We start from the raw sequence: 53141 nt of genomic DNA, 5'->3' as shown, positions 1-53141 counted from the left end.
CCGCCCGCGGTGAAGCCACACGCCTGGCGAGACGGATCATAGACCTCGACCACGACCTTGCCACCGCGACCAGACGCATCCTCGAACTCCTGCGCATGAGCCCTGCCTCCGTGCTGCTCGAGGAACCAGGGATCGGGCCCATCACCGCGGCCGTCGCATTCACAGCATGGTCACACCCCGGACGGGTCCGCTCCGAAGCCGCCTTCGCCAGCCTCGCCGGGACAAGCCCGATCCCAGCATCCTCCGGCAACACACAACGTCACCGCATCAACCCCGGCGGGGATCGCCGTCTCAACCAAGCACTCCACATGGCAACGGTCACACGCATGCGCATGGATCCCCGCACCCGCGCCTACGTCGAACGCCGCAGCGCCGAAGGACGAACACCCCGAGAGATCCGCCGCTGTCTCAAGCGCTACCTCGCTCGAAACATCTACCGAAAACTCAACACGGCCGCAGCCAACTGCACCCCAAGCTCTGCTTGACAGACATAGGAGATTCAACGGACTCATCGAACTCCACCGCCGCATCGCCAGAGGCTTCCGCAATCGCGACAACTACCGCCTACGCTGCCTACTCATCGCCGGAGGCCTGGACACCTGAACCACCCTCAAGTCCGAAGAGCCAGTTAAGCCCAGCAATTGGCCTGTCGGACTCTTGGGATTTCTGCGCGATCGATTTGGCTCTAGCCAACTGCTCTTGTGTGAGCGAGGTGGAAGTAGATTCTGCGGGCAAGGCTCGACATTGTCCCGCCTTGGTAGCGGTTTCTGCCCCCAAGGCCAGTGCCGTCGGGGTTGTGAGCCACGACACCATGGAGACGCTTAGAGCGATGGCAACGGATAGAAGATACTTCGAGAATAATCTCATTGGTCATCCTTCCTTCTGGCCTTCAGTTGCAATAGCAGGAACGTGGCAGCGGTGATGCACACCGCTAAAATGATGAACAATTTAAAATCAAACTCCATGAGCCTCCCTCGAATATGGGAAATTATTAGCCATTACAACCCGTGGCAGCACCGATGTCAATAGGTCGAGCTGACTCACCTAAAAGCCCCGGTGCGGGCGACTTCGAGACGCTGGTGGTCTCGATGGCCGACTGGAGCGAGTGGTATGCCTTCGGCGGCCCCCAGTACGGCACGACCGCATGGCATGAGGCGTACACCTCTGCCCGGCAGGTCATCGAGTCCAAGAACAACCAGCTCAAGAGCGGTATCACGTTCACCATGGACAACGTCCGCACACGCCTCATGCGGGGGTTCACCAACCAACTCCTCATCATGACGATGATCTGCATGGCCACCAACCTGATGATCGTCCGCGATGTCCTGGATGTGGAGGCCGGCGAGGAGACCACCCGCAAGCCCTCCCAGCCCAGTCGCCGTCCGTCAGGGCGCCTTCGCTACCGGCGCTCGTCGCCCATCAAGACCAGGCCCGCGGTAGGCAGACCCAAGGAGCCTGACCCGCTCGAATAACCGGGTCCCGGCCGATGCAGACAACCGCACCCCACTTTCCCACCGAAGGAACCCACCAGACCCGACCAGTTCGGGTCATTGGCATGCCCAGGACACACCCCAACGGCCCCATGGAACCCCAGTCAGCACCTGCCTGACTGGGGTTCTTGCGGTCCTGGGGTGTGTCCTGGGCCCATGGGACCCTGCCGGGCAGGTAGCGCGAAACCCAACAGCCACTTGCCGCGAAAATCCCACTCTCGCAGGGGCGGCCCGCGCCCGGATCCTCTCCCGCGGGAACGGGGGATCCGTCGGACGCACTAGGCTTGGACGGACAGGTTGCGGCCCGCCGCGCCGTCGTTGACAACTGGCACCCAGCAGGAAAGGCACATCGTGGAGCCCAATCCGAGCGATCCGCAGGACGTCCAGCAGGACGGCCGCCCGGCCACCGACCAGGCGCTGTTCGAGGTTCCCGCAGGCCAGGGCAGGAAGCGCAATGACGTGCAGACCCCGGCCGGCGAGGAGGACCCGACCGGCCGGATCTTCCCGGAGCTCCCCGAGCCGACGCCGCCGGCAGGGGGGCAGCGGCGTGCGATTGTGATCAGCAATGTGAACCAGAAGGGTGGCGTGGGCAAGACCACCACCACCATCAACCTGGGCGCCGCACTGGTGGAGACCGGCCGCCGGGTGCTGTTGGTGGACTTCGACCCGCAGGGATCGCTCTCGGTGGGGCTGGGGATCAACCCGCACACCCTGGACACCAGCATCTACAACCTGCTGCTCAGCAAGGAATACACCCCGCAGGAGGTGATCCAGACCTCCGTCGTGGAGGGCCTGGACATCCTGCCGTCCAACATCGACCTGTCCGCGGCGGAGGTGCAGCTGGTCAGCGAGGTGGCCCGGGAGCAGACCCTGCTGCGGGTGATCGAGAAGGTGCAGGATGACTACGACGTGATCCTGATCGACTGCGCCCCGTCGCTGGGGCTGCTGACCATCAACGCCCTGACCGCGTCGCACTATGTGCTGATGCCGCTGGAGTGCGAGTTCTTCGCGCTGCGCGGCATCGCCCTGCTGACCGACACCATCAGCAAGGTGCAGGAGCGGCTCAACCCGAAGCTGGAGATCCTGGGCATCCTGGGCACCATGTACGACGGCCGCACCCTGCACTCCCGCGAGGTGCTGGAGCGCGTCGTGGACGCCTTCGGCGAGCAGGTCTTCCACACCGTGATCAAGCGCACCATCAAGTTCCCGGAGACCACCGTCGCCGGTGAGCCGATCACCACCTACGCGTCCAGCTCGCCCGGCGCGGCCGCCTACCGCCAGCTCGCCAAGGAGGTTCTGGCTCGATGCCACGGCGTGTGAGCCTGCCCGGCGCCTCGGAACTCTTCCGGGCGACGTCCAGTGGCGTCGAGGTGGGCCCCGAGCCCACCGAAGCAGCCCCGCAGCCGGTGAAGAGGTCGGTGGCCAAGGCCGCCAAGGCCCCCGCGAAGCGTGCCCCGGCCCAGCGCCCCGCCGCGTCGGGACGGGTGAAGCACGACGAGAAGATCACCGTCTACGTCAGCCGCGACGAACTGATCCGACTGGAGCAGGCCCGGTTGATGATGCGCGGGGACTACGGCCTGGCGGTGGACCGCGGCCGGATCGTGCGCGAATCGATCGCGCTGGCGATGGAGGACCTGGCCGTCCGTGGCCCCGAGAGCGACTTGGCCCGACGGCTGAACGGCGACTGAGATGGCCGGCGGCAACCAGCCGGCCCTGATCGAGGCCCCGGAAGAGGGCGTCCACAAGGGATTCCAGGTGGTGCTCGACAATTTCGAGGGCCCCTTCGACCTGCTGCTGCAGCTGATCAGTCGGCACAAGCTGGACGTCACCGAGGTCTCGCTGAGCCGGGTGACCGACGAGTTCATCGCGCACGTCAAGGCCGGCGGCGCGGTCTGGGACCTGGAACAGACCAGCTCCTTCCTGGTGGTGGCCGCCACCCTGCTGGACCTCAAGGCCGCGCGACTGCTGCCCAAGGGCGAGGTGGAGGATCCGGAGGATCTGGCGCTGCTGGAGGCCCGGGACCTGCTCTTTGCGCGGTTGCTGCAGTACCGGGCGTTCAAGCTGGTCAGCGCCGCCTTCGCCACCCGACTGGAGGCCGAGACCAAGCGCTTCGCCCGCCCCGGTGGGCTGGAACCGCGCTTTGCCGGGCTGCTGCCCGAGGTGCAGATCCGCGCCACCCCGCAACGCTTCGCCGAGGTCGCGGCCAAGGCGATGACCCCGCCCGAGGTGGTGGAGGTCAGCCTGGAGCACCTGCACGCCTCCACCGTCACCGTCCGCGAGCAGGCCGGGATCATCGCCGACCGGCTGCGCCGCATCGGCACGCTCAGCTTTCGCGCGCTGACCGGCGACGCGGACAAGATCACCACCGTCGTGCGCTTCCTGGCCCTGCTGGAACTCTTCCGCAACCGGGCGGTCAGCTTCGAGCAGCTGACGCCGCTGGGGGAGCTGACGATCCGCTGGACCGGCGACGACGAGGACGAACTGAGCATCAGCGATGAATTCGACCAGACCGATGGGGCCGACGAGGATGCCGCGGGGCCCGAGGACATCGCCCCCACCCTGCCGACCGGGCCCGAGCCGGTCGAATCCGAGCTGACCGAACCCGCGCCGTTTGAACCGAAGGAGCAGCCATGAGCGAGCCGGAAGCACCGGACCACGGTGACGCGGAGCTGACCGCCGTCGTCCTGGAGGAGCGCGCCGAGGAGACCGAGGGCGTGCTGGAGGCGCTGTTGCTGATGGCCGAGGAACCGATGCCCGCCGAGACCCTGGCCGAGGCGGTGCAACAGCCGCTGGCGGTGGTGGAGCGGGCACTGGCCAACCTCGTCGAGTTCTACGACCGTAGCCAGCGTGGTTTCGAGCTGCGCAATGTCGGCGGCGGCTGGCGCTACTGGACCCGCGCCGAGCATGCCGAACTGATCAGCCAGTGGGTGGTCTCCGGCCAGTCCAACAAGCTCTCCCAGGCGGCGCTGGAAACCCTCAGCGTGATCGCCTACCTGCAGCCGATCAGCCGCGCCCGGGTGAGCGCGGTGCGCGGCGTCAACGTCGACGGGGTGGTGCGCACCCTGCTGTCGCGTGGCCTGATCAGCGAGGCCGGCGCCGACGAGCACACCGGCGCGATGGTCTTCAGCACCACCGACTACTTCCTGGAACGGATGGGCCTGGCCAGCCTCGACGAACTGCCGCCGCTGGCCCCGCACCTGCCCGATGCGTCGGCGCTCGAGGCGGAATTGTCGCAACTTGCCGCTACCGTGGAGGTGGACAGTCCCGACGAATCGGCGGCTGCCCCGACCGGGGAGGGCGAACCCGCCAGCCCCGAGCACGAGGAAATGGAAGACCATGAGTGACCACGACGACCGTGAGGTCGACGAGCTGACGGGCGAAAGCGACCAGATGATGGCCGAGTCCGTCGAATCCCCCGTCGAGCCCGGCGAGGAGAGCGACACCACCAGCGCCGACGACGAGGGCATCCGGCTGCAGAAGGTGCTGGCCAATGCCGGTATTGCGTCGCGCCGCCACGCCGAGATCATGATCGACAACGGCCGGGTGGAGGTGAACGGCGTCCTGGTCACCGAGCAGGGCATGCGCGTCAACCCCGACCGGGACACCATCCGCGTCGACGGGATGCGGATTCCGCCGCCTCGCCGGCACGTCTACCTGGTGGTCAACAAGCCCCGCGGCGTCGTTTCCACCATGGAGGATCCGGAGGGCCGCCCCACGCTGGGCGACATCAAGTTCGACAAGCAGAGCTGGCAGCAGTTGCGCCTGTTCCACGTCGGCCGGCTGGACACCGACACCGAGGGCCTGATCCTGCTGACCAATGACGGCGAATTTGCCCACCGGATGGCGCACCCCAGCTACAAGATCCCCAAGACCTACCTGGCGGAGGTGGAGGGCCTGCTTGACAACAAGACCCTGCGCCGGCTGGAGAAGGGCCTGCGGCTCGACGACGGCCCGGTGAAGCCCGACAAGGTGAAGCTGGTGATGCGTTCCGAGACCCGATCGCTGGTGGAGATCACCCTGCACGAGGGCCGCAACCGGATCGTGCGACGGATGATGGATTCGGTCGCTCACCCGGTGCGCAAGCTGAGCCGCACCGCGATCGGCCCGGTCCGGCTGGGGCAGCTGCCGCTGGGTGAGGCTCGTGAGCTGACCCGCGACGAGCTGGGCTTCCTGCTGGACGCCGTCAAGATGTGACCATGCAGCGCGTTCGCGGACTGGAGACCGAATACGGCCTCCAACTGCGGGTGCGCCCGGCCGACGCCGCCAACCCTGCCGGGTGGCGGCGTTTGTCGTCCGACGAGGCCGCCCAGCAGCTCTTCGCACCCGTCGTCGAGGCCAATGCCGCCAGCAATGTCTACCTGCGCAATGGCGGGCGGCTCTACCTGGATGTCGGCTCCCACCCGGAATACGCGACGGCCGAATGCTCCACCCTGACCGAGCTGCTGGCGCAGGACCGGGCAGGTGACCTGATCATCGCCCGGCTGGCCGAGCGCGCCCGGGAATCCCTGGCCCAGCAGGGATACCAGGCCCGGATCAGCATCTTCAAGAACAATGTGGATTCGCACGGAAATTCCTACGGCAGCCACGAGAACTTCCAGGTGGCCCGCTCCGGTGAGCTGAACCAGCTGGTGGAGGCCTTGATGCCCTTCCTCGTCACCCGGCAGCTGCTCTGCGGCGCCGGGCACTGGGAGCGCGACCAGCTGGGCCGCGGCCACTTCCAGATCAGCCAGCGCGCGGCGCACATGTGGGATCCGTTGAGTTCGGCCACCACCCATTCCCGCCCGATGGTCAACACCCGCGACGAGCCGCACGCCGACGCGCAGCGTTTCCGTCGGCTGCACGTGATCGTCGGGGACTCGACCATGCTGGAGCCCACGACGCTGCTGCGACTCGGCTCGATGGAGCTGGTGCTGCGTGCCCTGGAGGACTCCCCGAGCGAGACCCGACCTCGATCCCCGAGCGGAACCCAATCACGATTCCCGAGCTTGTCGAGGGGCCCCGCGAGGGGTATCCGCGAACCCGGCCGCGTGATCCGCGAGGTGGCCGGCGACCTCACCGGCCGCTGCCCGGTCGCCGACGACGGCGCCTCCGCCCTGGACATCCAGCGGGAACTGTGGGAACTCACCACCCCCTTTGCGGACGACGACGAACTGCGCCAGGCCCATGAGCTGTGGGGGCGGGTGCTGGACGCCATCCAGGATCGCGCCCTGGAACGGGTCGAGACGGAAATCGACTGGGTGGCCAAGCGGCGGCTGCTGCTGGCCCAGCGGGAGCGGCACGGCATGACCGACGACGATCCGCGGCTGGCGCAGCTGGATCTGGCCTGGCATGACATCGTCACCGGGCAGGGGCTGGCGCGGGTGGCGGAGGCCCGCGGGCAGGTGCGTCGGGTCCTGCCCGACTGCGCGGCCGAGCACGCCGTCGACGAACCACCCGGCACCACCCGGGCGGTGCTGCGCGCCCGCTTCGTCGCGGCCGCGCAACGGCACCGACGGGAGTACACCGTCGACTGGATGAAGTTCAGTTGCCATGACCTGACCGACGGCGCCGTCAGCGTGCAAAACCCCTTGTGCACCGCGGATCGGCGGGTGGAGGAGATCGTGGCCCGGATGGCCAGCGAGCCCCGCCGAGCCGGTTCGGCGGGTTTCACGGCGGCCCGGCACAGTTGGAGCCCTTCGGACCTCGGGTAACCTGCACTGGTGCCTCGAATCCTTTCGCAGATCCTGACCACCCAGACCCGCCGAGCCGGCATCGCCCTGCTGGCCGTCGGCCTCAGCGCCTCGCTGGCGGCCTGCGGCAGCAAGGACGCCGACACCGCGGCCACCCCGTCGGCCGGTGGCTCCGCCGCCGCGTCGGCTCCGGCCTCGGCCCCCGCCTCGGACCCTGCAGCCAGCACGTCGGCCTCCGCCCCGGCCACGCCCACGGTGAAGCCGGCCATGATCAAGGACCTGTCGGCGCTCGACGTCGCCCCCACCACCGTCGGCAAGGCGCCGACGGTCAAGGCCAAGTGGCCGCTGGCGATCGAGAAGTCCCAGACCAAGGTGCTCACCCCCGGCAAGGGGGAGACCGTTGCCAAGGGAGCCACCGTGAAGGTGAACTACCACGGCGTCAACGCCCGCGACGGCAAGGTCTTCGACTCCTCCTTCAAGAACGGCCAGCCCGCCACCTTCAGCCTGCGCGGTGTGGTGCCCGGCTTCACCAAGGCGATCGAGGGGCAGAAGCTCGGCAGCCGCGTCGTCACCATGATGACCGCCGCTGACGGCTATGCCGAGGGCAATCCGCAGGCCGGAATCCAGAAGGGCGACAATCTGGTCTTCGTGATCGACATCCTGGAGACCTCCAAGAACGTCGCCCCCAAGGCTGGCCTGCCGACGGTGAAGGACGATGCCCAGGGCATGCCCACTGCCACCGTCCCGAAGACCGCCGCCCCCACCGAGACCGTCGTGCAGCCGTTGGTGCAGGCGCCCGGTGAGAAGGTGACCGACAAGTTCATGGTGCAGGTGGCCTACCGCGCCTGGGACTGGAAGACCGGCAAGCTGCTGGAGGATTCCTACTCGGCCCAGCAGGCCCCGCAGCCGGTCCAGGTCTCCCAGCTGATCCCGTCGATGAAGAAGGCGCTGGTGGGTCAGACCGTCGGCAGTCGGGTGATGGTGGTCATCCCGCCGAAGGACCAGCCGAAGCCGCAGGCCTCCTCGGCCAGCCCGTCGGCCACGCCGAGCGCGCCCACCCAGACGCTGGTCTACGTGATCGACATCCAGCAGGGTCAGGCCGGCGCCTGATCCAGCCGCCCCACCACCCACGGGGTCCAGACCAGGTCATTGACCAGGTCACCGGGACGCAGCCGAGCCAAGACCGCGGCTGCGTCCCGGCCTTTTTCCAGCCCCGCCGAGGCGCACACCAGCCCCAGCACGTCGGCGGGGGAGTGCCCCAGACCGGCCAGGTCGGCCAGGGTGACGGCGCCGTCGCGCTTGGCCAGCCGCTGACCCTCGGCATTGAGCGCCAGCGAGACGTGCACGTACTCGGGCACGCAGAAGCCCAACCGCGACGCCAGCCAACCCTGCCGCGGGGAGGAGTCCAGCAGGTCGTCGCCACGCAGCACCTGCCCGACGCCCTGCAGGCCGTCGTCCACCACCACGGCCAGGTTGTAGGCGGGGGTGCCGTCGGCGCGGAAGAGTACGAAGTCATCCACCGGGCCGCTCACATCCCCGGCATGTTCGTCGCGGATGGTGAAGCTGGCGCCCTCGGCGCGCACCCGGACGGCGGGGGTCCTGGTCAGGCGACGTTGGTCGCGCTGCGTGCTGGACAGGTTGGCGCAGGTGCCCGGGTAGGGGCGCCAACTGGGCGCGCCCGGCCCGCCATTGGGGGCCTGGGAGGCCTCGGCGATCTCGCGACGGGTGCAGAAGCACTCGTAGGTCTCCAGCGTGGCTGCGGCATCACGGTAGAGCTGCAGCCGCTCGCTCTGCCGCAGCACCTCACCGTCCCAGTCGATCCCGAGCGCCGCCAGGTCATCGAGCTGCTGGCGGGCCACCTCGGGGGCGGCGGCGACGCGTTGCTGGTCCAGGTCCTCGATCCGCAGCAGGAATTCGCGGTTCTGGCTGCGTGCCCAGAGCCAGGCCAGCAGTGCGGTGCGCAGGTTGCCCAGGTGCAGGCTGCTGGTGGGTGAGGGGGCAAACCGTCCCGCTCCGCTCATCGGCTCTCCTTCCGCTGGTAGCCTCGTTCCTGCCCCGAACGCACGTCCCCGGCAGAAGGTCAGGCATGGCGCCACGCAAGAGCGAACGTATCGTGAACCTCACGATCTGCCTGCTCTCCGCGCGTCGTTTTCTGCCCAAGGAGCAGATCCGGGAGATCGTCGAGGGCTACCACGAGCTGAACGACGTCAACTTCGAGCGCACCTTCGAGCGGGACAAGGATGACCTGCGCGCCATGGGTGTGCCGGTGGAGACCGGCCACAACGACACGCTCTTCGACGACGAGCCGGGTTATCGGATCCGCCGCGCCAATTTCGAGTTCCCGCCGGTGGAGTTCACCGCCGAGGAGGCCACCGCGCTGGGGGCCGCCGCTCGGGTGTGGCAGCAGGCCAGCGTCGCCGAGCAGACGGTGAATGCCCTGGCCAAGCTGCGCGCCGCCGGCGTCGAACCGGATACGGACCGGCTGGCGGCGCTCGAACCGAGCGTCACCGCGCAGGAGCCGGCCTTCGAAGCGATCTGGCAGGCCACTCTGCAGCGTCGACGGGTGCACTTCGGCTACCGCAACCGCGAGCCGGAGCGGGTGCTGGAGCCGTGGAGCGTCACCTGGCGCAAGGGCCGCTGGTATGTGATGGGGCAGGACCTCAGCCGCGGGGAGCCGCGGATGTTCAAGATGAGCCGGATCACCAGCCAGCCGGTGCTGGAGGAGGCGCGCGACTCCTACCAGGTGCCCGACGTGGACCTGGCGGAGCTGGCCCGACGGCTGGAACCCAGCGGCCCGGCGTCGACGGCGCTGGTGGCGATCCGGGAGGGGCACGCGCCGGGGATGACCCGACGCTCGGAGCCGAGCCCGACCGCCGTCGCCCTGCCCGCCGGTTTCACGGTGTGGCGGGTGCCGTATGCCAATCGCGCCGATCTGGTGGCCGAGATCTGCGCCGCCGCCGACGATGCGCTGGTGGTGGAGCCGGTGGCGCTGCGCTACCAGGTGCTGGAGCAGTTGCGCGCCGTCGCCCGACGGGAGGGCACCGCATGAGCACCTCCGCGGACCAGGTGGCGCGGCTGCTCGCACTGGTGCCCTACCTGCAGGCGCACCAGGGGATCGCCGTGACCGAGGCCGCCAAGGCCTTCAAGATCACTCCGGCGCAGTTGATGAAGGACCTCAACGTGCTGTGGATGTGCGGCCTGCCGGGTGGGCTGCCGGGTGACCTGATCGAGATCGACATGGACGCTGCCGAGGAGCAGGGCACCATCCACCTGACCAATGCCGACTACCTGGCCCGGCCGATGCGTTTCACCCTGGACGAGGTGATGAGCCTGGTGGTGGCGCTGCGCGCGGTCGCCGAGGTGGCCAGCGGCGAGACGGCTCGCTCGGTGCACAGCGCGTTGGCGAAGCTGGAGGCGCTGACCACGTCGGGGGAGTCCGAGCGGGTGGCGATCCGGGTGGCCAGCGGCGACGAGACGGTGCGCAGCGTGCTGACCGCCGCCATCGACGAGGGCAAGCGGGTGCGGCTGGTCTACGACGGCCTGACCCGCGGGCACACGTCGACGCCCGAGGTGGATCCGGTGCGGATCGACCTGCGCGACGGTGCCGCCTACCTGCAGGCGTGGAGTCTGGAGCGCGATGCCTGGCGCACCTACAAGCTGGACCGGATTGTCCGCGCCGAGCTGCTGGAGCTGCCGGCCGAGGCCCACGGGACGCCGCCGAAGCCGGTGGCGGGTTGGTTCGAGACCAACCAGGCCAGCGTGACGCTGGAGCTGCAGCCGTCGGCGGCCTGGATCACCGAGTACTACCCGACGCTGGAGGTGCACGGCTCCGGAAGCGACGGTGAACTTCTGGTGGCGACGCTTCCGGTGGCCGACCCCAACTGGTTGCGTTCGCTCTTGCTGCGGCTGGGGGGCGGCGCGCGGGTGCTGGAGCCCGCCGGTGCCGGCCGGGATGCGGCCCAGGCCGCGGTGGATGCGCTGGCGCTGAATGCGTCGGTCTTCGGCACCGACCCGCCCGACGAGATCGAGCCCCAACGGGCCGCCGACAAGGGCTGATGATGGGCTGGCTGCTGCTGTGGTGCGGGATCGGGCTGCTCTGGCTGGCGACGATGGCCGGTTGCGGCTGGATGTTGTGGCGCAAGGGTCGGGCGCTGGTCCGGGAGCTCGCCGAGCAGGGCCGCACCCTGGGTGAGTTGGTCAGCCTGCTGGGGGAGCTAGAGTTGCAGGGCGACGATGCTCGTCACAGGTCGAGCGCAGGTCGGTAGAGTCTTTGGACGGCCGGGGCCCCTCCCGGTCACGAACATGGGAGTTGGACATGGCTGGTCTGGGTTGGCAGGAACTGCTGATCGTTCTGGTGATTGCGGTGCTGCTGTTTGGCGGCACCCGGCTCGCCGGTGTCGGCAAGGCCTCCGGGCGCGCGATCCGCGAGTTCAAGGAGGAGACCGCCGGTCTCAAGGAGGTCGGCAAGAATGGCGCCACCGCCGCTGACGCGTCGAAGACGACGGCCGAGGCCGAGATCGTCGACGAGGCCAACAAGCGCATCAACTGACCCGTGCCCGCCAGCATGAAGCGGCGGTTCTCGCGGCCGGACTGGCTGCGGGTGCCGGAGCCGTCGGATGACGGGTCGATGGCGCTGGTCGACCACCTGAAGGAACTGCGCTACCGGGTGATCGTCTCGGCGGTCGCCATCGTGGCCATCATGTGTGTGACCTTGTTCTTCAACAACTACTTCGAGAACTTGGTGCTCGGCCCCTATGACCGTGCCACGGCCATCTTCAGGGAAAGCCATCCTGACAGCAACATCATCATGTCCACCGACGGTCTGGCCGGTGGCATGATGTTGACGCTCAAGATTGCCCTGTACTCGGGGCTGGTCTTGAGCTGCCCGGTGTGGCTCTACCAGATCTGGGCCTTCATTGCTCCGGGGCTGCTCTCCAAGGAGAAGAAGTACGCCCTGATGTTCCTGGGCACCTCCATCCCGCTCTTCCTGGCCGGCGTGGCGCTGGGCTACTGGATTTCGCCCAAGGGCTTCGTCGTGCTGCTGGGCTTCACTCCCGAGGGTGTCTCCAACATTCAGGACGTCAACAAGTTTCTGCAGTTCATGACGGTGACGCTGCTGGTCTTCGGGATCGCCTTTCTGCTGCCGGTGATCCTGGTCACGATGAACCTGGTGGGGGTGCTACGAGCCCAGACCTTGGCCAAGTACCGCACCTTCGGTATTTTCCTCTGCTTCGTCTTCGGTGCCGTGGCGACACCCTCGCAGGATCCGTTCAGCATGTGTGCCTTGGCGGTGCCGATGGCCGTGATGTACATCATCAGCGAGATCATCTGTCGGATCAACGACAAGCGCCGCGCCGCCCGCGGTGACCTGGTCCTGGTCGACTGACGGCATGGTTTCCGGCCCCATCATCCACCTGGTCGTCAACCCCAGCGCGGGGCGCGGCCGGGCCCGTCGGCTGCTGCCCAGGGTGCACAACACCCTCGCGGACGCCGTTCCCGACGGGCGGGTGGTGGTGCACCTGACCACCAGCTACGACGACGCCCGGCGCCAAGCGCTGGAATCCGCCCGCTCGGCCCGCCCGGGCCGTTCCGGGAACGAGCGCGACAGTCTGGTGGTGATGGGTGGCGACGGGATGGCGCACCTGGGGCTGAATGCCTGCGCCGAGGCTCGAGCCGATGCGCTTGATGTGCCGCTGGGGATCATCCCGGCCGGCACCGGCAATGACTTCTGCCGCGGGGTCGGCCTGCCCGCGGACATCCGCGAAGCCACCCTGGCCGTCGCCGGGCGTCGCACCCGTCGGATCGACCTGACGGAGGTGGCCGGTCCGCTCACCGGCGGCGACGAGCACCGTTACGTCGGCTCGGTGGTCTCCACCGGCTACGACGCCCGGGTGAACCTGGCCACCAACGATTTCCGTTACCCGATCGGGCCACTGGGGCCGCTGGCCTATGGCGCGCTGGCGCTGGGCGAACTGGCCCGCTTCCGGCCGCTGGACTACCGGATCGAGATCGATGGCCAGCGACGCGAATTGAGCTCCGTGCTGGTAGCCGTCGCCAATGCCGGTCACTTCGGCGGTGGGATGCACATCGTGCCCGACGCCGACGTCACCGACGGCCTGCTGGACGTGCTGATCGTCGGCGACCTGAAGCGCCGCCAGGTGCTCGCCCTGCTGCCCAAGCTCTACACCGGCGGGCACGTCGGGCACCCCGCGGTGGAATTCGTCCAGGCCCGGCAGGTGCGGATCGACGGCCAGATCGTCAACCGCGACGGCAGCCGCGCCCCGATGTTCGCGATGGCCGACGGCGAGCGCCTCGGTGGCGTCCCGCTCACCGCCACCTGCCGCCCCGGCCTGATCGACGTGTTCACCGCCTGACGAGGGCCCCTTCCACGACCTCTCGATGAGCTCGGGGACAGCGCGACGTAGCTGGCTGCGCTGAGGAAGACGCCCTGTAGTGCGGTGCGCCTGCCCAGGGGAGTGGCGGGGGCCGTGGCCGACCGTCGCTCTCCGGCCGCGTGGACATTCGCTGGTAAGACCGCGAGGAGGAGGACAACCAGCCCCCGGGCTGCCCCGTTCCGCACCAAGCCGGATGGCACGAGCAGGGCGACGGTGTCGGCCAGTTCCATCAGCCCGCTCACGGGGACCAGCAACTGAGGATGAGGCAGCGCAGGCGGGACGATGGCGATCAATCCCTCCCGCCTTGCGGGCGCGAAGTGGGCCAGACCCGCAGGGTGAGCATCACTGCGAGACCGACGGCAACGGCTTCCACCCGCCTTCCCGGCGCAGGCGCCTGGCCATGTGGTGCACGGCCTCGCGTCGCTTCTGGGGGAGGGAACGCTCCCCGAGGAGTCTGCGGAGACGATCACCCGTCGAGCAGCACACCAACTCTTCGGGAGAGCGCGCGAGGCCTTGACAGCTCCGCGGCCGGCACTTCGCGCCAAAGAGTCGGCCGCGTGACTCCGCGCCGAAGGTCCGGGCCGTCGGCTGTTCCATGAGCGCGCGGAGTGGCCCGAAGTGTCGCGAGGTGCCCATTGGTGCCCGGGTATTCCGTGGGGAGAGGTTTCGTCCCTCTCAACCCCCTCGACAAACTCGGGGACCGTGGTCGCGAGAGCAGCTCTGTCACGATGGCCGGGGCAAAGCAACCACGATGGCCGAGCCTGTCGAGGACCCTCGAACCGGGGAACGCAGAAATGTCAGATCCACCGGCTAACCTCATCGGTGATGACTGACAACGAGATTCCCGAGGTTCCCGACGACGCGTCCGAGCTGCTGGACGGGCCGCTGGCTCCCTTTGTCGTGCGGCCGGGCAGCCTGCTGGAGCAGTTCGCCGCCGGCTACAGCTTCTCCCTGGACGACTACCAGCTGCGGGCCTGCGCCCAGGTGGAGGACGGCGCCGGGGTGCTGGTCGCGGCCCCGACCGGTGCTGGCAAGACCGTGGTCGGTGAGTTCGCGGTCTTCTGCGCCCTGGCCACCGGCAAGAAGTGCTTCTACACCACCCCGATCAAGGCGCTGAGCAACCAGAAGTTCCATGATCTGACCGAGCGGCATGGCGCGGATCGGGTGGGGCTGCTCACTGGCGACTCGTCGGTCAATTCGGAGGCGCAGGTGGTGGTGATGACCACCGAGGTGCTGCGCAACATGATCTACGCCAACTCCACCACCCTGAACAACCTGGGCTATGTGGTGATGGACGAGGTGCACTACCTGGCCGACCGCTTCCGTGGCGCCGTCTGGGAAGAGGTGATCATCGGCCTGGCTCCCAGCGTGCAGGTGATCAGCCTGTCGGCCACCGTCAGCAATGCCGAGGAGTTCGGCGACTGGCTCGACGAGGTGCGCGGCAACGTGCAGGTGGTGGTCAGCGAACGTCGCCCCGTGCCGCTGTACCAGCACATCATGGCCGGCAAGCAGATCCACGACCTGTTCGAGGGCGTCGCCCCGACCGCGTCGGCGCTGCCCAGCGAACGCGCCGCCCGGGTCAACCCGGACCTGCTGAAGCTGGCCAGGAGCGAGGCCAAGGAGGTACGTGACGACTCGCGTCGTCCCCGGGGCCGCTCCGGCAAGGGCAAGAAGAATGTCGCCTACGGCTCGGGCCAGTTCGGCGGCGCCGCCAAGGCCCACCTGGACCGGCGCGGAGGTCGCGGCGGGCGCGGTGACCAAGGCCGGGACTCCCGGGATTCCCGCGACGATCGTCGCCCCCGGCTGACCCCCAGCCGGGCCGTGATGACCACCCAGTTGCAGCGCGCCCGGTTGCTGCCCGCCATCTGCTTCGTCTTCAGCCGGCAGGGCTGCGACGGTGCGGTGCGCCAGCTGCTGGGGGCCGGGGTGAACCTGACCAGCGACTCCGAGGCCACCCAGCTGATCGGCATCGCCCAGCGCCACCTCTCGGGCCTGAGCCCGGCAGACCTGCGGGCCTTGGACCACGACGTCTTCCTGGAGGCCCTGAGCCGCGGCATCGCCTCCCACCATGCCGGTTTGCTGCCCGCCTTCAAGGCCGTGGTGGAGGAGGGCTTCGCCGCGGGCCTGATCAAGATCGTCTTCGCCACCGAGACCCTGGCCCTGGGCATCAACATGCCCGCCAGGACCGTCGTGATCGAGAAGCTGGTGAAGTACAACGGCGAGAGCCATGTGGACATCACGCCCGGCGAGTACACCCAGCTGACCGGCCGGGCCGGGCGGCGCGGAATCGACGTCGAAGGCCACGCCGTGGTGCTCTGGCAAGCGGGAATGGACCCACGCGCCGTGGCCGGCCTGGCCTCCCGACGCACCTACCCGTTGAAGTCCTCCTTCTCGCCCACCTACAACATGACCGTCAACCTGGTGGGTCGGGTTGGTCGGGAGCGCGCCCGCGGGCTGCTGGAGCAGAGCTTCGCCCAGTTCCAGACCGACCGCTCCGTGGTGAACCTGGCCTCGGTGGCGGCGCGCAACCAGCGGGAGATCGACGACTACCTGAAGGCCGCCCACTGCGAGCGCGGTGACTTCGCCGAGTACGCCCGGCTGCGCGAAGAGGTGAAGCAGACCGAGGCCGAACAGGCGCGGCTGCGCAAGCAGGACAAGCGGGCCGAGGCGCTCAACTCGTTGCTCACCTTGGAGGCCGGCGACATCATCCACGTCCCCTCGGGTCGGCACGAGGGTTGGGCCGCGGTGATCGACCCCGGCCGTCGCGGCGGCCGCGGGGGAGAACCGCACCCGATGGTGGTCACCGAACAGCGCGACGTGGTCCGGCTGACCACCAGCGACTTCCCGACCCCCACCCAGGTGGTCGGCAAGCTGCGGATCCCGCGCAAGTTCGACCCGCGCCAGCCCGCCAGTCGTCGCAACCTGGCCGCCTCCTTCCTGGACAAGCTGCACAGCCTCAATCCGCAGCTGGCCACCCTGCACGGCCCCAAGGCCGACGCGGAACTGACCGCCCAGATCACCGACCTTCGGCGCGAACTGAAGCGTCACCCCTGCCACGAGTGCCCGGACAGGGAGACCCACGCCCGCTTCGCCGAACGGGCAATGCGGCTGGAACGCGACCGCAACCAGGCCCGATCCCGCGCCGAGGCGCGCAGCAACACCATCGCCAAGCGCTTCGACAAGCTCTGTCAGGTGTTGGAGAGCCTGGGCTACCTGGGCAGCGAGGACCATGAGGTGACCGACGCCGGCCGGATGCTCGCCCGGCTCTACTCGGAGCTGGATCTGGTGGCGGCCGAGTGCATCCGTGACGGTGTCTTCGACGGGCTGGATGCCCCGCAGCTGGCCGCTGTGCTCAGCTCACTGGTCTACGAGACCCGACGGATCGAGCAGGGCCGGATGGCCCGGATGCCGGACCGGGCCACCGAGATCGCCCAGCAGGCGCTGCGCACCAAGTGGCGTGAGGTCAGCCTGGTGGAGCGGGACTTCCGCCTGGAGCGAAGCGGCGAACCGGACATCGGCTTCGCCGAGGCCGCCTACGCCTGGGCGTCGGGCGAACCGCTGGCCCGGGTGCTCGGAGACTGTGGCCTACCGGCCGGTGACTTCGTCCGATGGGTCCGTCAGGTGATCGACATGGCTGGTCAGGTGGCGGCTGCGGCCGGTCCCGGTGACCTGCGTCGCACCTGCCGGGAGGCCGTGACGGCGATGCGCCGCGGCGTGGTGGAGTTCGACCCCGACGAGGACTAGGCCGTTACCATGGACGTGGCCCGGGTCGCCGGGCCATCGTCCTGCCCGGACGCCTTCCCCTGACTGACCCATCCTGAATCGGAGAAATCCATGGCCGGTGGCCTCGCAGCACTGCTCGACGACGTGGCGGCAATCGCCAAGGTGGCAGCCGCTTCCATTGACGACGTCGGGGCCGCGGCCGGCAAGGCCAGCATCAAGGCCACCGGCGTCGTGGTGGATGACACGGCCGTGACCCCGCAGTATGTTGCCGGCGTCACCCCCGACCGGGAACTGCCGATCATCAAGAAGATCGCGCTGGGTTCCATTCGCAACAAGCTGCTCTTCATCCTGCCGGTGGTGATCCTGCTCAGCATCTACGCCAAGTGGGCCCTGACCCCGATCCTGATGTTGGGTGGCGCCTACCTGTCCTACGAGGGTGCCCACAAGATCTGGGGGAAGCTCACCGGCCACGGACACGGGGAGGGGACCGGTGGCGACCCGGAAACCCCGGTGGTGCTCGAAGGGCCGGAGCAGGAAGCGAAGATGATCAAGGGGGCCATCACCACCGACTTCATCCTCTCCGCCGAGATCATGGTGATTGCCCTGAACGAGGTGACCGACCAGCCGTTGATGACCCGGATCGGCAGTCTGATCGCGGTGGCGCTGTTGATCACCTTCCTGGTCTACGGCGTCGTGGCGATCATCGTGAAGCTGGACGACATTGGCCTGAAGATGACCCAGAAGGGTCTGAAGTCGGGCGCCATCGTGGTCAAGGCGATGCCGGTGATCCTGTCGATCCTGTCCACCGTCGGCCTGGCCGCGATGCTCTGGGTGGGTGGCCACCTGCTCATGGTGGGCGCCGACGAGCTTGGCCTGCACGCCCCCTACGAGTTCGTGCACCACCTGGAACACATCGTCACCCACGCCGTCCCGCACGCCCTGTCGGCCACCCTCGGCTGGTTCACCAACACGCTGGGCTCGGCCGTGATCGGCTTCATCGTTGGTTCGATCATCGTCGGCATCCTGGCGGTGCTGCCCTTCGGGCATGGCAAGGGCCATGGCGATTCCCACGCCGAGACCGCGCACGAGGGCGGGTCACATGCCGTCGAGGCGCCGGCCGAGCCCCAGGCTGCGGGCGAGTGGCCCGGCGAGGGCACCCGGGATGCCGACGTCGAGGAGAATGCAGTGCCGGAGTCCGAGGACGCGACGTCGGCCGATACCGAGCCTCGCGCCTGACTAGGGTGGGCGCATGAGCCTTGCCCTGCGCGTCATCCCCTGCCTCGACGTCCATGACGGACGGGTGGTGAAGGGGGTCAACTTCACCAACCTGCGCGACGCCGGTGACCCGGTGGAGCTGGCCCGCGCCTATGGCGAGGCGGGGGCCGACGAACTGGTCTTTCTGGACATCTCGGCCTCCAGCGAGGGCCGCGCCACCACACGCGAGATGGTCACCCGGTGTGCGGAGACGGTCTTCATCCCGTTGTGCGTGGGCGGGGGAGTGGGCAGCGTCGACGACGTCGATGCCCTGCTGCGCTGCGGTGCCGACAAGGTGGGGATCAACACCGGAGCCATCCGTCGCCCCGACGCGATCAACGAGATCACCCAGCGCTTCGGCAACCAGGTGCTGGTGCTCAGCCTGGATGCCCGCCGCGAACCCGGCCAGCCGTCGGGCTTCGGCGTCACCACCCACGGTGGCAAGAAGGCCGCCGGGCTGGACGCGATCGCCTGGGTCAAGGAGGCGGTGGAGCGCGGCGCCGGTGAGGTGCTGCTGAACTCGATGGATGCCGACGGCACCACCGACGGGTTCGACCTGGAGATGATCCGGGCGGTGCGGGCGGTGGTGGACGTGCCGGTGATCGCCTCGGGCGGCGCCGGGGCGGTGCAGCACTTCGTCGACGCGGCGAAGGCGGGGGCCGACGCGGTACTCGCAGCCAGCGTCTTCCACTACGGCACGCTGACCATCGGCCAGGTCAAGGACGGCCTGCGTTCGGCCGGCTTCCCGGTTCGCTGACTACTATGGCCCCCATGGATTGTCTGTTCTGCAGCATCGTGGCCGGTGACCTCCCCAGCCGCAAGGTCTATGAGGACGAGTTCTCCTACGCCTTCCTGGACATTGCACCCTTCCACAAGGGACACACCCTGGTGGTGCCCAAGCGGCACGTCGACGACCTCACCGGCGACGCGGAGGTGCTGACCGAGATCGCCCCGGCGATCAGTCACGTCTCCCGGCTGCTGGTGGACAAGCTGGATGCGGACGGGCTGAACATGCTTTCCAGCGCGGGGCCCGTCGCCGGCCAGGAGGTCTTCCACCTGCACGTGCATCTGGTGCCCCGTTATGGCGAGCACCCCGGGCTGGCCGAGCTCTTCCGCAAGGATGTGGACGCCGATCCGGACGAGGTACTTGCCCAGATCCTGGGCTGATCCCCAGTTGGGCACTCACCGGGTGGCGAAAGTCGACCCCGGTGCTTGATGGTTGAATCACATTCTCTAAGGTGTTCAGAAGTTGACCGTTGCACGACGTTGGTGTGGCGGCTCGACATCACTCTCCCCAACATCTAAGGAATACCCATGAGCGCCAAGCCCATCAAGCTGATCGGCATCTGCTCCCTGATTGCCGGTCTGGTCATGCTGATTGCCGGAGCCGTCACCTGGGGCACCGTCACCAGCCAGCTGAAGAGCGAGAACATCACCGTCCCGGCCGACGCCAAGACCAATGCCGGCAAGAAGGTGGCCGGCCCCTTCACTGCGTGGAGCCAGGCCGAGATCATCAAGGAGCATGCCCTGCACGGGGCCGAGAACAAGACCTACGCCGAGCTGGGGGCCGAGATCAAGAAGGCCGAGGCCGCCAAGGACGCCGCTGCGGTGGAGAAGTGGACCAAGGCCCGGATGAGCGCCATGAACGGCTCCTTCCTGCGCGCGTCGCTGTTCACCTCGATCGTCAGCTACGGCGTCTCGGCCCTGGTGATGGGTCTGGGTCTGCTGTCGGCCCTGGTCGGCTGGGCGCTGATGCGCGCCGGCAAGATCCTGGACGCCGCCCGCACTGGCGGCGGAGCCACGGCCGTCTGACTTTCGTCGGCTCAGTTCCCAGCCCCGTCGGCCAAGGCCGGCGGGGCTGACCCTCTTCGGGAAGTTCACAATGCGGAAGATCGTCTCAGGATGTGGAAAGCTCGGGTAGGGTCGTTGACCGGGCCGCCGACGGTGCGGGAGAGTCAAGGCATGCAGAGCTTCCTCCTCGTACTGACCTGGCGCTGAGAACAGCCATCACCGGTTCTCAGCGCTACCTCCGTCTGCCCAGGGCAGCGGAGGTTTTTTGTTGGCCGGGCGAGGTCTGACGTCCGGCTGGCGGACAGGTCCAGAAGAGCAAGCAGTGCACGAAATCATCGGGTCAGGGCCATGAGCCCGCCCGAACCAACGACGAAGGGAATGCCATGGCACCCGCAGATGCCACACCAAAGATGATGACCGGCGCCCAGGCGCTCGTCGCCTCGCTGGAGCGTCTCGGGGTAGAGGTTGTCTTCGGCCTTCCCGGCGGCGCCATCATGCCCGCCTATGACGCGCTCTACGACTCCAGGATCCGCCACATCCTGGTCCGGCACGAGCAGGGTGCCGGGCACGCCGCCGAGGGCTATGCGACGGCCACCGGCCGGGTGGGCGTCTGCATCGCCACCTCCGGCCCGGGTGCCACCAACCTGGTCACCCCGATCGCCGACGCCTACATGGATTCGGTGCCGATGGTGGCGATCACCGGCCAGGTGAACTCCAGCTTCATCGGCACCGACGCCTTCCAGGAGGCCGACATCCGCGGCATCACGATGCCGATCAGCAAGCACAACTTCCTGATCACCCGGGTGGAGGACATCCCGCGGGCGGTCAAGGAGGCCTTCCACATTGCCGAGACCGGCCGCCCCGGCCCAGTGCTGGTGGACATCGCCAAGGACGCGCTGGTCAACTCCGCGCCCTTCGTCTGGCCGTCGGGGATCAACCTGCCCGGCTACAAGCCCACCACCAAGCCGCACAGCCGCCAGGTTCGCGAGGCCGCGAAGATGATCGCCGAGGCCAGGCGCCCGGTGCTCTACATCGGCGGCGGCGTGATCAAGGCCCGCGCGGCCGAGGAGCTGGCCACCTTCGTCGAGGCCACCGGCATTCCGGTGGTCACCACCCTGATGGCTCGCGGGGCCTTCCCGGACAGCCACGACCTGCACATGGGCATGCCCGGCATGCACGGCTCGGTGTCTGCCGTCGGCGCCATCCAGCAGTCCGATCTGCTGATCGCCGTCGGCACCCGCTTCGACGACCGGGTGACCGGGAAGCTGGAGAGTTTTGCCCCGCTGGCCAAGGTGATCCACGCTGACATCGACCCCGCCGAGATCAGCAAGAACCGGGTGGCGGACCTGCCGATCGTCGGCGACGCCCGCGCCTTCCTGCGCGAGCTGAACGGCGTCATCGCGTCGGTGGAGCTGCAGGATCTCAAGCCCTGGCGGGAGAACCTGGCCTCGCTGAAGCGGCGCTATCCGCTGGGCTGGGAGGAGCCGAAGGACGGCAAGCTGAGCCCGCAGTATGTGATCAAGCGGCTGGGCGAGCTGAGCGGCCCGGACACCATCTTCGCCAGCGGCGTCGGTCAGCACCAGATGTGGGCCGCGCACTTCCTGCCGCACGAGAAGCCCGGCAAGTGGCTCAATTCCGGCGGCGCCGGCACCATGGGCTACTGCGTCCCCGCCGCCATGGGGGCCAAGGCGGGCGAACCCGACGCGGTGGTCTGGGGGATCGACGGCGACGGCTGCTTCCAGATGACCAACCAGGAGCTGGTCACCTGTGCACTGAACGACATCCCGATCAAGATCGCGGTGATCAACAACAACGTCCTGGGTATGGTGCGCCAGTGGCAGACGTTGTTCTTCGACCAGCGCTACTCGCACACCGACCTGAACTCCGAGCGGATCCCGGACTTCCCGAAACTGGCCGAGGCGATGGGCTGCGTCGGGCTGCGGGCCGAGACCGTCGACGAGGTCGACGAGGTGATCAACAAGGCCCTGAGCATCAATGACGGCCCCGTAGTCGTCGAATTCGTCGTCGAGAAGGACGCCATGGTGTGGCCGATGGTGGCCGCCGGCACCAGCAATGACGACATCAAGATCGCCCGTGACATGGCGCCCGACTGGGAAGAGGAAATCCTGTGACCACCACCCATACCCTCAGCGTCCTGGTCAGCAATGCCCCCGGTGTGCTGACCCGCATCGCCGCCCTGTTCAGCCGGCGCGGCTTCAACATCGAGTCGCTGGCCGTCGGTCCCACCGAGCGCGAGGACCTCTCCAGGATGACCCTGGTGGCCCAGGTGGATGACCCGATCGTGCTGGAGCAGCTGGTCAAGCAGCTGAACAAGCTGATCGAGGTGATCAAGGTGGTGGAGCTGGAGCCCAACCACGTCCAGCGTGAACTGCTGCTGGTCAAGGTGCGTTCCGACGTCACCAATCGCAGCCAGATCGTCGACACCGTCAGTCTGTTCCGTGGCAAGGCGGTCGACGTCGGTCCGGATTCCATTACGGTGGAGGCCACCGGCAGCCAGGCAAAGCTGGAAGCCATGCTGGAAATGCTGCGCCCCTTCGGCATCATCGAGCTGGTCCAGTCCGGCCAGGTGGCGCTGGGCCGGGGCAGCCGGACCATCACCGACAAGACTCGCGCCTGAGCAAGATCAGCACCACGCAAGATCACCCGAGCAAGATCAACCCGAGCAAGACCGAAACAAGGAGTTCCATCCTCATGGCAAAGATGTACTACGACGACAATGCCGACCTGTCGATCATCCAGGGCCGCACCGTCGCGGTGATCGGTTACGGCTCGCAGGGCCACGCCCACGCGCTGAACCTGCGTGACTCCGGCGTCGACGTGCGCGTCGGCCTGGCCGAGGGCAGCAAGTCCCGCGCCAAGGCGGAGGCCGAGGGCCTGCGCGTGCTGAGCGTCGCCGAGGCCGTCGAGGAAGCCGACCTGATCATGATCCTCACCCCCGACCAGGTGCAGCGCGGCCTGTACACGGCGGAGATCGAGCCCAACCTGCAGCCCGGTGACGCGATCTTCTTCGCCCACGGCTTCAACATCCGCTTCGGCTACATCACCCCGCCCGAGGGTGTCGACGTCTGCATGGTGGCCCCCAAGGGCCCCGGCCACATCGTGCGTCGCGAGTACGCCGACGGCCGCGGCGTGCCGGTGGTCGTCGCCGTGGAGAAGGATGCCTCCGGCAATGCCTGGCCGCTGGTCCTGAGCTACGCCAAGGCGATGGGTGGCCTGCGCGCCGGCGGCATCGAGACCACCTTCACCGAGGAGACCGAGACCGACCTGTTCGGTGAGCAGGCCGTGCTCTGCGGTGGCATGTCGCACCTGGTGCAGGCCGGTTTCGAGACCCTGGTGGAGGCCGGCTACCAGCCCGAGGTGGCCTACTTCGAGTGCCTGCACGAGCTCAAGCTGATCGTCGACCTGATGATCGAGGGCGGCATCTCCAAGCAGCGTTGGAGCATCTCCGACACCGCCGAGTACGGCGACTACGTCTCCGGCCCGCGCGTGGTCGATTCCCACGTCAAGGAGCAGATGAAGGCCGTCCTGACCGACATCCAGAACGGCACCTTCGCCAAGAACTTCATCGAGGACCAGGACAACGGTGCCGTGGAGTTCAAGAAGATGCGCGAGACCGAGGCCGGCCACCAGATCGAGGCCACCGGCAAGGAGCTCCGCAAGATGTTCAGCTGGATCAAGCCCACCGACGAGGACTACCTCGAGGGCAAGGCTGACCGCTGACGCCCTTGGCGTCACGATGACTGGGCTGCTCGAAGCCTCGGGGTGACCTCCTGCGACGCCCCATCCCGGAAGCCCGGGGTGGGGCGTCGCGCCGTGTCGGGGCGACCCCTTGACAAGCAAATTGTTCTACTTAAACTAGATCTATGTTGTGTTTGGTCGATCCGAATTCCACCACACCGCTGTTCGAGCAGGTGGCGGCGTCGGTGCGACGTGCCATCGCCGAGGGCAAACTGGCCCACGGCGAGCGGCTGCCGTCGGCCAGGGCGCTGGCGACAAGCCTGGACATCAACCTGCACACCGTGCTGCGGGCCTACCAGGTGCTGCGCGACGAGGGCCTGATCGAGCTGCGTCGGGGCAGGGGAGCGGTCGTGACCGCCAAACAGCCGGCCGCGGGGCAGGTGGCCCATCTGGTCGACGAGCTACTGCGGGAGGCCGGCAGGATGGGGATCGGGTGCCACGAGGTCATCGACATGATCAGGGAGCGGTGAGGTGGCCACCGTGGGAGCGAGCGTCGTCTCGGATCGTTCTCCCGTGGCGCTGACGGCCGGGCTGGCCGGCTCGGCGCTGCTGACGGGAATCGGTGTGACAACGCTCTACGGCGTGCGCGACGAGTTGCCCGCCCGGCTGGCGATCCACTGGGGCATCATCGGTGAGGCGAACGGCTGGGCGGATTTCGCTGGCGTGGTCCGGATGGTGCTCGGGCTGGGCCTGGGCGGCGCGCTGTTCACCCTGGCCCTGGGCTGGTGGCTGCGCTGCGTTCGGTCCTGCGCGGTGGTGGCGGTGGTGCAGACGGCCCTGGTCGTCGCCCCGATGACGCTGCTCGTGCTGGCCCAGCGCGGCGGCGTGGTGCTGACGGCGGGCCGCTGGGGAGTGGCGATCCCGCTGGCGCTCGTGTTGCTCGCCGGGGCAACGATCCTGGTCGCCCGGCAGCGGCACAGCGCCCGGGCGGTGGGCGACGAGCCGAAGCCCTTCGGCGCCGAGATCCTACCCGGCGTTGGCCCTGATGCCCGGGTGGCCTGGGTGGGGCGGATGCACCGCGGACCTGCCCTGTGGGTGACTGCCACGGTACTGGCTGCCTCGACGATCCCGCTGGCCGCGGTGGGGATCGCCCACCACAAGTGGCCCCTGACGCTGCTGGCCCTGGTGCTCACCGTGGCCGTTGGGCTGGCGCTGACCTGTCTGGTCGCGCGGGTGACCATCGACGCGCGGGGCCTGCGGGCAACCGGCGCGGGTTTCATCAGCTGGGCCCGGCTGCCGCTGGATGGCATCACCGGCGCGAGCGTGGTGCGCGTCGAGCACCCGCTGGCCGATTTCGGTGGCTGGGGTCTACGGGGCAGCCGCAGCGGGGAGAGTGCCCTGGTCTCGGCGGCCGGTCGCGCGTTACGGGTGGAACGCCGGGAGGCGACCGCCTGGCTGCTCACCGTCGATGATCCCGAGACGGCTGCCGCCACCCTGAACACCCTTGTGGAGAAGAGAAGTGCGAACGCCCGGCGGGTTGCAGGCGAGAGGAGTGTGAGATGAGCGATGTGTTGGCGATCAGCCTGACGGACGTGATCTGTGGGGTCCTGATGGTCGTGCTGGGCTGGATGGGCGCCCACGGCACCCTCAAGCGCAACGGCTGGGCCGGCATCCGGGTGCCCGCCACCATGAAGTCCGACGAGGCCTGGCGGGTGGCCCATGCCGCCTCCAGCGGCTGGCTCATCGCCTCCGGCGTGGTGTGTCTGGTGGTAGGTCTTGCGGTCCTTGCCCTGGTGGCCTCCGGGCTGTCCGCCAATGCCGGCAACCTCATCGGGCTGGCCGGCATCGGTGCGATGACCGTGCTGGTGATCGTCGGTGCCGTCGTCGGCATCCGGGCGGCGAACCGCGTCGAGTGAGCCGCGGGCTAGGGTGACGACGTGCCCGAATCCCTGACCAGCAACATCACCGACACCGCCCTCATCTTCGAGGGCGGTGGCATGCGCGCCGCCTACACCTGCGCCGTCGTGCAGGAACTGCTGGCACAGGAGATGTACTTCGACTTCGTCGCCGGGATCTCGGCGGGCTCGTCCAACAGCCTGAACTACGTGGCGCGCGACGCGGTGCGCGCCGAGGCGAGTTTTGTGGAGATCGCCGAACACCCCGACTTCGGCAGCTGGCGCACCTGGGTGCGGGGCAAGGGGGTCTTCAATTCCGAGTTCATCTACGAACAGACCGGCCTGCCCGACCAACCATTGCCGCTGGACTTCGAGGCCTTCAAGGCCAATCCGGCGACGCTGAACGTGGGTGGCTTCAACGCCCGCACCGGCGAGCACATCTACTGGACCCAGGATGACATGCCGGACCTGCCGGCCATGGCCAAGCGGATCCGCGCATCGTCGACCATGCCCGGCCTCATGCCCATCGTCCAGATCGACGGGGAGCCGTGGTGCGATGGGGCGTTGGGCCCCAGCGGGGGCATCGCGCTGGATGCTGCGAAGCAGGCCGGCTACGAGAAGTTCTTCGTCGTGCTCACCCGTGAACCGGGCTACCGCAAGCCCCCGGCGCGGCACCCGCGCGCCTACGACGTGGTCTTCCGGCGCTATCCGAAGATCGCCCGCGCCCTGCTGGAGCGGGCGGAGAACTACAACCGCGTCCTGGACGAACTCGCCGAGCTGGAAGCCCAAGGCAGGGCCTACGTCTTCCGTCCCACCCACATGAAGATCGCCAACGGCGAGAAGCGCGTCGACCGGCTGCGCGAGGCACACGCCCTGGGCGCGGCGCAGGCAAAGGACGAGCTACCCGCCTGGGAACGCTTCCTCAATCGGTGATCCGGTCAGAGCTTGGTGGCGAGCACCACGGCGAGATCCGGCGCGACAGCCACCTCGGTGGAGGTGAAGCGTTCGTCGCTGAGCCACTCCTGCCGCAGGGTGTCGATGGCGCCGCAGAAGTCCCGCGGCGGCCACTCATTGCTGGGTTCGAAGTCGTCGATCACCACCGTGCCCCCGGTCTCGACCAGTTGCCACGCCAGATCACGGGAGAGCTGCTCGGCGGTGCGGCGGCTCAGGTAGAGCAGGGAGAAGGGCGCCCGGGCACGCAGGGTCTCGCAACCCCCGTCGAGCACCTCGACGTCGGTTCCCTCCAATGTCCGGCGTGCCTGCTCGGCCCGCTCGCCGTCCTTCTCCACGCACACGACGTGGGTTTCCGGGTGAGCGCCGCTGCGCAGCCAGGCGACGCCGGCTCCGCCGCCGGTGCTGGCCTCCGCGATGGTGCCCTCCCGACCGGCCGCGAGGGTGGCGAGCAGCCGCCCCGTCTCATTGCGGGTGGTCTGCAGCCAGCCGGTCACCAGACACTGGTGCAATGCCCGGCTGACTAGCTCGGGAACCTCCTGTGGCGTGCTCACGGGCGTCAGTCTTCCAGCTGTCGGCCGGGCCATCGTCGGGGCTCACAGCATGAGATTGTGCACCGGCGCGGTCACCTGCCCCCGCGCGGCTGGATTGGCCCTAGGCTTGGGGCGTGAGCACCCCCAATGCGCCGTGGAACCAGCCCCCGATCAGACTCACCCGCCGCGGTAGCCGGGTCGCCTCCATCGCGGTGCTGGGCCTGGCGGGGCTGTTGGTGCTGACGGTCTTCTCCCTGATGGTGCGGGGCTGTCGCAGCGACGAGGACCGGGCGGTCCCCGCCGCGGCCAGTTCGAACCCACCCAGCCAGACCGAGACTCCCGGCCAGACCGAGACTCCCAGCCCGTCACCGGAGCCCACCTCCGCGGCCCCCAGCAGCTCGTTGGCACAGCCGAGCTCCTCCTCATCGTCGGATGACGACGTGATCTCCGACACCAATGGCATGAAGCACTCCGGGTTGACCGGCAAGGGCACCTGGAAGGTGGCGAACCTGCAGGTGCCGCCGGCGAAGAAGACCTATGCGGTGCACCGGTATGTGGTCAAGAGTGAGGACGGCACCGAGATTGACGCCACCAGCGCGGCCCGGCAGATCAGCACGGTGCTGAACGACCCGCGTGGCTGGATCGGCCACCAGGGGCACTCCTTCGAGCTGGTGAAGGACCCGAAGAAGGCGGAGTTCACCATCTTCCTGGCCTCCCCGGGCACCGCGCAGAAGATGTGCCCGCTGGACATCAAGCTGACCTGGAGCTGCCGCTCGGGCTCCAACGTGATCCTGAACACCGACCGGTGGTTGTACATGACCCCAACCTTCACCGACCTGCAGGCCTACCGGGCGTACATGGTGAACCACGAGGTGGGCCACTTCATCGGCAAGGACCACGTCGGCTGCTCGGCCAAGGGCCGCAATGCGCCGGTGATGATGCAGCAGAGCAAGCGGATTGACGGCTGCAAGCCCAATCCGTGGCCCGCGCTGGACGGTAAGTAGCCGCTGCCGATGCCACGCCTCAGAGGGGCTGCACAAAGTGGCAACTTTTTGACGGTTGGAAGGTTCAAGAAGTTTTCTGGGTCAGCCTGGCTGCCAATCTGAGCAGCAGGTTGCGGTCGCGAAGCATGGGATCCCGTGGCAGGGGCTTGGTGGTCGTGGCACAATGGCCGCAACGTGTTCCGGGGTCGGTGCAAGTCCGAACCGGCGGTGACAGTCCGCGACCCGTCAGCTGCCAGCTGACGGTTGATCTGGTGCAATTCCAGGACCGACGGTGAAAGTCCGGATGGGAGGAAACACGTGGAGCTGGTTGACGCCTGTGGCGCAACCGGTTGTTTGACCGTATGTCCTTGGTCGATGGACTTCGCGACGTGCGGCGCGAACGCGCATCCGTGCGCGGCCTCGCACACCCCGGAGCACGGCAGTGGTGCCGATGCAGGGGAGCGAGATGGATCAGACACAGTGGCCGACGCACGAACGCGTCGCCATGCAGCGTGCCCTGGAGCTTGCCGCCCGTGGCCCCGAGGCCGATCCCAATCCCCGCGTCGGCTGCGTCCTGTTGGATGCCGACGGCGCCACCGTGGGGGAGGGCTGGCATGAGGGCGCCGGCACCGACCATGCGGAGGTGATGGCCCTCAAGGCCGCCGGGCCAGCGGCCCGCGGAGCCACCGCCGTCGTCACCCTGGAACCTTGCAATCACACCGGCCGCACCGGGCCGTGTGCGCAGGCACTGATCTCGGCTGGGGTGGCTCGGGTGGTCTTCTCCCAGGGGGACCCGACGGCCCAAGCCAGCGGCGGCGCCACCACCCTGCGGTCTGCCGGCGTCCCCGCGCAGCACGGGCTCATGGCGCAGGAGGCCGCGGCGCTGAACCAGACCTGGACCTTCGCCCAGCAAACGGGCCGGCCGTGGGTCAGCTGGAAGTTCGCCGCCACCCTGGACGGCCGCAGCGCCGCCGTAGATGGCACGTCGCAGTGGATCACGGGCGAGCCGATGCGCCAGGCGATGAATGCCCGCCGGGCCGCCTGCGGCGCGGTGGTGGTGGGTACCGGCACCGTGCTGTCCGACGATCCCCGGCTCACCGTCCGCGGCGCACAGGATCGCCCGGTGGGCAGGCAGCCGCTGCGGGTGGTGGTCGGGGACCGGCCGGTGCCAACCGAGGCCCGGGTGCGCGGTACCGACGGCCGTTTCCGGCAGTTCCCCGGTGGCAAGCCGCGGGAGGTGCTGCAATCCCTGGCCCAGCAGGGAATCCACCACGTCTGGCTGGAGGGTGGGCCGGCCCTGGCCGCCGCCTGGTGGCGCGTCGGCGTCATCGACGAGGTGATCTGCTGCCTGGCCCCCGCCCTGCTCGGTGCCGGAAAGGCTGCTGTCGCGGATCTGGGAATCGGCACCATCGCCGACATCGCCCGGCTTCGGCTGGTCGACGTCGAACGCCACGGCGACGACCTGGCCCTCACCCTCAATCCCACGCCCTCCAACCACCCAGCCACCAACCCCAAGGAGAAGTGAATGTTCACCGGAATCGTCGAGGAGCTCGGCAGCGTCGAGTCCATCGAGCACGGCAGCGAGTCCGCGGTGCTGCGGATTCGCGGCCCGCTGGTGGTCAGCGACGCCGTCACCGGCGCCTCGATCAGTTGCAATGGCGTCTGCCTGACTGTCGTCGAGCACGACCAGATCAGCTTCAGCGTCGACGTGATGGCCGAGAGCCTGCGCCGCTCCAGCCTGGGCGAACTGGTGGCGGGTGCTCCGGTGAACCTGGAGCGCGCGATGGCCGCCAACGGGCGCTTCGGCGGGCATGTGGTGCAGGGGCATGTCGACGGCACCGCCCGGATCCTGCAGCGCACCCCCGGCGAGCGCTGGGAGGTGGTGCGCTTCGAGCTGCCCGCCGCCCTGGCCCGCTATGTGGTGGAGAAGGGATCCATCACCGTCGACGGGGTCTCGCTCACGGTGAGCGGCATCGGTGACGACTTCTTCGAGGTCTCGCTGATCCCCACCACCCTGGAGCTGACCACGCTGGGCAGCAAGCAGGTGGGTGACCGGGTGAACCTGGAGGTGGATGTGCTGGCCAAGTACGTCGAGAAGATGCTGGCTGCGGCCGGGAAGGAAGAGGCGTGAACACCATCGAGGAAGCCCTGCAGGCGATGCGCGACGGCCGGCCCGTGCTGGTGTTGGATGACGTCGACAGGGAGAACGAGGGCGACGTGATCGCCGCCGGCCAGACCCTGACCGACGAGTGGACCGCCTGGGCCATCCGGCACAGCTCCGGCTACCTGTGCGCCCCCATGCCGGAGCCGTGGGCCGACCGGTTGGAGCTGCCGATGATGGTGGAGCAGAACCAGGACAGTCTGCGCACCGCCTACACCATCACCGTCGACGCCGCCCAGGGCACCACCACCGGGATCAGCGCGCACGACCGCGCCACCACCGTCCGGCTGCTGGCCAGCCCCGATGCCGTCGCAACGGACTTCAACCGGCCCGGGCACGTGGTGCCGCTGCGGGCCCGCGACGGGGGAGTGTTGACCCGCCGGGGCCACACCGAGGCGACGGTGGACCTCTGCCGGCTGGCCGGCCTGAGTCCCGTCGGGGTGATCGGTGAGCTGGTGCACGACGACGGCACCATGATGCGCACCGACGCCGTGCTGGAGCTCGGCGCCAAGGAAGGGCTACCGGTGGTCACCATTGCCGACCTGGCCGCCTGGCGCGCGCTGCACGACCGGGTGGAGGAGGTGGCCCGGACCGTGCTGCCCACCGAGGCGGGACGCTTCGAGACGATCGGTTTCCGTGATCTCGTGACCGGCGCGGAACACGTTGCGATGATCAGCCCGCTGGGGATCGGTGAGCGCAATCTGGTGCGGATGCACTCGGAGTGCCTGACCGGTGACGCGCTTGGATCGCTGCGCTGCGACTGCGGCCCGCAGCTGCGGCGCGCCCAGGAACTGCTGGGCACCGAGCCGGGCGTGCTGGTCTACCTGCGCGGCCACGAGGGCCGGGGCGTGGGCCTGCTGAACAAGCTGCGCGCCTACCACCTGCAGGACGGCGGCGCGGACACCGTCGATGCCCAAACCCAGCTGGGCCTGCCCGTCGACGACCGGGAGTACGGCGCCGCGGCGGCCGTCCTGACCGCCCTGGGGGTTCCCGGGATCACCTTGCTCAGCAACAATCCGGCCAAGGCCGAGGCCCTGCGGGCGGCGGGGCTGGAGGTGCTGGGGGTGCGCTCCGGCGCCACCGGCGTCGGCGAGGACAACATCAGTTACCTGACCACCAAACGGGACCGGATGGGCCACACCCTGCCGGCCAATCTCACGAATGGAGCAAGCGCATGAGCGGAGCCGGAGCACCCACCATCACCGTCGACGGCAGCGGCCTGAAGGTCGCGATCGTCGCGGCCAGCTGGCACACCACCGTGATGGACGGCCTGGTTGACGGCGCGCAGCGCGGCCTGGCCGAGGCCGGCGTCACCGACGTCACTCTGGTGCGCGTGCCGGGCACCTTCGAGCTGGCCGGGGCCTGCTCCGCGCTGGTCGACAAGTTCGATGCGCTGGTGGCGCTCGGCGTGGTGATCCGCGGCGGCACCCCGCACTTCGAGTACGTCTGCGAGGCCGCCACCATCGGGCTCACCGACGTCAGCGTGCGCACCGGCAAGCCGGTCGGCTTCGGCGTGCTGACCTGCGACAACGATCAGCAGGCCCTGGATCGCGCGGGGCTGGAGGGTTCGAGCGAAGACAAGGGCCACGAAGCCGCCACCGCCGCCGTCGCGACGGTGATGGCCCTGCGCGCCGCGCTGCCCGCCTAGCCCAACCACGGTCCCCGAGCTTGTCGAGGGGAGTTCCCCGTCCCAGCTTCTAGTTGCGCGCGTCACAGACCAAGCAGCGTCAGGGGGACGACGCCGACGCCGTCAGTTCGGCGGTAGGCCCGCTCACCGGTGGTGACGATGATCAGGTCGGCAACGCGATCCTCATCCTCCTGTTTGAGCCACAGAAGGTGTTTCACGTCGGCATCGGAGACGCTCGTTGCCAACTTCACCTCGATGCCGAGGACCTGTCCGTCGTGCCGCTCGACGACCAGATCGACCTCGTGGCGTCCGTTCGCGGTCGTCAGGTGGTGGTCGGAGAGTACCGATCCAACGGGAGTTGGTATACCGATCCAACATCGCGAACTGTGAATTTCCAACGTATGTCCGCGATCGGTGGCGGGTTCGCCTGGGTCAGCCCGTCACCGCGGCGGCGATCGCGTCGCCGATCTGGCTGGTGGAGCGCTTCTCGGAGCCACGGCTGGCGATGTCGGCCTCGACGGCGGCCTCGATCCGGCGGGCATCCTCGGGGCGGCCCAGGTGGTCCAACAGCAGCACCATGGAGCTGATCGCGGCGGTCGGGTCGGCGATGCCCTGGCCGGCGATGTCCGGGGCGGAGCCGTGCACGGGCTCGAACATGCTGGGGAAGTCGCCGGAGGTGTTGATGTTGGCGCTGGCTGCCAGGCCGATGCCGCCGGTGATCGCACCCGCCTCATCGGTGAGGATGTCGCCGAACAGGTTGTCGGTGACGATCACGTCGAAGCGCTGCGGGTCGGTGACCAGCATGATCGTCGCGGCGTCGATGTGCAGGTAGTCGGTGGTCACCTCGGGGTACTCGGCGCCGACCTGCTCCACGATCCGCTTCCACAGGCCGCCGGCGTTGACCAGCACATTGTGCTTGTGCACCAGGGTGAGCTTCTTGCGACGGGTCATCGCGCGCTCGAAGGCGTCGCGCACCACCCGCTCCACGCCGAAGGCGGTGTTGACGCTGACCTCGGTGGCGATCTCCTGCGGCGTGCCGACCCGCACCGCGCCGCCATTGCCGCAGTACAGGCCCTCGGTTCCCTCGCGCACCACGACAAAGTCGATCGGACCGCGGCCCACCACCTCGTCGGACAGGGGAGTGGCGGTACCGGGGTAGTACTTGCTGGGGCGCAGGTTCACGCAGTGGTCGAACAGGAAGCGCAGCTTGAGCAGCAGGCCGCGCTCCAGCAGGCCCGACGGAATCTCGGTGGAGCCCGGCGCGGCGCCCACCGCGCCCAGGATGATGGCGTCGGAGGCCTTCAGCTCCTCGATGGTGGCCTCGGGCAGTACCTCGCCGGTGCGCAGCCAGCGCTCGGCGCCCAGGTCGTGCTCGACGAAGGTGAAGGCATCCTCGCCCACCGTCGCCTTCAGCACCTTGAGCGCCTCCGCGGTGACCTCGGGGCCAATGCCGTCGCCGCCGATGACGGCGATGGTGGGGGTCTTGCTGGGCGTCGTTGTCGTCATGCCTGCATTCTAGGACGAGGATCCCAGTCGGCGAGACGATTGTCTCATGATTGGGACGGGTCTAGGCTTTGTGGCATGGCACTCGAGTTCACCGTCCGCGACGACCAGCAGCACACCGACCAGGCCCGGATCGAGGAGATCTTCGCCAATCCCGGCTTCGGTGACCACTTCACCGATCACATGGCCGTCGCGACGTGGACCAAGGATGAGGGCTGGCACGACGCCCGGATCAGCCAGTATGCCAACGGTGACTTCAGCCCCGCCAGCGCCGTCTTCCACTACGCGCAGGAGATCTTCGAGGGTCTCAAGGCCTACCGTCGCGGCGACGGATCGGTTTGGCTCTTCCGCCCCGAGGCCAATGCCCAGCGGATGATCAACTCCGCCGCGCGGCTGGCTCTCCCGGCACTGGAGGTGGCCGACTTCGTCGCCAGCGTCGAGGCCCTGGTCGCGGTCGACGAGCGGTGGGTGCCCGGCGGTGCCGAGCAGAGCCTGTACCTGCGCCCCTTCACCATCGCCAACGAGGACTTCCTGGGCGTGCGCGCCGCGCACACCGCCACCTACTGCGTGATCGCCTCGCCAGTGGGCGCCTACTTCGCCGACGGCGTCAGCTCGGTGGACATCTGGGTCAGCCTGGACTCGTCGCGGGCCGGCGCTGGCGGCACCGGTGCGGCCAAGTGCGGCGGCAACTACGCGGCCAGCCTGCAGGCCACCAATGAGGCCTACGCCAACGGCTGCAGCCAGGTGCTCTTCCTTGATGCCACCGACCGCTCGCACATCGACGAGCTGGGCGGGATGAACTTCTTCGTCATCACCCGAGCCGGTGAGCTCGTCACCCCGGAGCTGACCGGAAACATCCTGCCCGGGATCACCCGGGACTCGATCCTCACCTTGGCACCCGACCTGGGGCTGAAGCCGGTGGAGCGTCGACTGGCGCTGCAGGAGGTGACCGATGGCATCGCCGACGGCAGCATCGTCGAGGCCTTCGCCTGTGGCACCGCCGCCGTCGTCACGCCGATCGGCAGCCTGAAGGTGGGCGACCAGGTGCACCGCCTGCCCGTGGCCGAGGAGCCGCAGTCACTGAGGATCCGCCAGCGCCTGGTGGACATCCAGTACGGCCGCGCCGAGGACAAGTACGGCTGGACCCGCAAGGTCTGCTGACCGCCCTTCCCGTGCGATCGGGGGTCCAGTTGGCGAGACGTCGGTCTCGTCAACCGGTTCCCGGACAGACTGTGGTGACCCGCCCGAGAGGACACCCCGTGAGTGTGCAGACCCCCTTGCCACCGGACAATTTCCAGATCTTCGACACCACCCTGCGCGATGGCGCGCAGCAGGAGGGGTTGCGGCTGTCCGTCGCCGACAAGCTGCGGATCGCGCGCCACCTGGACGAGTTGGGGGTCAGTTTCATCGAGGGCGGCTGGCCGGGCGCCAACCCCAATGACACCGCCTTCTTCCAGGCCGCGGCCACGGAGCTCCAGCTGAGCAGTGCGAAGCTGGTGGCCTTCGGCTCCACCCGCAAGGCCGGGGTGCGCGCCGCCGACGACCCGCTGACCGCCGCGCTGCGCGAGGTCGGCACCGACTACGTCTGTCTGGTGGCCAAGAGCCACGACGCCCACGTGGTGCACGCGCTGCGCACCTCGTTGGAGGAGAACCTGGCGATGGTGGCCGACACCGTCAGTCACCTGGTGGAGCACGGCAAGCACGTCTTCGTGGATTGCGAGCACTTCTTCGACGGCTATCGCGCCAACCCGGCCTATGCGCTGGATGTGGTGCGCACCGCGGCCGAGGCGGGCGCCGAGGTGGTGGTGCTGTGCGACACCAATGGCGGCATGCTGCCCAGTCAGATGGGCGACATCGTCTCGGCTGCGGGGGCGATCGGCGTCGACCTGGGAATCCACTGCCACAACGACACCGGCTGCGCCGTCGCCAACACCCTGGCCGCCGTCGACGCCGGTGCGATGCACGTCCAAGGAACCGTCAACGGCTACGGCGAGCGCACCGGCAATGCCGACCTGACGACGCTGATCGGCAACCTGCAGCTCAAATTCGGCTGGCCGCTGCTCAGCGACCACCAGCTGGCCAACCTCAGCCGCACGTCGCATGCCATCGCGGAGATCACCAACCAGGTGCCGCACGCCCGCCAGCCCTATGTGGGCAATTCGTCCTTTGCGCACAAGGCCGGGCTGCACGCGTCGGCGATCAAGGTGGACGCGGATCTGTACCAGCACATCGATCCCGCGCTGGTGGGCAATGACATGCGGATGCTGATCAGCGACATGGCGGGCCGCGCCAACATCCAGATCAAGGGCGAACAACTGGGCTTCGACCTCTCGGATCGCGAGCTGGCCGCCCGGATCACCGAGGTGGTCAAACAGCGCGAGGCCGAGGGCTACTCCTATGAGGCGGCCGATGCCAGCTTCGAGCTGCTGCTGCGCGACGAGATCGGCGAGTTGGAAGCGCCCTTCGGGATTGCCAGCTGGCGCGTGCTCACCGAGCATCGCCCCGGGGATGCGGAGAACGAAACCTACTCCGAGGCGACGGTGAAACTGGTCGCCCACGATCCGGTTGCCGGCCCCAAGCGACTGGCGGTGGTGGGGGAGGGCAATGGCCCCGTCGACGCCCTGGATGATGCCCTCACCCAGGCCCTCACCCCGGTTTTCAATCAGGTGGAGCGCTTCAAGCTGACCGACTACCGGGTGCGGATCATGGAGACCGGCGGCACCGACGCCATCACCCGCACCCTGATCGACATGTCCGACGGGGACCACACCTGGACCACGGTCGGCGTCGGCGGCAATGTGATCGAGTCCAGCTGGGAGGCGCTGTCCGACGCCTACTGCTACGGCCTGGTCAAGGGGTACGGGACGGATCAGCCGATCCAGTAGCGTCGCTTGGGTACGCCTTCCCCGGTGTCGACGGTGTTCTCCAGGATGCCGCCGCACGCCTCGATGGTGCGCGCCGAGGCGGTGTTGTCGTCGTCACAGGTGACCAACACCCGGTCGACGCCCAGCGCGTTGAGCCGGGCGACCGCCTGCCGCAGGATCTTGGTGGCGTGGCCACGACGGCGAAAGTCCGGACCCACCGCATAGCCGACGTGCCCGCCCACGGCGAGCAGGTACCGGTTCAGTTCGTGACGGATGGACACCCGGCCAACCACCTGGCCGTCCACCTCGGCGAGCAGGAAGTCCGCCGGGACCCGCCCCGGCGGCAGATTCCGCGCATCGGCCTCGGCGGCGATCGTGGCCAGCACCTCGTCCCAGTCGCCGTCGGCCAGCAGGAATTCGAAGTCGTCGGCCCGGAGTTGTTCGTGCAGGGCGCGCACGACGGCCTCGTCGGCGGGCGTCACAGGACGCAGGATTAGGGTCATGCAAGGAGTCTGGGCCCCTCCGCCCCCGGCTGTCCACCGACTTTCCTCGGGGTACACATGACCTGTCAATGTGTATTCCATGGGATACACTCTGTGCGTGGAGATCCTCACCACGGAAACCTACGAGAAGTGGTTCCGGAAACTGAAGGACCGGCAAGCCCGGGCCAGGATTTCGCTGGCGCTGCGCCGGTGTCAGCTGGAAGACCGCTTGGTTGGTGACGTCAAGTCCGTCGGTGACCAGATCTATGAGATGCGCTTCCACTTTGGTCCTGGATACCGCCTCTACTACCTGTTGCAAGAGCGGACCGTGGTTGTCCTTCTCGTCGGCGGGGACAAGGCCAGCCAGGATGCCGACATCGCCAAGGCCAAGGCCTTGGCTGCAGACCTTCGCAAGGAGAAACAATGGCCATGACACTCAAGCGCTGGGACGCCAGCGAATACCTCGAGACCACCGAGGACATGCTCGCCTACCTCGACGAGGCCGCACGCAGTGGCGATCCTGCGCTGCTGCAGGCGGCACTTGGTGACATTGCCAAGGCGAAGGGCATGGCCGAAGTTGCCCGGGCTGCCGGCGTCGGTCGCGAGTCGTTGTACAAGTCGCTCAGCGGTGCCGGAAACCCCTCATTCCAGACAATCATGAAGGTCGTCGACGCCTTGGGAGGGCAAATCACCGTCGCGCCGAAGGCCGATGTTGCTTGACCCCCCCCGATGCCAGTGTCGGCACCCGCCAGTCGAATCAGTTCCAGCACCAGCGCGTGGCTGCGCTCAAAGCTGGGCAGCGGCAGGAATTCGGCGGCGCTGTGGAAGTTGTGCGCCCCCGTGAACAAGTTCGGGGTGAGGATTCCTTGGCGGGACAGCCAGGAACCGTCGGTGCCGCCCCGCATCGCGGTCGGCTTCGGCGTGATGCCCAGGTTCTCCATCGCCGTCAGCACCAGATCGATGGCGGTGCGGTTCTGGTCGGTAACCGCGTCGGCGATGTTGCCGTAGGTGTCGGTGATCTCCACCTCGACGCTGGCGCGGGGGTGCAATAGTCGCGCCTGCTCGACGGCCGCCAGCACGGTGCGCTTGCGGGTCTCGAAACCGGCCAGGTCATGGTCACGGATGATCGCGCTGAGCGTCGCTCGCGACGGATTGGCCTCGACGCCGGTCACCCAGACGAAGCCCTCGGTTCCCTCGGTGTGCTCCGGCGTCTGCTCCCGGTCCAGCTGGGTCACCAGATCGTGCAGAACCAGCACCGGATTGACCAGCACCCCCTTCGCGGACATCGGATGCGCCGAAACCCCCTGCACCTGAACCCGGACGGCGGCGGCGTTGAAGGTCTGCCAGACCACCTCGCCCAGCTCGCAGCAGTCCAGCGTCCAGGCGAATTCCACCGGAAAGCGAGTCAGGTCCAGGGTCCGTACGCCGCGCAGCCCGATCTCCTCATCCGGCACGACGGCCAGATAGATGTCGCCATGCACCGCGTCGGGGTCGGCCAGCAGACCAGTCACGGCCTCCATCACCGACGCGACCCCGGCCTTGTCATCGGCGCCCAGCACAGAGCTGCCGTCGGTGACCAGCAGCCGCTGGCCGGCGTAACGCGCCAGCTCCGGATGCTCCGCCACCCGGATCCAGGCGTCGGATTCCTTGTCCAGACACAAATCGCCGCCCTCGTAGGAGACCACCCGGGCGTGCACCTCGGGGGACAGACCGGCGTCGGCCGTGTCCAGGTGCACGCAGAAACCCACCGCTGGAACCGGCGGATGCCCGGCGGGCAGCCGCTCCCGGATCCGGGCGGTCAGCACCGCGGTCTCGGACAGCTGTACGTCGGCCGCACCCGCAGCGCGCAACTCGTCGGCCAGCAGCTCGGCGAAGACTCGCTGCCCGGGCGTGCTGGGCACGACGGTGGCCGAGGCATCCGACTGGCTGCTGATCGCGCTGTAGCGCAGGAAGCGCTCGGCCAGTGCGTCCTCGCGTCGGCGTGCCTCGGCGTCCGTCATCGTTCAGCTGATCCGGTCGATCAGCAGCGGCTGACGCTCCACGGGCTGCGGCCCGATCTCGATGCCGCCAGCCAGCGCCTCGCGCGCCCGCTCGAAGGCCTCGGGGGTGTCGGTGTGCAGGGTGAGGATCGGCTGGCCCTTGACCACCCGATCGCCCGGCTTGGCGTGCATCACGACGCCGGCGCCGGCCTGCACCGGATCCTCCTTGCGGGCCCGTCCGGCACCCAGCCGCCAGGCGGCGACGCCCACCGCCATCGCATCCAGCGTTGTCAGCACGCCGTCGTCCTCGGCCAGTACCTCGTCGGAGTGCTTGGCCACCGGGAGGGTCGCGTTCGGGTCGCCGCCCTGGGCGAGCACCATCCGCTTCCAGACGTCCATCGCGGAACCGTCCTGGAGGGCCTTCTGGGGGTCGGCGTCGGAGCCTGCGGCCTGCAGCATCTCCCGGGCCAGCGCCAGGGTCAGCTCGACGACGTCGGCGGGCCCACCACCGGCCAGCACCTCGACGGATTCGGTGACCTCCAGGGCGTTGCCGGCGGTCAGGCCCAGCGGGGTGGACATGTCGGTCAGCAATGCGACGGTGTTCACCTTGGCGGCCTTGCCCAGCGCCACCATCCGGCTGGCCAGCTCGCGGGCGTCGTCCAGGTTCTTCATGAAGGCGCCGGAGCCCACCTTCACGTCCAGCACCAGCGCGCCGGTGCCCTCGGCGATCTTCTTGCTCATGATGGAGCTGGCGATCAGCGGGATCGCCTCGACGGTGCCGGTGACGTCGCGCAGGGCGTAGAGCTTCTTGTCGGCGCGGGCCAGGCCGTCACCGGCGGCGCAGATCACCGCCCCGACCTCCTCCAGCTGGGTCATCATCTCGTCGTTGGAGAGCATGGCGCGCCAGCCGGGGATCGATTCCATCTTGTCCAGGGTGCCGCCGGTGTGTCCCAGGCCGCGGCCGGACAGCTGCGGTACGGCGACGCCGCAGGCCGCCACCAGTGGCGCCAGCGGCAGGGTGATCTTGTCGCCCACACCGCCCGTGGAGTGCTTGTCGGAGGTCGGTCGGCTGAGCGAGGAGAAGTCCAGCCGCACGCCGGTGTCGATCATCGCCTGGGTCCAGCGGGGGAGTTCCCGGTCATCCAACCCGCGGAAGAGGATGGCCATGGCCATGGCGCTCATCTGCTCGTCGGCGACGATGCCCTCGGTGTAGGCGTGGATCAGCCAGTCGATCTGCTCGTCGGTGAGGGTTCCCCCGTCGCGCTTGGTGCGGATGAGTTCCACCGCGCTGTATGCCTGTGCATCGAAGTCCTTGACCATGCCGCCCAGTATTCCAGCACCTGGACGACGGCGCGCGGACGGTATTCTCGCCGCATGCGCATTGCTCGATACGCCCTTGCCGGAGGCGAGCCGCAGTATGGACTCGTCGAACTCGCCGCCGACGCCGGGGAACACCCCGACACCATCGCCGCCATCACCGGGGATCCGCTCGCGGGCCCGGTGAACTACACCGGTGAACGCCACCCGCTGGACGACGTGCGGCTGCTGGCCCCCGTCATTCCCCGCAGCAAGATCGTCGGGGTGGGCCGAAACTTCGCCGCCCACGCCGCGGAGCTGGGCAATGAGGTACCGGACACCCCGCTGCTGTTCTTCAAGCCCAACACCTCCGTGATTGGCCCCGACGACCCGATCGTGCGCCCCAAGGCCAGCAAGAGCCTGCACCACGAGGGCGAACTGGCCGTGGTGATCGGCCGGATCTGCAAGCAGGTGCCCGTCGATCGCGTTCCGGAGGTGGTCTTCGGCTACACCGTCGCCAATGACGTCACCGCGCGAGACCTGCAGGCCAGCGACGGGCAGTGGGCCCGAGCCAAGGGCAGCGACACCTTCTGCCCGCTGGGCCCGTGGATCGTCACCCATCTTTCGCTGGAGGATGCCGCCGATCTGCGGATCACCACCACCGTTGCGGACCAGCGCACCCCCGGGCAGGGCGAGGTGCGCCAGGACGACTCCACCAAGCTGATGGTGCGCGGCGTCGCCGAGCTGGTCAGCTACATCAGCGAGTTCACCACGCTGCTGCCCGGCGACGTGATCCTCACCGGCACCCCGGCCGGCGTGGGCGAGATCACCCCCGGCCAGCGGGTCAGCGTCGCCATCGACCAGATCGGTGAGCTGGCCAACCCCGTGGTGGACGAGGAGTGAGCCCCACCCAGACCACCCCGCCGGTGCCCGTCGAGGAACCCCGCGGCGGCGTCGACTACACCCGAGTCTTCGGCGGTGAGCCCGACGCTCCGTTGCGGGGCGGGCTCGGCATCCTGCTGGGGATCTCGCTCTATGCCCTGGCCGTGCCGCTGCTGGCCCAGCTGGTGGTCTGGATCGGCTGGCTGATCGCCGGCCGTCCGATCGGCTTCGTGGCGTATCACAAGGAGGCGCTGGCCTTCCTGCACCCGTCGGGGCTGGTGGGCGCGCACCTGGGGCTGGCGCTGCTGATCGTGATCTCGCTGGCGCTGACCCGCTGGGTGAACCGACGACGGGTGCGGTGGGCCATGAGCGTGCAGCCCGGAATGCGCTGGCGCTACCTGCTGCTGTGCGTGCCGATCGCCGCGGTGGTGCTCAACGCCGTCCTGCTGCTCGGTCGGCTGGGGCAGGCGCCTGCGCTCGATCCGCAGCGCGACGTGTGGCTGTGGATCGGCCTGGTGGTGCTGACCGCCCCGCTGCAGGCGGCGGGGGAGGAGTTCTTCTTCCGCGGCTACCTGATGCAGGCGCTCGGCGGAATCGGCGACGGGGTGCGGCTCAGCCCCGAGAACGCCCGCTGGCTGGCCGTGATCGGATCCGCCCTGCTCTTCGCGCTCTTCCACGGCGTGCAGAACCCGGCGCTGTTCGTGGACCGCCTCGGCTTCGGCCTGCTGGCCGGCGCCCTGGTGGTCTGGACCGGCGGGCTGGAGGCGGGGATCGCCTGCCACGTCGCCAACAACCTGTTCGCCTTCGGCTGGGCGGCCTTCACCGGCGGCATCGCGCAGGCCCGTGCCCTGCAGGCGATCGGCTGGGCCAATGCGGCCAGCGACCTGCTCGGGTTCGGGTTGTTCGCGCTGATCGCGTGGTGGTTGTCCGGCCGGATGAACCTGGCCACCCGCACGCCCGGGGCGCCCGACCGTCGGCACTGAATCTGTACGGCCCGGGCCGATTTGGCAGCGCGGTCCGCGTCCGGTAGTGTTCAACCTCGTTGCGCCGCAGAAAACGCCAAGGCGAAACGAAGGGGTATGGGGTAATTGGCAGCCCGACGGTTTCTGGTTCCGTTAGTCCAGGTTCGAGTCCTGGTACCCCTGCTGAAAGCAGGAATTGCTCGCAAGAGTCACTTCCACTAAGCTTTCAACGCTCCCGAGGAAACTCGGAGGCAATGCTAGGGGCCCCGTTGTGTAGCGGCCTAGCACGCCGCCCTCTCAAGGCGGTAGCGCGGGTTCGAATCCCGTCGGGGCTACCAGACAGCAGGCCCGGATCCACTGGATCCGGGCCTGCTGCGTTGTGCGGTGATGCGCTCCGCGCCGCCAAAGTGACATTCGTCACATTTTTTTCGCCGGAAGTCTTCCATCTGCGGTGCGCCCGTGTGAATATGAATGCCATTCATTTTTCTTGCAGTCGACGCTGACCGCTCGAGGGGAGTTTTGATGACCACCCTGCAGAACCCAGTTGCCGAACAGGGGCAGCAGCTCAGGCGCGCCCTTGGACTTGCCGGCCTCACCCTGTTTGGCCTGTCGTACATGGCCATCACCACGGTGTTCACCACCTATGGCATCGTCAACCAGATCACCAGCGGCCATCTACCGCTGGCCTACGTGGCCGCCTTGGCCACCATGATCTTCACGGCACTCAGCTACGCCGCGATGGTGCGCCGATGCCCGGTGGCTGGATCGGCCTATTCCTATGTGCAGTACTCCTTCGGCGGGGCAACCGGCTTCCTCGTCGGGTGGTTGCTGCTCCTGGACTACTTGTTCATCCCGATGATCAACTTCATGATCCTGGGGCTCTATGTCGCGACCCAGTTCCCCGGCATCCCCGTGCAGGTCTTCTCGCTGGTGGCCCTGTTGATCGTCTTCATCTTCAATGTCTTGGGGATCAAGCTGGCCCATCGCTTCAACGTGGTGACAGTCGTGATCTCGGTCGCCACCGTGGGCGTCTTCGGCATCCTGGCGCTCAAGGCAGCTCTCGGTGATCCGAGCGCACCGGGTCTGCTCGACCCATTCATCGTCGGGAGCGACGCCTTCAGCCCGATCCTCACGGGCGGCGGCATCCTGGCCCTGTCCTTCTTGGGGTTCGACGCGGTGTCCACCTTGTCCGAGGAGGCTCGCGCCCCCGAGCGGGACATTCCCCGAGCAATCGTTCTCACCACGCTGATTGGTGGTGCCACCTTCATCCTGATCTCCTGGATCGGAGCGTTGGCCTACCATCCCGACGACTGGAGTGCCGTTCCGCAGGAACTGCTCGATGCCGCGGGCGTCGTGCTGGCCGAGCATGTCGGCGGGCAGATCGTGGCCTCGCTGATGGTGGTCGCCCTGATAGCTGGCGGATTGGGTTCAGGATTGGCCGGACAGGTCTCGGTCTCCCGCGTGCTGTTCTCGATGGGGCGCGACGGCACGCTGCCGAGATCGCTCGGGCAACTGTCCCAGCGTTTCCAGACGCCCGTGGTCGCCACCGCGGTTGTCTCGGTGATTGCCTTGCTGAGCCTCGTGCTCACTCTGGAACAGGCGGCCTTCATGATCAGTTTTGGTGCCTTGGCTGCCTTCAGCATGGTCAACCTCTCGGTGATCCGCAGCTACCTGTTTCCTGCCAGTGGCCAGGCGGAACGCAGTCCCCGCGCGCTGGTGCGCTACGGCTTGCTCCCGCTGATCGGCTTCGGGCTGAGTATCTGGCTGTGGACGTCGCTGGAGCCCTTCACCTGGGTGGTTGGTGGTGCATGGCTGGCGGTGGGTGGGATGATCCTGCTGGTTCGGACCGGGGGCTTCCGTCGTCCGGTGCCCACCTTGTCCTTTGCCGACGTGGATCTGGCTCCGGGGGATGTCCGATGAGTGCGAACAGCAGTGGGATTGCGGAGCTGGTGGTCGTCGCCTGTGTGGTCCACACCATGGGGTCAGTCGCATCCGGTGAGCGGCAGCCGACAGCCATCGCGGTGGCCGGGGGACGAGTCGTGGGGCTGGGGGGTCCAGCGGACGTGCAGCCGTTGATCGGCCCTACCACCCGCGTCATTCGCACGGATGGAGCCGTGGTTCCTGCCTTCACCGACGCCCATGCCCACCCGATCATGAGTCTCGGGCTGGCCCGAGGTGTGGACCTCTCGGGCTGCACCTCCATCGGTCAGTTGGTCGGTGAGTTGAGCAAGGCGCAAAGCAATCTGGAGGCGGACGACTGGTTGCTCGGGTGGGGGCTGGACCCAACCTGCCTGGATGGTGAGGACATCACCAATGAGCTGCTGCACAAGGCCTTGGGCTCGGATCGCAAGGCCTACGTCACGCTCTTCGATGCCCACTCGGCCATCGCCTCGGATCCCGCGCTCGCCTTGGCCGGTATTGATGGTCCGCGGGATCTGCCCAGTGGCTCCATAGTCATCGGCGATGATGGACGACCTACTGGGCACCTGCTGGAATTTGACGCGATGGCACTCTTGCAGCCGGTCTTGCCCGTCCAGACCCTGCCCGAACGCGTTGCGGCCCTGCACGGCTTGCTGGCGCAGATGGCCGCACAGGGTATTGCTGAGGTGCATGTGCTGGACATGCGAGATGCGGACGTCATGGAGCTGCTCTGCGCGGCCGAGGAGGCTGGTCCGCTCCCGGTGAGGCTGCGACTGTCGCCGTGGTGTACGCCCCAGCTGGATGATGCCGACTGTCGCGATTTCATCGACCGACAGGGGCTCGGTGGCCAGCGCTGGCGGGTGGAAGGGGTGAAGTTCTTCATCGACGGCACCGTCGAGGGCGGTACTGCGTGGCTGGAAACGCCCGACAGTCATGGCGAGAGCACTGACTCCTTGTGGGGCGGAGTTCGGGACTATGCCCGACGGGTGGCGCAATTCCACGCGGCGGGGGTACCCACCGCGACGCACGCCATCGGCGAGCGGGGAATCCGTGAGGTGGTGGAGGTCTTGGCTGCACTGCCGACCAATGGGGTGCAGCACCGGATCGAACATGTGGAATCTGTTGGTCGAGACGTGATCCAGCAGATGGGCGCGGCCGGGATCGCCGTGAGCATGCAACCCACTCACTGCACCCACCACACCCATGCCGACGGCAATGATGAGTGGTCGCGCCGTCTGGGGCCGGAGCGGGCCGCCCGGGCCTGGTGCACCCGCGACGTGCTGGATTCGGGAGCGGTGCTGGCACTTGGATCGGACTATCCAGTCGCTCCCTTCGAGGTGCTCAAGATCATGGCCGATGCCCAGCTGCGCCGCCCGGTGGACGATCCGTCGGTGGCTCCAGTGCTGCCCGATCAAGCGCTCACCGCCCGCGAGGTGCTCGCGGGGTTCACCACTGGTCCGCGGGCAGCCATCGGGGAGAGCGGTGGGTCGCTCGAACTCGGCGGTCCAGCCACCTTCGTCGTGCTGGACGTGGATCCGCTGGCCGTGCCCGCCGAGCGTCTGGGGACGGCGCGCGTCCTCTTGACCCTCTCTGAGGGATTGCTCACGCACGAGGCGTGAGGTTCGGGCTCACTCGCTGGCGCCGGTGCGGCGCAGTACCTCCGAGAGGCGTTCGGCAGCGGCCATCACGGCCGGGGCGTGCAGCCGGCCGGGCTGGCGGGTTAGCCGTTCGATGGGGCCAGAGACGCTGACCGCCGCCAGCACCTTGCCGCTGGGGGCGCGCACCGGTGCGGAGACCGACGCGACGCCGGGCTCGCGCTCGGCCACGGACTGGGCCCAGCCGCGGCGCCGCACCGTCGCCAGTGCCACGGCGGAGAAGGCCGACGAGTTGAGGCCGCGCTGCAGCCGGTCGGGCTCGTCCCAGGCCAGCAGCACCTGGGCGGCGGAGCCGGCGGTCATGGTCAGCTGGGAACCGACCGGAATGGTGTCGCGCAGGCCACTGGGCCGTTCCGCAACCGCTGCACAGACGCGAATGTCGCCCTGACGGCGGAACAACTGGGCCGATTCCCCGGTGATGTCGCGCAGCCGGGCAAGAATGGGGCCAGCGGTGGCCAGCAGGCGATCCTCGCCGGCGGCCGCGGCCAGCTCGGTCAGGCGCGGGCCCAGCACGAAGCGTCCCTGCAGGTCTCGGCCCACCAGCCGGTGATGCTCCAACGCGACGGCCAGCCGGTGCGCCGTCGGGCGTGCCAGCCCGGTGGAACTGACCAGGCCCGCGAGGGTCGTCGGGCCGGTCTCCAGGGCACTCAGCACCAGGGCGGCCTTGTCCAGAACTCCCACTCCACTCGAATCGTCCATAATCTGAGAATAGCGTCTCGTAATCCGATATGCCAGTGTCATACTGGGGTCAATCACTCATCGGGTGCGCAATCAACGGCGAAGAAGAGGAAACATGGGCAAGACACTGAGCCAGAAGGTCTGGGACGCGCACGTGGTGCGCAGCCAGCAGGGCGAGCCGGACCTGCTCTACATCGACCTGCACCTCGTGCACGAGGTGACCAGCCCGCAGGCCTTCGACGGACTGCGACTGGCCGGGCGTCCGGTGCGGCGGCCCGACCTCACGCTCGCCACCGAGGACCACAACACGCCGACGCTGGACATCGACAAGCCGATCGCCGATCCGATCAGCAAGCTGCAGGTGGACACGCTGCGCAAGAATGCCGCCGAATTCGGGGTGCCGATCCACTCGCTGGGCAGCAAGGACCAGGGCGTCGTGCACATCATCGGCCCGCAGCTGGGCCTCACCCAGCCCGGCATGACCATCGTCTGTGGTGACTCGCACACCGCCACCCACGGCGCCTTCGGGGCCCTGGCCTTCGGCATCGGCACCAGCGAGGTGGAGCATGTGCTGGCCACCCAGACCCTGCCGCAGGCCACGCCGAAGACCATGGCCGTCACCATCGACGGTGACCTGCCCGAGGGCGTCACCGCCAAGGACGTCGTGCTGGCGTTGATCGCCAAGGTCGGCACCGGCGGCGGGCAGGGCTACGTCGTCGAGTACCGCGGTAGCACCATCGAGCAGATGTCGATGGAGGGCCGGATGACGATCTGCAACATGTCGATCGAATGGGGTGCCAAGGCGGGCATGGTCGCGCCCGACCAGACCACCTTCGACTATCTCCAGGGCCGCCCCAATGCGCCCGAGGGGGAGCAGTGGGAGGCCGCCGTCGAGTACTGGAAGACCCTGCGCACCGACGACGACGCCACCTTCGATGCCGAGGTCAGCATCGACGCCAGCACCCTGACCCCCTTCGTCACCTGGGGGACCAACCCGGGCCAGGGCGTGCCGCTGGGCGCCACCGTGCCCAGCCCCGACGACTTCCCCGATCCCGACGAGAAGCGCGCCGCCGAGCGAGCCCTCACCTACATGGACCTGACCGCCGGCACCCCGCTGCGCGAGGTGGCCGTGGACACCGTCTTCCTGGGCTCCTGCACCAATGGTCGGATCGAGGATCTGCGACTGGCCGCCAGCGTGCTGCAGGGCCGACGGGTGGCCAACGACGTCCGGATGCTGGTGGTGCCCGGCTCCGCCCGGGTGCGGCTGGAGGCCGAGCTGGAGGGGCTGGACAAGGTCTTCCTGGATGCCGGTGCCGAATGGCGCGCGGCCGGCTGCTCGATGTGCCTGGGGATGAACCCGGACCAGCTGGCGCCGGGGGAGCGCAGCGCCTCCACTTCCAACCGCAACTTCGAGGGCCGGCAGGGCAAGGGTGGCCGCACCCACCTGGTGAGCCCCGCCGTCGCCGCCGCCACCGCCGTCACCGGGCACCTGAGTGCGCCCGCCGATCTGAAAGTGAGCAACTGACATGGAGAAGTTCTCCACCCACACCGGAATCGCGGTTCCGCTGCGGCGTTCCAATGTGGACACCGACCAGATCATCCCCGCGGTCTACCTCAAGCGAATCACTCGAACCGGTTTCGAGGACGGCCTTTTCAGTGCCTGGCGAAATGACCCGGAATTCGTGCTGAACCAGGAGCCGTGGAAGCAGGGGTCGATCCTGGTGGCCGGGCCGGATTTCGGCACCGGAAGTTCCCGGGAACACGCGGTCTGGGCGCTGCAGAACTATGGCTTCAAGGTGGTCATCGGCTCCCGCTTCGGAGACATCTTCCGCTCCAACTCGGGCAAGGCCGGGCTGCTGGTCGCGACGGTCGACCAGGCCGTCGTCGAGCAGCTCTGGGAGGCCGCGGAGCAGCGCCCCGAGGAGCAGTTCACCGTGGACCTGGCGGCGCGGGCCATCACCGTCGGAGAGCAGAGCTTCGACTTCCAGATCGACGACCACACCGCCCACCGGCTGGCAGAAGGGCTGGATGACATCGGATCCACCCTGCAGCATGCCGCGGACATCGACGCCTACGAGGGCGCCCGGCTGCCGTTCAAGCCGGCCACCATCCCGGTGCGCACCGCGGGCTGATCGAACGGTCCAGGCGTCCGCTTTTCCTTGCAGGAAAGGCGGACGCTTTGCGTTTGCTGAACAAACTGGGCGGATGACCCGTTTCTGCTTGGTGGGGGACGGGGGTGAACCTAGCTTTGGTGGTGCGCAAGGCATCCAGGCCTGCGTCCACCCGGCTGGGGGGCCGGGGGATGACGAAAGGCACATTCGTGAACAAGGCAGAGCTGATTGACTCCTTGGCCAAGGCCCATTTCGAGGGCAACAAGGCCGTCGCGACGCGGGCGTTGAACGCCGTCGTCGACACGATCTCCACCGAGGTGGCCAATACGGGAAAGGTGTCGATCACCGGTTTCGGCGTCTTCGAGGTGCAGCACCGCGAGGCCCGCATGGTCCGCAATCCGCGCACCGGCGAACGCAAGCAGGCCGAGGCGATGGACCTGCCCCGTTTCCGGCCCGGCACCGACCTGAAGAACCGCGTCGAGGCGGCCGCCAAGAAGCGCTGATTCCTCCGACCGATCACCACCGGGCAAGGGCGTCGACGCAGCACGCGTCGCGCCCTTTGTTCTTTTCCGGGGTTCTCTTCCGGCTGTCACCCCGGCCCGGCGCAGGTGGGGCGGTGTTTGCGTGACCTCAGCCCAGCACGGTCGGCCGCAGGCTGCCGATCCGTGCGCTGCGGACCTGACCGTCGGCAACCGCCAGCACCAGCCGTTGCCCGACGGTGGCCCGCAGTTCGCCCAGCAGGGTGAGGGGCAGCTCGCGTCGGGTGCCGTCATCCAGCAGCACCACCAGCCTGGCGGCCTCCGGGTCGGCATCGACGACGGTGGCCCACAGCTGGCCGGGCGAATCGGTGTCGGTCATGCCGTCGATCCTACGCAACCGGCGACCCGGGATGGACTAGCGTTGTCTCGCGCCGATCGGCGTGGTGAGAGGAGCAGTCATGGCGGGCAAGCAGGCCGAAGGTGTGGATCGACGGCGCGTGAACTTCGGGTCGGGAGAGCCGGTCTACCGCTTCCTCGGCGTCGCGGTGCACAGCGTGGATCGGGCCTTCACCCGCTACGACTGGCGCCACCAGGAGCGCATCCCGCAGACCGGTGGGGTGTTGGTGGTGGCCAACCACATCAGCAATTACGACCCGATCGCGCTGGGTGACTTCCTGATCTGGTCCGGCCGCTGGCCGCGCTTCCTGGGCAAGTCCGAGCTGTGGAAGGTGCCCGTGGTGAAGTTCTTCGCCAAGGGGTGCCGGCAGATTCCCGTCGAGCGCAACAGCGCCCGCGCCGTCGACTCGCTGCAGGCCGCCCGCGACGCGATCAACGCCGGTGAGATGGTGGTGATCTACCCCGAGGGCACCGTCGGCACCGATCCGGACGGCTGGCCGATGACCGGACGCACCGGAGCCGCACGACTGGCGCTGGACACCGGTTGCACGGTGCTCCCGGTGGGGCAGTGGGGGGCGCAGGAGATCATGCCCGGCAAGACCGTCGGCGTGCCCAAGTTCTTCCCCCGCAAGACGCTGCGGATGAATGTAGGCGAGCCCCTGGACCTGTCGGATCTGGTCAACCATCCCGATCGACACGCCGCGGTCCGGGTGGCCACCGAGCGGATGTTGGACTCGATCACCACCCTGGTGGCTGAACTGCGCGAGCTGCCCGTCCCCACGGACCGCTACGACGTCCGCAAGAAGGCCCGGGTGGCCAAGGGGCCGTTGACCATCGCCGAGGCGCCGCTGACTGACGAACCGGTCAATGACGCCCCGCCGGCCTGAGGGACTATCGTTGGCGGGTCGCACCCTGCAGTGAGGAATCGCATGAACCAGCCCAAGATCCGGGTCGCCCTTGTCTTCGGTGGCCGCTCCGAGGAACACCCCGTGAGCTGCTCCACCGCCGCGAGCGTCCTGGGTGCCATCGATCGGGAGCGCTACGACGTGGTGCCGATCGGCATCACCCGGCAGGGCCAGTGGGTGCTGGTGGACGACGACCCCGAACCGCTGCGGCTGGTGGCGGGCAACACGCCGGAGATCGGCCAGTCCTCGGCCGGCGTGATCGTGCCGATGGAGGTGGGTGATCGCGCGCTGCGCACCCTGGAGGCGGGTCAGCTGCCCGCCGAACTGGGCGAGGTGGACGTGATCTTCCCGCTGGTGCACGGCCCCTTCGGCGAGGACGGCACCCTGCAGGGGCTGTTCGAACTGGCCGACATGCGTTACGTCGGCTGCGGCGTGCTGGCCAGCGCCGTCATGATGGACAAGCACTACATGAAGGTGGTCTTCGAGGCCGCTGGGCTGCCGGTGGGACCCTACCGGGTGATCACCGATCGGCAGTGGCGCACCGACGCCGGCGCCGCGCTGGCCCGGGTGCAGGAACTGCAGTTCCCGGTCTTCGTCAAGCCCTGCCGCGCCGGTTCCTCCTTCGGGATCAGCCGGGTCACCGATCCGGCCGGTCTGCGCGAAGCCGTGGAGGAGGCCCGCACGCATGACCCCAAGGTGATCGTGGAGCAGGGCATCGTCGGCCGGGAGATCGAGTGCGGCGTGCTGCAGGGCCACGGCACCGCCGCGCCCCGGGTCTCCGAGCCCGGTGAGATCGTCGTGGTCAGTGGCCACGATTTCTATGACTTCGACGCCAAGTACCTGGACGGCGCGTCGGTGCAGCTGACCTCTCCGGCGGATGTCTCCGACGAGGTGAAGGCCGCGGTGCAGCAGGTGGCCCGCGACGCCTTCGAAGCCGCCGGCTGCGAGGGCCTGGCCCGGGTGGACTCCTTCGTCACCCCGGAGGGCGAGGTGGTGCTGAACGAGATCAACACGATGCCGGGCTTCACCCCGACGTCGATGTTCCCGGTGATGTGGGCCGCCTCCGGCCTGGACTACCCGAGTCTGGTCGACGACCTGATCCAGCTGGCGCTGGAACGCCGCACCGGCCTGCGCTGACCCGGCCCTGGCCGGATCAGTAGGTGACGACGGGGCAGGTCACGGTGCGGGTGATCCCGTCGATGGTCTGCACCCGCTCGGCGACCAGCCGGCCGAGCTCCTCGATGGCCTCCACCTGCACCTGGACCACCACGTCATAGGGGCCGGTCACCTCGTCGCAGCTGACGGTGGCGGGCAGGGCCTTCAGGGCGGCCGCCACCTGGGGGATCTTGCCGACGCTCGACTGCACCAGCACATAGGCCTTGACCATGACGACTCCTCGCGAGTGGGATCTTGTAGGGGGTTGGATAACGTGGTGGGCATGGACGCTACCACCGGCCGATCGGCCACCCCTGCCCCCGGCCACAGCGCGGAATCCCTTGCCAGCGCTGAGTCATTGGCGAGCGCCGGGGAGTTCGGGGTGATCGAGCAGATCACCCGCGGGCTGCAGCTCTCGCCGGCCGTCTCCGTCGGCCCTGGTGACGACGCCGCGGTCTACCTGATCAACGGCTCGGCGGTCACCAGCACCGATCTGCTGGTGCAGGACGTCCACTTCAAGACCGACTGGAGCTCCGCCGAGCAGATCGGCCGCAAGGCGGTGGCGGTCAACGTCGCGGATCTGGAGGCGATGGGCGCCACCCCGGTCTCGATGGTGATCTCCCTGGGCGCGCCCGGCGACCTCCCGATCCAGTGGGTGCGGGAGTTCGCGACGGGTGTCCGCACCGAGGCCGATCGGGCGGGGATCTGCCTGGTGGGGGGTGACACCACGTCGGCGCGGGACATCACCATCTGCGTCACGGTGACCGGCGAGACCGCGGGAGTGGGGCCGGTGCTGCGTTCCGGCGCCCGCAGCGGCCAGGTGGTGGCGGTCCGCGGCCGGTTGGGCTGGGCCGCCGCCGGGTTGGCCGTGCTGGCCCGGGGTTTCCGCTCGCCGCGGGCGGCGGTCGACTCCCAACGGGTGCCCGAGGTGCCCTATGGTGCGGGCCGGGAGGCGGCGTTGGCCGGTGCCACCGCGATGCTGGACGTTTCCGACGGGCTGTTGGCCGATCTGGGTCACGTCGCCGACGCCAGCGGTGTGGTGATCGACCTGGACACCGCCCGCTTCGAGATCGACGAGCCGGTGCGGGCGGTCGCCGCCGCCACCGGCAAGGATCCCTTGGGTTTCGTGCTCACCGGGGGAGAGGACCACGCCCTGGCCGCCTGCTTCGAGCTCGGTCAGGTGCCCGACGGCTGGCAGGTGCTCGGCCGGGTCCGCGAGCCCGAGGCGGAGGAGGATCCCGGCGTGCTGGTGGACGGCAAGCATTGGGAAGGGCTGCCCGGCTGGGACCACTTCAACCATTGAGGCCCGCGCTCAGGCAGCAAGCCCCGCGGCGTGGAGGCTTCGGCCTGACGCGGGTGATGGACTAACCTGAGGACCATGGCGACCCGCGCGTCTTCCCCACCGCGGTCCCGCAGCAACGCCCAGTCGAGTTCGGCCAGGGCGTCGTCAGGTTCGCGGTCGGCAGGAAGCAACAAGAAGACAACCAACCGTTCCGGCTCCACTCGGGCCAGCCGGAATGTTCCCGAGCCGCGCCCGAATCCGCTGGTGCGCGGCGTCGCCGCGTCCTGGCGGGGAACGGCCCACCTGGTGGGCAATGCTGCGCGCAGCCTGGGCACGCCGGCCCCCGAACCCGAGGATGGCCTGCGTCGCGACGGGATGGGCCTGGCCCTGATCGCCTTCGGCATCATCGTGGCCGCCCGCT

56 protein-coding genes, 2 tRNA genes, 1 pseudogene and 1 riboswitch (1 of these 60 only partly in view) are annotated in these 53141 nt (G+C 68.4%); of the genes and pseudogenes, 49 read left to right on the top strand and 10 right to left on the bottom strand.

The features are described 5' to 3' along the window. From AAEX57_RS12670 to AAEX57_RS12630, 9 genes are all read left to right on the top strand, one after another. The coding region (locus AAEX57_RS12670; RefSeq protein ID WP_342097788.1) for a transposase at positions 1-485 on the top strand (485 nt) is incomplete at its 5' end. 603 nt (positions 486-1088) lie between these two features. Beyond that, positions 1089-1472 (top strand): hypothetical protein, encoded by a 384-nt coding sequence (locus AAEX57_RS12665; RefSeq protein WP_342092620.1) that lies wholly within the window; start codon positions 1089-1091, stop codon positions 1470-1472. Between the two features lie 369 nt (positions 1473-1841). Next, positions 1842-2810 (top strand): ParA family protein, encoded by a 969-nt coding sequence (locus AAEX57_RS12660; RefSeq protein WP_446721150.1) that lies wholly within the window; start codon positions 1842-1844, stop codon positions 2808-2810. Next, on the top strand, positions 2795-3178 hold the full coding sequence (locus tag AAEX57_RS12655) for a hypothetical protein (RefSeq protein WP_342092619.1): 384 nt from the start codon (positions 2795-2797) through the stop codon (positions 3176-3178). The genes AAEX57_RS12660 and AAEX57_RS12655 overlap by 16 nt, the downstream gene beginning before the upstream one ends. 1 nt (position 3179) lies before the next feature. Then, positions 3180-4124 (top strand): segregation and condensation protein A, encoded by a 945-nt coding sequence (locus AAEX57_RS12650; RefSeq protein WP_342092618.1) that lies wholly within the window; start codon positions 3180-3182, stop codon positions 4122-4124. Then, positions 4121-4834, top strand: a complete 714-nt coding sequence (scpB, locus tag AAEX57_RS12645) for an SMC-Scp complex subunit ScpB (RefSeq protein WP_342092617.1) — start codon at positions 4121-4123, stop codon at positions 4832-4834. Before AAEX57_RS12650 ends, scpB begins: the two co-directional genes overlap by 4 nt. 49 nt (positions 4835-4883) lie before the next feature. Continuing rightward, positions 4884-5684 carry a pseudouridine synthase gene (locus AAEX57_RS12640; protein ID WP_342092627.1) on the top strand — a complete coding sequence of 267 codons (801 nt, stop codon included), beginning with the start codon at positions 4884-4886 and terminating at the stop codon, positions 5682-5684. Between the two features lie 2 nt (positions 5685-5686). Then, positions 5687-7180: a proteasome accessory factor PafA2 family protein gene (locus AAEX57_RS12635; protein WP_342092616.1), complete on the top strand. Its 1494-nt coding sequence runs from the start codon at positions 5687-5689 to the stop codon at positions 7178-7180. 9 nt (positions 7181-7189) lie between these two features. Beyond that, positions 7190-8269, top strand: a complete 1080-nt coding sequence (locus tag AAEX57_RS12630) for an FKBP-type peptidyl-prolyl cis-trans isomerase (RefSeq protein WP_342092615.1) — start codon at positions 7190-7192, stop codon at positions 8267-8269. Here the strand turns inward: AAEX57_RS12630 and gluQRS are convergent. After that, positions 8254-9180, bottom strand: a complete 927-nt coding sequence (gluQRS, locus tag AAEX57_RS12625) for a tRNA glutamyl-Q(34) synthetase GluQRS (protein ID WP_342092614.1) — start codon at positions 9178-9180, stop codon at positions 8254-8256. The genes AAEX57_RS12630 and gluQRS overlap by 16 nt on opposite strands. Positions 9181-9245: 65 nt before the next feature. Between gluQRS and AAEX57_RS12620 the strand changes: the two genes are divergently transcribed. The 18 genes from AAEX57_RS12620 to AAEX57_RS12535 all read left to right on the top strand — a co-directional run bounded on the left by AAEX57_RS12620 (position 9246) and on the right by AAEX57_RS12535 (position 26849). Then, a complete protein-coding gene (locus AAEX57_RS12620) occupies positions 9246-10208 on the top strand; it encodes a helix-turn-helix transcriptional regulator (protein WP_342092613.1) in 963 nt (320 codons plus the stop codon). Next, positions 10205-11215: a helix-turn-helix transcriptional regulator gene (locus tag AAEX57_RS12615; protein WP_342092612.1), complete on the top strand. Its 1011-nt coding sequence runs from the start codon at positions 10205-10207 to the stop codon at positions 11213-11215. Before AAEX57_RS12620 ends, AAEX57_RS12615 begins: the two co-directional genes overlap by 4 nt. Beyond that, positions 11215-11424, top strand: coding sequence for a hypothetical protein (locus AAEX57_RS12610; RefSeq protein WP_342092611.1), 210 nt, complete (start codon positions 11215-11217; stop codon positions 11422-11424). Before AAEX57_RS12615 ends, AAEX57_RS12610 begins: the two co-directional genes overlap by 1 nt. A 50-nt stretch (positions 11425-11474) precedes the next feature. Further along, positions 11475-11708, top strand: coding sequence for a Sec-independent protein translocase subunit TatA/TatB (locus AAEX57_RS12605; RefSeq protein ID WP_342092610.1), 234 nt, complete (start codon positions 11475-11477; stop codon positions 11706-11708). A 3-nt stretch (positions 11709-11711) separates the two neighbouring features. Continuing rightward, positions 11712-12545, top strand: a complete 834-nt coding sequence (tatC, locus tag AAEX57_RS12600; protein ID WP_342092609.1) for a twin-arginine translocase subunit TatC — start codon at positions 11712-11714, stop codon at positions 12543-12545. Positions 12546-12549: 4 nt separating this feature from the next. Continuing rightward, positions 12550-13533, top strand: a complete 984-nt coding sequence (locus AAEX57_RS12595; protein WP_342092608.1) for a diacylglycerol/lipid kinase family protein — start codon at positions 12550-12552, stop codon at positions 13531-13533. An 846-nt stretch (positions 13534-14379) separates the two neighbouring features. Further along, positions 14380-17298: a DEAD/DEAH box helicase gene (locus tag AAEX57_RS12590; RefSeq protein WP_342092607.1), complete on the top strand. Its 2919-nt coding sequence runs from the start codon at positions 14380-14382 to the stop codon at positions 17296-17298. A gap of 90 nt (positions 17299-17388) precedes the next feature. Then, positions 17389-18513, top strand: coding sequence for a DUF808 domain-containing protein (locus tag AAEX57_RS12585; protein WP_342092606.1), 1125 nt, complete (start codon positions 17389-17391; stop codon positions 18511-18513). Between the two features lie 13 nt (positions 18514-18526). Continuing rightward, on the top strand, positions 18527-19288 hold the full coding sequence (hisF, locus tag AAEX57_RS12580) for an imidazole glycerol phosphate synthase subunit HisF (RefSeq protein ID WP_342092605.1): 762 nt from the start codon (positions 18527-18529) through the stop codon (positions 19286-19288). Between the two features lie 14 nt (positions 19289-19302). Then, entirely contained in the window at positions 19303-19698 is a 396-nt protein-coding gene (locus AAEX57_RS12575) for an HIT family protein (protein WP_342092604.1), read from the top strand. Positions 19699-19845: 147 nt separating this feature from the next. After that, complete coding sequence (locus AAEX57_RS12570) at positions 19846-20343, top strand: aromatic ring-opening dioxygenase LigA (protein WP_342092603.1); 498 nt, start codon at positions 19846-19848, stop codon at positions 20341-20343. Positions 20344-20705: 362 nt separating this feature from the next. After that, positions 20706-22454 (top strand): acetolactate synthase large subunit, encoded by a 1749-nt coding sequence (locus AAEX57_RS12565; RefSeq protein WP_446721149.1) that lies wholly within the window; start codon positions 20706-20708, stop codon positions 22452-22454. After that, entirely contained in the window at positions 22451-22960 is a 510-nt protein-coding gene (gene ilvN, locus AAEX57_RS12560) for an acetolactate synthase small subunit (RefSeq protein WP_342092602.1), read from the top strand. The genes AAEX57_RS12565 and ilvN overlap by 4 nt, the downstream gene beginning before the upstream one ends. A 74-nt stretch (positions 22961-23034) precedes the next feature. After that, on the top strand, positions 23035-24063 hold the full coding sequence (gene ilvC / locus AAEX57_RS12555; RefSeq protein WP_342092601.1) for a ketol-acid reductoisomerase: 1029 nt from the start codon (positions 23035-23037) through the stop codon (positions 24061-24063). A gap of 143 nt (positions 24064-24206) precedes the next feature. Beyond that, positions 24207-24551: a GntR family transcriptional regulator gene (locus tag AAEX57_RS12550; RefSeq protein WP_342092600.1), complete on the top strand. Its 345-nt coding sequence runs from the start codon at positions 24207-24209 to the stop codon at positions 24549-24551. 1 nt (position 24552) lies between these two features. Next, positions 24553-25584 carry a hypothetical protein gene (locus tag AAEX57_RS12545; RefSeq protein WP_342092599.1) on the top strand — a complete coding sequence of 344 codons (1032 nt, stop codon included), beginning with the start codon at positions 24553-24555 and terminating at the stop codon, positions 25582-25584. Then, a complete protein-coding gene (locus tag AAEX57_RS12540) occupies positions 25581-25937 on the top strand; it encodes an SdpI family protein (protein ID WP_342092598.1) in 357 nt (118 codons plus the stop codon). Before AAEX57_RS12545 ends, AAEX57_RS12540 begins: the two co-directional genes overlap by 4 nt. 21 nt (positions 25938-25958) lie before the next feature. Further along, positions 25959-26849, top strand: a complete 891-nt coding sequence (locus tag AAEX57_RS12535) for a patatin-like phospholipase family protein (protein WP_342092597.1) — start codon at positions 25959-25961, stop codon at positions 26847-26849. A gap of 5 nt (positions 26850-26854) precedes the next feature. Here the strand turns inward: AAEX57_RS12535 and AAEX57_RS12530 are convergent, their stop codons facing one another. Further along, positions 26855-27421, bottom strand: a complete 567-nt coding sequence (locus tag AAEX57_RS12530; protein WP_342092596.1) for an O-methyltransferase — start codon at positions 27419-27421, stop codon at positions 26855-26857. 113 nt (positions 27422-27534) lie between these two features. Between AAEX57_RS12530 and AAEX57_RS12525 the strand changes: the two genes are divergently transcribed. From AAEX57_RS12525 to ribH, 5 genes are all read left to right on the top strand, one after another. Beyond that, positions 27535-28404 (top strand): DUF3152 domain-containing protein, encoded by an 870-nt coding sequence (locus AAEX57_RS12525; protein ID WP_342092595.1) that lies wholly within the window; start codon positions 27535-27537, stop codon positions 28402-28404. 170 nt (positions 28405-28574) lie between these two features. Continuing rightward, positions 28575-28705, top strand: a riboswitch (FMN riboswitch). Between the two features lie 144 nt (positions 28706-28849). Continuing rightward, positions 28850-29908, top strand: coding sequence for a bifunctional diaminohydroxyphosphoribosylaminopyrimidine deaminase/5-amino-6-(5-phosphoribosylamino)uracil reductase RibD (ribD, locus tag AAEX57_RS12520; RefSeq protein ID WP_342092594.1), 1059 nt, complete (start codon positions 28850-28852; stop codon positions 29906-29908). Next, positions 29909-30514: a riboflavin synthase gene (locus AAEX57_RS12515; RefSeq protein ID WP_342092593.1), complete on the top strand. Its 606-nt coding sequence runs from the start codon at positions 29909-29911 to the stop codon at positions 30512-30514. Continuing rightward, positions 30511-31722, top strand: coding sequence for a 3,4-dihydroxy-2-butanone-4-phosphate synthase (gene ribB, locus AAEX57_RS12510; RefSeq protein WP_342092592.1), 1212 nt, complete (start codon positions 30511-30513; stop codon positions 31720-31722). Before AAEX57_RS12515 ends, ribB begins: the two co-directional genes overlap by 4 nt. Then, positions 31719-32192 carry a 6,7-dimethyl-8-ribityllumazine synthase gene (gene ribH / locus AAEX57_RS12505; RefSeq protein WP_342092591.1) on the top strand — a complete coding sequence of 158 codons (474 nt, stop codon included), beginning with the start codon at positions 31719-31721 and terminating at the stop codon, positions 32190-32192. Before ribB ends, ribH begins: the two co-directional genes overlap by 4 nt. Positions 32193-32254: 62 nt before the next feature. On the opposite strand, the gene AAEX57_RS12500 is transcribed toward ribH, so the two are convergent. Together AAEX57_RS12500 and AAEX57_RS12495 are read right to left on the bottom strand one after the other, a co-directional pair. Continuing rightward, on the bottom strand, positions 32255-32389 hold the full coding sequence (locus AAEX57_RS12500; RefSeq protein ID WP_342092590.1) for a hypothetical protein: 135 nt from the start codon (positions 32387-32389) through the stop codon (positions 32255-32257). A gap of 214 nt (positions 32390-32603) precedes the next feature. Next, a complete protein-coding gene (locus AAEX57_RS12495; protein WP_342092589.1) occupies positions 32604-33677 on the bottom strand; it encodes a 3-isopropylmalate dehydrogenase in 1074 nt (357 codons plus the stop codon). 75 nt (positions 33678-33752) lie between these two features. On the opposite strand from AAEX57_RS12495, the gene AAEX57_RS12490 reads away from it, so the two are divergent. Together AAEX57_RS12490 and cimA are read left to right on the top strand one after the other, a co-directional pair. Beyond that, positions 33753-34835, top strand: a complete 1083-nt coding sequence (locus AAEX57_RS12490) for a branched-chain amino acid aminotransferase (RefSeq protein WP_342092588.1) — start codon at positions 33753-33755, stop codon at positions 34833-34835. A 104-nt stretch (positions 34836-34939) separates the two neighbouring features. After that, a complete protein-coding gene (gene cimA / locus AAEX57_RS12485; protein WP_342092626.1) occupies positions 34940-36559 on the top strand; it encodes a citramalate synthase in 1620 nt (539 codons plus the stop codon). On the opposite strand, the gene AAEX57_RS12480 is transcribed toward cimA, so the two are convergent. Then, the gene (locus tag AAEX57_RS12480) at positions 36544-37041 is read right to left on the bottom strand and encodes a GNAT family N-acetyltransferase (protein ID WP_342092587.1); all 498 of its coding nucleotides are present in this window, start codon (positions 37039-37041) and stop codon (positions 36544-36546) included. The genes cimA and AAEX57_RS12480 overlap by 16 nt on opposite strands. Before the next feature lie 97 nt (positions 37042-37138). On the opposite strand from AAEX57_RS12480, the gene AAEX57_RS12475 reads away from it, so the two are divergent. Beyond that, on the top strand, positions 37139-37453 hold the full coding sequence (locus AAEX57_RS12475; RefSeq protein ID WP_342092586.1) for a type II toxin-antitoxin system RelE/ParE family toxin: 315 nt from the start codon (positions 37139-37141) through the stop codon (positions 37451-37453). Continuing rightward, the gene (locus tag AAEX57_RS12470; protein WP_342092585.1) at positions 37444-37740 is read left to right on the top strand and encodes an addiction module antidote protein; all 297 of its coding nucleotides are present in this window, start codon (positions 37444-37446) and stop codon (positions 37738-37740) included. Before AAEX57_RS12475 ends, AAEX57_RS12470 begins: the two co-directional genes overlap by 10 nt. 38 nt (positions 37741-37778) lie before the next feature. On the opposite strand, the pseudogene pepT reads toward AAEX57_RS12470, so the two are convergent. Both pepT and AAEX57_RS12460 read right to left on the bottom strand, forming a co-directional pair. Further along, a pseudogene (gene pepT, locus AAEX57_RS12465) lies at positions 37779-39020 on the bottom strand (peptidase T); the annotation flags it as partial. 3 nt (positions 39021-39023) lie between these two features. Further along, positions 39024-40319 (bottom strand): thymidine phosphorylase, encoded by a 1296-nt coding sequence (locus AAEX57_RS12460; protein ID WP_342092584.1) that lies wholly within the window; start codon positions 40317-40319, stop codon positions 39024-39026. Positions 40320-40373: 54 nt separating this feature from the next. Here AAEX57_RS12460 and AAEX57_RS12455 point away from each other — a divergent pair, with 54 nt between their 5' ends. The 6 genes from AAEX57_RS12455 (at position 40374) to AAEX57_RS12430 (ending at position 45678) form a co-directional block, all read left to right on the top strand. Further along, positions 40374-41198 (top strand): fumarylacetoacetate hydrolase family protein, encoded by an 825-nt coding sequence (locus AAEX57_RS12455; RefSeq protein ID WP_342092583.1) that lies wholly within the window; start codon positions 40374-40376, stop codon positions 41196-41198. Then, positions 41195-42160, top strand: a complete 966-nt coding sequence (locus tag AAEX57_RS12450) for a CPBP family intramembrane glutamic endopeptidase (protein WP_342092582.1) — start codon at positions 41195-41197, stop codon at positions 42158-42160. The genes AAEX57_RS12455 and AAEX57_RS12450 overlap by 4 nt, the downstream gene beginning before the upstream one ends. Before the next feature lie 90 nt (positions 42161-42250). Further along, positions 42251-42322 (top strand) — tRNA-Gln (locus AAEX57_RS12445). Between the two features lie 79 nt (positions 42323-42401). Next, a tRNA-Glu gene (locus tag AAEX57_RS12440) sits at positions 42402-42477 on the top strand. A gap of 184 nt (positions 42478-42661) precedes the next feature. After that, positions 42662-44059 carry an APC family permease gene (locus AAEX57_RS12435; RefSeq protein WP_342092581.1) on the top strand — a complete coding sequence of 466 codons (1398 nt, stop codon included), beginning with the start codon at positions 42662-42664 and terminating at the stop codon, positions 44057-44059. Positions 44060-44253: 194 nt separating this feature from the next. After that, positions 44254-45678, top strand: coding sequence for an amidohydrolase (locus AAEX57_RS12430; protein WP_342092580.1), 1425 nt, complete (start codon positions 44254-44256; stop codon positions 45676-45678). A gap of 9 nt (positions 45679-45687) precedes the next feature. Here AAEX57_RS12430 and AAEX57_RS12425 read toward each other — a convergent pair whose 3' ends face one another. Then, positions 45688-46413, bottom strand: a complete 726-nt coding sequence (locus tag AAEX57_RS12425) for an IclR family transcriptional regulator (protein ID WP_342092579.1) — start codon at positions 46411-46413, stop codon at positions 45688-45690. 94 nt (positions 46414-46507) lie between these two features. On the opposite strand from AAEX57_RS12425, the gene leuC reads away from it, so the two are divergent. The 3 genes from leuC (at position 46508) to AAEX57_RS12410 (ending at position 49006) form a co-directional block, all read left to right on the top strand. Beyond that, complete coding sequence (gene leuC, locus AAEX57_RS12420) at positions 46508-47917, top strand: 3-isopropylmalate dehydratase large subunit (RefSeq protein WP_342092578.1); 1410 nt, start codon at positions 46508-46510, stop codon at positions 47915-47917. A 1-nt stretch (position 47918) separates the two neighbouring features. Then, positions 47919-48524, top strand: coding sequence for a 3-isopropylmalate dehydratase small subunit (leuD, locus tag AAEX57_RS12415; RefSeq protein WP_342092577.1), 606 nt, complete (start codon positions 47919-47921; stop codon positions 48522-48524). Positions 48525-48712: 188 nt separating this feature from the next. Beyond that, complete coding sequence (locus AAEX57_RS12410; protein WP_342092576.1) at positions 48713-49006, top strand: HU family DNA-binding protein; 294 nt, start codon at positions 48713-48715, stop codon at positions 49004-49006. Between the two features lie 127 nt (positions 49007-49133). On the opposite strand, the gene AAEX57_RS12405 is transcribed toward AAEX57_RS12410, so the two are convergent. Then, complete coding sequence (locus AAEX57_RS12405; RefSeq protein WP_342092575.1) at positions 49134-49361, bottom strand: hypothetical protein; 228 nt, start codon at positions 49359-49361, stop codon at positions 49134-49136. A gap of 79 nt (positions 49362-49440) precedes the next feature. Between AAEX57_RS12405 and AAEX57_RS12400 the strand changes: the two genes are divergently transcribed. Together AAEX57_RS12400 and AAEX57_RS12395 are read left to right on the top strand one after the other, a co-directional pair. Then, positions 49441-50265 (top strand): lysophospholipid acyltransferase family protein, encoded by an 825-nt coding sequence (locus tag AAEX57_RS12400; protein ID WP_342092574.1) that lies wholly within the window; start codon positions 49441-49443, stop codon positions 50263-50265. A gap of 42 nt (positions 50266-50307) precedes the next feature. Further along, complete coding sequence (locus AAEX57_RS12395) at positions 50308-51420, top strand: D-alanine--D-alanine ligase family protein (protein ID WP_342092573.1); 1113 nt, start codon at positions 50308-50310, stop codon at positions 51418-51420. Positions 51421-51436: 16 nt separating this feature from the next. On the opposite strand, the gene AAEX57_RS12390 is transcribed toward AAEX57_RS12395, so the two are convergent. After that, entirely contained in the window at positions 51437-51670 is a 234-nt protein-coding gene (locus AAEX57_RS12390) for an Lrp/AsnC family transcriptional regulator (RefSeq protein ID WP_342092572.1), read from the bottom strand. 51 nt (positions 51671-51721) lie between these two features. Between AAEX57_RS12390 and AAEX57_RS12385 the strand changes: the two genes are divergently transcribed. Both AAEX57_RS12385 and AAEX57_RS12380 read left to right on the top strand, forming a co-directional pair. Further along, entirely contained in the window at positions 51722-52741 is a 1020-nt protein-coding gene (locus AAEX57_RS12385) for a thiamine-phosphate kinase (protein ID WP_342092571.1), read from the top strand. 75 nt (positions 52742-52816) lie between these two features. Next, positions 52817-53141, top strand: the start of a protein-coding gene (locus AAEX57_RS12380; protein WP_342092570.1) for an FtsK/SpoIIIE family DNA translocase. The gene runs 2177 nt beyond the window's last position; 325 of the gene's 2502 nt are visible here — the first part of the coding sequence; the start codon lies at positions 52817-52819; its stop codon lies beyond the right edge, outside the window.

Origin of the sequence: Luteococcus sp. H91, assembly GCF_038433135.1 — a bacterium.
Lineage (GTDB): Bacteria > Actinomycetota > Actinomycetes > Propionibacteriales > Propionibacteriaceae > Luteococcus.
Note: the sequence above shows the minus strand (reverse complement) of the source record. Positions and strands in the feature narration are given on the sequence as shown.

Coding starts and splice junctions, on each gene's coding strand:
- AAEX57_RS12665 (WP_342092620.1), top strand. CDS start 1,089: ATGGCCGACTGGAGCGAGTGGTATGCCTTCGGCGGCCCCCAGTACGGC.
- AAEX57_RS12655 (WP_342092619.1), top strand. CDS start 2,795: ATGCCACGGCGTGTGAGCCTGCCCGGCGCCTCGGAACTCTTCCGGGCG.
- AAEX57_RS12650 (WP_342092618.1), top strand. CDS start 3,180: ATGGCCGGCGGCAACCAGCCGGCCCTGATCGAGGCCCCGGAAGAGGGC.
- scpB (WP_342092617.1), top strand. CDS start 4,121: ATGAGCGAGCCGGAAGCACCGGACCACGGTGACGCGGAGCTGACCGCC.
- AAEX57_RS12640 (WP_342092627.1), top strand. CDS start 4,884: ATGGCCGAGTCCGTCGAATCCCCCGTCGAGCCCGGCGAGGAGAGCGAC.
- AAEX57_RS12635 (WP_342092616.1), top strand. CDS start 5,687: ATGCAGCGCGTTCGCGGACTGGAGACCGAATACGGCCTCCAACTGCGG.
- gluQRS (WP_342092614.1), bottom strand. CDS start 9,180: ATGAGCGGAGCGGGACGGTTTGCCCCCTCACCCACCAGCAGCCTGCAC.
- AAEX57_RS12620 (WP_342092613.1), top strand. CDS start 9,246: ATGGCGCCACGCAAGAGCGAACGTATCGTGAACCTCACGATCTGCCTG.
- AAEX57_RS12615 (WP_342092612.1), top strand. CDS start 10,205: ATGAGCACCTCCGCGGACCAGGTGGCGCGGCTGCTCGCACTGGTGCCC.
- AAEX57_RS12610 (WP_342092611.1), top strand. CDS start 11,215: ATGATGGGCTGGCTGCTGCTGTGGTGCGGGATCGGGCTGCTCTGGCTG.
- AAEX57_RS12605 (WP_342092610.1), top strand. CDS start 11,475: ATGGCTGGTCTGGGTTGGCAGGAACTGCTGATCGTTCTGGTGATTGCG.
- AAEX57_RS12595 (WP_342092608.1), top strand. CDS start 12,550: ATGGTTTCCGGCCCCATCATCCACCTGGTCGTCAACCCCAGCGCGGGG.
- AAEX57_RS12590 (WP_342092607.1), top strand. CDS start 14,380: ATGACTGACAACGAGATTCCCGAGGTTCCCGACGACGCGTCCGAGCTG.
- AAEX57_RS12585 (WP_342092606.1), top strand. CDS start 17,389: ATGGCCGGTGGCCTCGCAGCACTGCTCGACGACGTGGCGGCAATCGCC.
- hisF (WP_342092605.1), top strand. CDS start 18,527: ATGAGCCTTGCCCTGCGCGTCATCCCCTGCCTCGACGTCCATGACGGA.
- AAEX57_RS12575 (WP_342092604.1), top strand. CDS start 19,303: ATGGATTGTCTGTTCTGCAGCATCGTGGCCGGTGACCTCCCCAGCCGC.
- AAEX57_RS12570 (WP_342092603.1), top strand. CDS start 19,846: ATGAGCGCCAAGCCCATCAAGCTGATCGGCATCTGCTCCCTGATTGCC.
- AAEX57_RS12565 (WP_446721149.1), top strand. CDS start 20,706: ATGGCACCCGCAGATGCCACACCAAAGATGATGACCGGCGCCCAGGCG.
- ilvC (WP_342092601.1), top strand. CDS start 23,035: ATGGCAAAGATGTACTACGACGACAATGCCGACCTGTCGATCATCCAG.
- AAEX57_RS12550 (WP_342092600.1), top strand. CDS start 24,207: ATGTTGTGTTTGGTCGATCCGAATTCCACCACACCGCTGTTCGAGCAG.
- AAEX57_RS12540 (WP_342092598.1), top strand. CDS start 25,581: ATGAGCGATGTGTTGGCGATCAGCCTGACGGACGTGATCTGTGGGGTC.
- ribD (WP_342092594.1), top strand. CDS start 28,850: ATGGATCAGACACAGTGGCCGACGCACGAACGCGTCGCCATGCAGCGT.
- AAEX57_RS12515 (WP_342092593.1), top strand. CDS start 29,909: ATGTTCACCGGAATCGTCGAGGAGCTCGGCAGCGTCGAGTCCATCGAG.
- ribH (WP_342092591.1), top strand. CDS start 31,719: ATGAGCGGAGCCGGAGCACCCACCATCACCGTCGACGGCAGCGGCCTG.
- AAEX57_RS12495 (WP_342092589.1), bottom strand. CDS start 33,677: ATGACGACAACGACGCCCAGCAAGACCCCCACCATCGCCGTCATCGGC.
- AAEX57_RS12490 (WP_342092588.1), top strand. CDS start 33,753: ATGGCACTCGAGTTCACCGTCCGCGACGACCAGCAGCACACCGACCAG.
- AAEX57_RS12480 (WP_342092587.1), bottom strand. CDS start 37,041: ATGACCCTAATCCTGCGTCCTGTGACGCCCGCCGACGAGGCCGTCGTG.
- AAEX57_RS12470 (WP_342092585.1), top strand. CDS start 37,444: ATGGCCATGACACTCAAGCGCTGGGACGCCAGCGAATACCTCGAGACC.
- AAEX57_RS12460 (WP_342092584.1), bottom strand. CDS start 40,319: ATGGTCAAGGACTTCGATGCACAGGCATACAGCGCGGTGGAACTCATC.
- AAEX57_RS12455 (WP_342092583.1), top strand. CDS start 40,374: ATGCGCATTGCTCGATACGCCCTTGCCGGAGGCGAGCCGCAGTATGGA.
- AAEX57_RS12435 (WP_342092581.1), top strand. CDS start 42,662: ATGACCACCCTGCAGAACCCAGTTGCCGAACAGGGGCAGCAGCTCAGG.
- AAEX57_RS12425 (WP_342092579.1), bottom strand. CDS start 46,413: ATGGACGATTCGAGTGGAGTGGGAGTTCTGGACAAGGCCGCCCTGGTG.
- leuC (WP_342092578.1), top strand. CDS start 46,508: ATGGGCAAGACACTGAGCCAGAAGGTCTGGGACGCGCACGTGGTGCGC.
- leuD (WP_342092577.1), top strand. CDS start 47,919: ATGGAGAAGTTCTCCACCCACACCGGAATCGCGGTTCCGCTGCGGCGT.
- AAEX57_RS12405 (WP_342092575.1), bottom strand. CDS start 49,361: ATGACCGACACCGATTCGCCCGGCCAGCTGTGGGCCACCGTCGTCGAT.
- AAEX57_RS12400 (WP_342092574.1), top strand. CDS start 49,441: ATGGCGGGCAAGCAGGCCGAAGGTGTGGATCGACGGCGCGTGAACTTC.
- AAEX57_RS12395 (WP_342092573.1), top strand. CDS start 50,308: ATGAACCAGCCCAAGATCCGGGTCGCCCTTGTCTTCGGTGGCCGCTCC.
- AAEX57_RS12390 (WP_342092572.1), bottom strand. CDS start 51,670: ATGGTCAAGGCCTATGTGCTGGTGCAGTCGAGCGTCGGCAAGATCCCC.
- AAEX57_RS12385 (WP_342092571.1), top strand. CDS start 51,722: ATGGACGCTACCACCGGCCGATCGGCCACCCCTGCCCCCGGCCACAGC.